At 63.8% G+C, this 56,773-nt stretch carries 46 protein-coding genes and 1 pseudogene; 15 read left to right on the top strand and 32 right to left on the bottom strand.

Features of this window, described 5'->3' with window-relative positions:
- The 5 genes from FFS21_RS19615 to FFS21_RS19635 all read right to left on the bottom strand — a co-directional run.
- A partial coding sequence (locus tag FFS21_RS19615) for a DUF3300 domain-containing protein (RefSeq protein ID WP_137926454.1) occupies positions 1–983 on the bottom strand: 983 nt, incomplete at its 3' end.
- Between the two features lie 129 nt (positions 984–1,112).
- Positions 1,113–2,282 (bottom strand): GGDEF domain-containing protein, encoded by a 1,170-nt coding sequence (locus tag FFS21_RS19620; protein WP_137926455.1) that lies wholly within the window; start codon positions 2,280–2,282, stop codon positions 1,113–1,115.
- Between the two features lie 195 nt (positions 2,283–2,477).
- A complete protein-coding gene (locus FFS21_RS19625) occupies positions 2,478–4,214 on the bottom strand; it encodes a bifunctional protein-serine/threonine kinase/phosphatase (protein WP_137926456.1) in 1,737 nt (578 codons plus the stop codon).
- A gap of 33 nt (positions 4,215–4,247) precedes the next feature.
- Positions 4,248–5,060: a formate/nitrite transporter family protein gene (locus FFS21_RS19630; RefSeq protein ID WP_137926457.1), complete on the bottom strand. Its 813-nt coding sequence runs from the start codon at positions 5,058–5,060 to the stop codon at positions 4,248–4,250.
- Positions 5,061–5,347: 287 nt separating this feature from the next.
- Positions 5,348–6,655 carry a nitrate- and nitrite sensing domain-containing protein gene (locus tag FFS21_RS19635; protein ID WP_137926458.1) on the bottom strand — a complete coding sequence of 436 codons (1,308 nt, stop codon included), beginning with the start codon at positions 6,653–6,655 and terminating at the stop codon, positions 5,348–5,350.
- Positions 6,656–6,796: 141 nt separating this feature from the next.
- On the opposite strand from FFS21_RS19635, the gene FFS21_RS19640 reads away from it, so the two are divergent.
- The 5 genes from FFS21_RS19640 (at position 6,797) to FFS21_RS19660 (ending at position 15,055) form a co-directional block, all read left to right on the top strand.
- Complete coding sequence (locus tag FFS21_RS19640) at positions 6,797–7,300, top strand: sigma-70 family RNA polymerase sigma factor (RefSeq protein WP_137926459.1); 504 nt, start codon at positions 6,797–6,799, stop codon at positions 7,298–7,300.
- Positions 7,301–7,343: 43 nt separating this feature from the next.
- Positions 7,344–8,318: a FecR domain-containing protein gene (locus tag FFS21_RS19645; RefSeq protein WP_137926460.1), complete on the top strand. Its 975-nt coding sequence runs from the start codon at positions 7,344–7,346 to the stop codon at positions 8,316–8,318.
- A 127-nt stretch (positions 8,319–8,445) separates the two neighbouring features.
- Positions 8,446–10,851: a TonB-dependent receptor gene (locus FFS21_RS19650; protein ID WP_137926461.1), complete on the top strand. Its 2,406-nt coding sequence runs from the start codon at positions 8,446–8,448 to the stop codon at positions 10,849–10,851.
- Positions 10,851–12,536: an enterochelin esterase gene (gene fes / locus FFS21_RS19655; RefSeq protein WP_137926462.1), complete on the top strand. Its 1,686-nt coding sequence runs from the start codon at positions 10,851–10,853 to the stop codon at positions 12,534–12,536. Before FFS21_RS19650 ends, fes begins: the two co-directional genes overlap by 1 nt.
- Before the next feature lie 245 nt (positions 12,537–12,781).
- Positions 12,782–15,055, top strand: coding sequence for a TonB-dependent receptor (locus FFS21_RS19660; RefSeq protein WP_249359504.1), 2,274 nt, complete (start codon positions 12,782–12,784; stop codon positions 15,053–15,055).
- A gap of 45 nt (positions 15,056–15,100) precedes the next feature.
- On the opposite strand, the gene FFS21_RS19665 is transcribed toward FFS21_RS19660, so the two are convergent.
- The 11 genes from FFS21_RS19665 to FFS21_RS19715 form a co-directional block, all read right to left on the bottom strand.
- Positions 15,101–15,973, bottom strand: coding sequence for a sensor histidine kinase (locus FFS21_RS19665; RefSeq protein WP_137926463.1), 873 nt, complete (start codon positions 15,971–15,973; stop codon positions 15,101–15,103).
- A gap of 105 nt (positions 15,974–16,078) precedes the next feature.
- Positions 16,079–16,984, bottom strand: a complete 906-nt coding sequence (locus FFS21_RS19670) for a helix-turn-helix transcriptional regulator (protein WP_212745253.1) — start codon at positions 16,982–16,984, stop codon at positions 16,079–16,081.
- A 124-nt stretch (positions 16,985–17,108) separates the two neighbouring features.
- Positions 17,109–18,794 carry a rhomboid family protein gene (locus FFS21_RS19675; RefSeq protein ID WP_137926464.1) on the bottom strand — a complete coding sequence of 562 codons (1,686 nt, stop codon included), beginning with the start codon at positions 18,792–18,794 and terminating at the stop codon, positions 17,109–17,111.
- A 137-nt stretch (positions 18,795–18,931) separates the two neighbouring features.
- Positions 18,932–19,177 (bottom strand): DUF2789 domain-containing protein, encoded by a 246-nt coding sequence (locus FFS21_RS19680; RefSeq protein ID WP_137926465.1) that lies wholly within the window; start codon positions 19,175–19,177, stop codon positions 18,932–18,934.
- A 113-nt stretch (positions 19,178–19,290) separates the two neighbouring features.
- Entirely contained in the window at positions 19,291–19,998 is a 708-nt protein-coding gene (locus tag FFS21_RS19685; RefSeq protein WP_137926466.1) for a hydrolase, read from the bottom strand.
- Between the two features lie 260 nt (positions 19,999–20,258).
- Positions 20,259–20,849, bottom strand: a complete 591-nt coding sequence (locus tag FFS21_RS19690) for a cysteine hydrolase family protein (protein ID WP_137926467.1) — start codon at positions 20,847–20,849, stop codon at positions 20,259–20,261.
- 23 nt (positions 20,850–20,872) lie between these two features.
- Complete coding sequence (locus FFS21_RS19695) at positions 20,873–21,757, bottom strand: isocitrate lyase/PEP mutase family protein (protein ID WP_137926468.1); 885 nt, start codon at positions 21,755–21,757, stop codon at positions 20,873–20,875.
- 85 nt (positions 21,758–21,842) lie between these two features.
- On the bottom strand, positions 21,843–23,261 hold the full coding sequence (locus FFS21_RS19700) for an efflux transporter outer membrane subunit (RefSeq protein ID WP_137926469.1): 1,419 nt from the start codon (positions 23,259–23,261) through the stop codon (positions 21,843–21,845).
- A 7-nt stretch (positions 23,262–23,268) separates the two neighbouring features.
- Entirely contained in the window at positions 23,269–24,312 is a 1,044-nt protein-coding gene (locus FFS21_RS19705) for an HlyD family secretion protein (RefSeq protein ID WP_137926470.1), read from the bottom strand.
- A complete protein-coding gene (locus FFS21_RS19710; RefSeq protein WP_212745254.1) occupies positions 24,309–25,859 on the bottom strand; it encodes an MFS transporter in 1,551 nt (516 codons plus the stop codon). The genes FFS21_RS19705 and FFS21_RS19710 overlap by 4 nt, the downstream gene beginning before the upstream one ends.
- A gap of 97 nt (positions 25,860–25,956) precedes the next feature.
- Positions 25,957–27,192 (bottom strand): NAD(P)/FAD-dependent oxidoreductase, encoded by a 1,236-nt coding sequence (locus tag FFS21_RS19715; RefSeq protein WP_137926471.1) that lies wholly within the window; start codon positions 27,190–27,192, stop codon positions 25,957–25,959.
- Positions 27,193–27,297: 105 nt separating this feature from the next.
- Between FFS21_RS19715 and FFS21_RS19720 the strand changes: the two genes are divergently transcribed.
- Entirely contained in the window at positions 27,298–27,924 is a 627-nt protein-coding gene (locus FFS21_RS19720; protein ID WP_137926472.1) for a TetR/AcrR family transcriptional regulator, read from the top strand.
- Positions 27,925–28,119: 195 nt separating this feature from the next.
- Here FFS21_RS19720 and FFS21_RS19725 read toward each other — a convergent pair whose 3' ends face one another.
- The 13 genes and pseudogenes from FFS21_RS19725 to flgB all read right to left on the bottom strand — a co-directional run bounded on the left by FFS21_RS19725 (position 28,120) and on the right by flgB (position 40,735).
- Positions 28,120–28,659, bottom strand: a complete 540-nt coding sequence (locus FFS21_RS19725; RefSeq protein ID WP_137926473.1) for a hypothetical protein — start codon at positions 28,657–28,659, stop codon at positions 28,120–28,122.
- A gap of 230 nt (positions 28,660–28,889) precedes the next feature.
- Positions 28,890–29,489: pseudogene (locus tag FFS21_RS19730) on the bottom strand (SDR family NAD(P)-dependent oxidoreductase); the annotation flags it as partial.
- A 325-nt stretch (positions 29,490–29,814) separates the two neighbouring features.
- Positions 29,815–31,053 carry a flagellar hook-associated protein FlgL gene (gene flgL, locus FFS21_RS19735; RefSeq protein ID WP_137926475.1) on the bottom strand — a complete coding sequence of 413 codons (1,239 nt, stop codon included), beginning with the start codon at positions 31,051–31,053 and terminating at the stop codon, positions 29,815–29,817.
- A gap of 62 nt (positions 31,054–31,115) precedes the next feature.
- Positions 31,116–33,041 carry a flagellar hook-associated protein FlgK gene (gene flgK / locus FFS21_RS19740; protein ID WP_137926476.1) on the bottom strand — a complete coding sequence of 642 codons (1,926 nt, stop codon included), beginning with the start codon at positions 33,039–33,041 and terminating at the stop codon, positions 31,116–31,118.
- A gap of 275 nt (positions 33,042–33,316) precedes the next feature.
- Positions 33,317–34,324: a flagellar assembly peptidoglycan hydrolase FlgJ gene (gene flgJ, locus FFS21_RS19745; RefSeq protein WP_137926477.1), complete on the bottom strand. Its 1,008-nt coding sequence runs from the start codon at positions 34,322–34,324 to the stop codon at positions 33,317–33,319.
- Positions 34,325–34,335: 11 nt separating this feature from the next.
- Positions 34,336–35,520, bottom strand: coding sequence for a flagellar basal body P-ring protein FlgI (locus FFS21_RS19750; protein WP_137926478.1), 1,185 nt, complete (start codon positions 35,518–35,520; stop codon positions 34,336–34,338).
- Between the two features lie 7 nt (positions 35,521–35,527).
- Entirely contained in the window at positions 35,528–36,232 is a 705-nt protein-coding gene (flgH, locus tag FFS21_RS19755) for a flagellar basal body L-ring protein FlgH (RefSeq protein ID WP_137926479.1), read from the bottom strand.
- 10 nt (positions 36,233–36,242) lie between these two features.
- On the bottom strand, positions 36,243–37,028 hold the full coding sequence (gene flgG, locus FFS21_RS19760) for a flagellar basal-body rod protein FlgG (RefSeq protein ID WP_137926480.1): 786 nt from the start codon (positions 37,026–37,028) through the stop codon (positions 36,243–36,245).
- Positions 37,029–37,045: 17 nt separating this feature from the next.
- Positions 37,046–37,789 carry a flagellar basal-body rod protein FlgF gene (gene flgF, locus FFS21_RS19765; protein WP_137926481.1) on the bottom strand — a complete coding sequence of 248 codons (744 nt, stop codon included), beginning with the start codon at positions 37,787–37,789 and terminating at the stop codon, positions 37,046–37,048.
- Between the two features lie 24 nt (positions 37,790–37,813).
- Complete coding sequence (flgE, locus tag FFS21_RS19770) at positions 37,814–39,058, bottom strand: flagellar hook protein FlgE (protein ID WP_137926482.1); 1,245 nt, start codon at positions 39,056–39,058, stop codon at positions 37,814–37,816.
- A 100-nt stretch (positions 39,059–39,158) separates the two neighbouring features.
- Positions 39,159–39,830 (bottom strand): flagellar hook assembly protein FlgD, encoded by a 672-nt coding sequence (locus tag FFS21_RS19775; protein WP_137926483.1) that lies wholly within the window; start codon positions 39,828–39,830, stop codon positions 39,159–39,161.
- 67 nt (positions 39,831–39,897) lie between these two features.
- On the bottom strand, positions 39,898–40,305 hold the full coding sequence (gene flgC, locus FFS21_RS19780; RefSeq protein WP_137926484.1) for a flagellar basal body rod protein FlgC: 408 nt from the start codon (positions 40,303–40,305) through the stop codon (positions 39,898–39,900).
- Positions 40,306–40,318: 13 nt separating this feature from the next.
- Positions 40,319–40,735 (bottom strand): flagellar basal body rod protein FlgB, encoded by a 417-nt coding sequence (flgB, locus tag FFS21_RS19785; RefSeq protein WP_137926498.1) that lies wholly within the window; start codon positions 40,733–40,735, stop codon positions 40,319–40,321.
- A gap of 419 nt (positions 40,736–41,154) precedes the next feature.
- On the opposite strand from flgB, the gene flgA reads away from it, so the two are divergent.
- The 7 genes from flgA to FFS21_RS19820 all read left to right on the top strand — a co-directional run bounded on the left by flgA (position 41,155) and on the right by FFS21_RS19820 (position 47,957).
- On the top strand, positions 41,155–41,910 hold the full coding sequence (gene flgA / locus FFS21_RS19795) for a flagellar basal body P-ring formation chaperone FlgA (RefSeq protein WP_137926485.1): 756 nt from the start codon (positions 41,155–41,157) through the stop codon (positions 41,908–41,910).
- Positions 41,911–42,140: 230 nt separating this feature from the next.
- Complete coding sequence (flgM, locus tag FFS21_RS19800; RefSeq protein WP_137926486.1) at positions 42,141–42,455, top strand: flagellar biosynthesis anti-sigma factor FlgM; 315 nt, start codon at positions 42,141–42,143, stop codon at positions 42,453–42,455.
- Between the two features lie 4 nt (positions 42,456–42,459).
- Positions 42,460–42,924: a flagellar protein FlgN gene (locus FFS21_RS19805; protein WP_137926487.1), complete on the top strand. Its 465-nt coding sequence runs from the start codon at positions 42,460–42,462 to the stop codon at positions 42,922–42,924.
- A 177-nt stretch (positions 42,925–43,101) separates the two neighbouring features.
- Entirely contained in the window at positions 43,102–43,272 is a 171-nt protein-coding gene (locus FFS21_RS32055) for a hypothetical protein (RefSeq protein ID WP_171020449.1), read from the top strand.
- Between the two features lie 132 nt (positions 43,273–43,404).
- Positions 43,405–44,448, top strand: coding sequence for an FUSC family protein (locus FFS21_RS19810; RefSeq protein WP_137926488.1), 1,044 nt, complete (start codon positions 43,405–43,407; stop codon positions 44,446–44,448).
- Between the two features lie 13 nt (positions 44,449–44,461).
- Positions 44,462–45,358, top strand: coding sequence for a YihY/virulence factor BrkB family protein (locus FFS21_RS19815; protein ID WP_137926500.1), 897 nt, complete (start codon positions 44,462–44,464; stop codon positions 45,356–45,358).
- Between the two features lie 355 nt (positions 45,359–45,713).
- A complete protein-coding gene (locus FFS21_RS19820; protein ID WP_137926489.1) occupies positions 45,714–47,957 on the top strand; it encodes an NADP-dependent isocitrate dehydrogenase in 2,244 nt (747 codons plus the stop codon).
- Positions 47,958–48,058: 101 nt separating this feature from the next.
- Here the strand turns inward: FFS21_RS19820 and FFS21_RS19825 are convergent, their stop codons facing one another.
- Entirely contained in the window at positions 48,059–50,080 is a 2,022-nt protein-coding gene (locus tag FFS21_RS19825) for an alkaline phosphatase D family protein (RefSeq protein ID WP_137926490.1), read from the bottom strand.
- 212 nt (positions 50,081–50,292) lie between these two features.
- Here FFS21_RS19825 and FFS21_RS19830 point away from each other — a divergent pair, with 212 nt between their 5' ends.
- The gene (locus FFS21_RS19830) at positions 50,293–51,888 is read left to right on the top strand and encodes a serine hydrolase (RefSeq protein ID WP_502705186.1); all 1,596 of its coding nucleotides are present in this window, start codon (positions 50,293–50,295) and stop codon (positions 51,886–51,888) included.
- A gap of 70 nt (positions 51,889–51,958) precedes the next feature.
- Here FFS21_RS19830 and FFS21_RS19835 read toward each other — a convergent pair whose 3' ends face one another.
- Positions 51,959–53,449 carry an alpha/beta hydrolase family protein gene (locus FFS21_RS19835; protein WP_137926492.1) on the bottom strand — a complete coding sequence of 497 codons (1,491 nt, stop codon included), beginning with the start codon at positions 53,447–53,449 and terminating at the stop codon, positions 51,959–51,961.
- A 357-nt stretch (positions 53,450–53,806) separates the two neighbouring features.
- Here FFS21_RS19835 and FFS21_RS19840 point away from each other — a divergent pair, with 357 nt between their 5' ends.
- Positions 53,807–55,975, top strand: a complete 2,169-nt coding sequence (locus FFS21_RS19840; protein ID WP_137926493.1) for an alpha/beta hydrolase domain-containing protein — start codon at positions 53,807–53,809, stop codon at positions 55,973–55,975.
- A 153-nt stretch (positions 55,976–56,128) separates the two neighbouring features.
- Here FFS21_RS19840 and FFS21_RS19845 read toward each other — a convergent pair whose 3' ends face one another.
- Positions 56,129–56,524, bottom strand: a complete 396-nt coding sequence (locus tag FFS21_RS19845) for a hypothetical protein (protein WP_137926494.1) — start codon at positions 56,522–56,524, stop codon at positions 56,129–56,131.
- Positions 56,525–56,773: the final 249 nt, after the last annotated feature.

Consider the following 56,773-nt stretch of genomic DNA (forward strand, 5'->3'; position numbering starts at 1 on the left):
TCATTGCGGCGATCCGCCCCTGCGGCGTTGTTGCCGAACTTCTCGCGTGTGGCGTTATCGCGGTATGCCACGCCCTTGCGATGCCCCGCGTCGTGCTTCCACTTGTTGCCGCCCTCCACCTTGGTCCGATCGAAATTGCGGTCGATATTGGTGGCACGGTTCACGTCGATGTTCACATCGCCGCCGCCCCAATTGCAATTCCCGAAGATTGCGCCGGCAGCGGCCAGCCCCACGCCCCACGCAAAGCCCGTCATCAACGCAGCGCCCGGGTAGTACGCCGGATACGGTGGCCAGTAGTACGGCGGATACGACGGATAGCCCCAACTGCCGTACACCACCGTAGGGTTGTAGGCCGGCACGTAGATCACTTCCGGGTTCGAAGGCTGGATCACGATGGTCTGCGTCGTGGCGCCCTGCGCGGCGGGTTGCACCGTCACGTTCTGCTGCTCGTTCGATTTCAGGTTGCCCGATGCCTGGGCCTTCGCGCGCAGTCGCTGCACCGCTGCGAGCACATCCTTTTCCTGCGCCAGGAAGGCATCGCCCAGTTTCTGCGTCCAGTCGAGCTTGTCGTTCAGCGGCTCCAGCACCTGCGGAAACGCCACCAGCGATTTCACGCTGACATCCCACGGCTGGTCTTGCACAGCCTTGACGGCCGCATCGCCCTTCAGTTTCGCGTTGGCCTTCTGCCAGCGCGCGGCCTGCACGATTTCCAGCGGATAGGTCGAAGCCATCAGCACCTGCGACAGCACGGAATCGGGATACAGCGCGATGGGCGCCACCAGTGCTTCCAGCTCCTCGGGCTTGAACGCCGGGGCGGATGGGGTCGTAGTGGAGGTCTGCGCAGACTGCGGCGGTGCCGTTTGCGCATGCGCATGGCCGACGCCGGCCAGCAGCCACGCCAGGCCGCACGCCAGCACTGCGGCAACAGCCGTAGGCCAGGCCTGCCGTGGATACCGCGCGCGCCGCGCGCCGCCAGCCGTCATGGCGTTCCTCCCCAGGAATCGCGCACCGCCATGCAGATCCTGCAACCGGTGCCGTGCAGAACATATAGATGGCAGTGCCGAGAGCGGCAATGGACCCTTGGTCCAATAGGGCGTTTCGATACCCGGCGTTCAGCCGGTCAGGGAGGGGAGAGGGTCCGCGGCAGTTTCCAGCCGGTTGCCGCCCAGCGACTTCGCCCGATACAACGCGCGGTCAGCGGCGGCCAGGCCTTCGGAGAGGGTCGGCACGTCTTGGTCGTACTGGGCCAGTCCGATACTGACGGTGGCGAGAATCCCGGCGCTGTCGCTGCGATGGGAAGCCGCCGCGGCGAACCGTGCGGCCACGGCCTCGCCCAGCTTCCGCGCACGGCGTGCGTTGTCGCCGCACAGCAGCGCGGCAAACTCTTCGCCGCCGATGCGGGCCAGCAACGTATCCGACCCCAGCACATCGCGCGCGGTTTCCGCGAAGGACTTCAAGACCTCGTCCCCACGCTGGTGGCCGTGCCGGTCGTTGATCGACTTGAAATGGTCGAGGTCGAAGGCGAGCACAGCGACGGGTCCACGTCCGCGCGCACCGTCGAGTTCGCGCGCGCCTTGCTCGAAGAACCAGCGGCGATTGCCGAGGCGCGTCAGGTAATCCGTCTGCGACTCGCGCAATAACTGCCCGTGCGTTTCATCGCGGATCAGCTTCAGCAGCGTCATCGGCAGGATGACCGAATACAGCACGCCTTCGTAGATGGTGATCTTGCTGGAGAGCGCGAGGATGCCGGGATAGTCGGCGACGAACCATGGCAGCACCAGCGCGCGGCCCGCGTACAGAACGGCGTGCAAGCTCGTCACCGCCACGACGATGTGCTGCGCGCGTGACTTCAGCGTGCGGCACCGATGCATTTCCCACGCCGTCATGGCGGCGATGGCGGCAATCGGCAAGGCGCTCACATGCGCCCAGATCACGTCGAGCCACTGTGATCCCCAGACCGCCCAGATACCGGCCATGCCGGCCAGCAAGGCAAGCGATCCCTTGCGATGCTGCCGCCCGCTCAGTGCGGCCACGCCGGCCAGCACCAGCAGGTAGCCGCTCAGAATGATCAGGTTGCTCAGGGCGGAGCCGAGCGCGCCGGGCAGTTCGCGGCGGAACAGGACTGCCGTGCAGCCCACGGCAAGCGTGGCAAAGCCGGACGCCAGGATGCGCAGTTCACGGCTGCGCGTGGGGTGGGTCCGGAACTCCCAGAACATCATGCCGGCGCTGGCCAGCAGTGTGCCAATGGCTAGGAAATAAAGAGTGGCGAGATCGACAGGCATCCAGATGACAAAACAGTGCGCCGATACATCACGGCGGCCAGCCGCATTCTACGTGGGAAACCGGGTGGTTTTCGCGTATCTCCGGCGGTTGCTGCCTTGCCGGGCGCACTCCGCAGGAAGAGATAGCATGGCTAACGGCCGTTCTGCCCCACTCATGAGGGGCAACTTGCGAGGGGAGACGTATCAGGTGCCTGTCTAGACGCCTGCCGCGCGCAAACCGAGCAGCAGCACGACCATCACGGCCAGGCCGAGCGAGAGCGCCTGCCAGAACCGCAGCGGATGGCGTTCGATCAGTGGGGGCGTCAGGCGTTGCAGCGCATCGCGCCCCGGCGCACGCAGGGCCTCGACGAACTCGGACAGCGCCTCGTGCCGTTGCGCGGCATTGGGATGCAGCGCGCGGCGTAGTACGTCGTCCACCCACTGCGGCAGGTCGGCACGCCGCTCGCGCAGCGGCACGTAACGCAGCCGCCGCAGATCGGCCCGACTGCGCACCTGCGTCACCTGCAATCCGTAAGGGAGTTGTCCGGTCAGCATCTGGTAGGCCAGCACGGCCAGCGAGTAGAGATCGGACGCCGGCGTGCCGCCCTCGCCCAAAAAGTACTCGGGCGCCGCGTACTGCAGCGTGCCCACCGGCATGATGGCCAGCGGATGGCGCGTGCCCTCGGCCAGCCCCGCTACATGAACGGTGGCGAAATCCATGATCCTGGCCGTGCCGGCGCGATCAATGATGACGTTCTCCGGACGCAGGTCCTGATGCAGCATCTCGCGCCGATGAAACGCGCGCAGCCCTGCCGCGATCTGATTGACGATGGCACGCACCTCGTCCAGCGCGGGCGCGCGATGGTCGATCATCCACTGCGCCAGCGTCTGCCCCTCCACGTATTCCATCGCCACGTAGAGGTAGCGGCGCGGCCGTTCCACGGTATGGGGGCGCAGTACGTGCTGGCTGTCGATGCGTCGCGCCACCCATTCTTCAAGCAGGAATCCGTCGAGATGCGCGGCATCGTCATGGCGATCCACAGCAGGGGTCTTCAACGCCACGTAGCGGCCATTGCCATCATCCACCGCGAGATACACATGGCTGCGCGCGCTGGTGTGGATCTCCCTGACGATGGTGTAACCCTCGAACTGCATGCGCGGGGTCAGCGGCGGCGGCAACGCCAGCCGCTCGCCATGCGCAAGCACGCCGGGCGCGTCGAGGTCCGGCAGGTCATCGATGCGCGCGATCTGCAGCGTGACGTTGTCCTGGCTGCCGCGTTCGATGGCCGTATCCACCAGCATGCGCGCTGCCGCGTCCAGATCCTCGCCGTGGGTGCCCAGCGCACGATGCACATCGGCGGCGTCTAGGTGTTCGTAGGCGCCATCGGTGGCCAGCAGGTAGATCTCGCCCGGCTCCACCTCCCAACTGCGGTAGTCGATTTCGATGGCAGGCCCGGCGCCCAGCGCGCGGCTCAGGTACGACTCGGCGGACGACACCCGCACGCGATGATCGTCCGTGAGTTGTTCGAGCCGCTGGGGGTGCAGGCGATAGATGCGCGCATCGCCCACGTGCAGCACATGGGCCTCGCGCGCCTTGAAGATCAGCGCGCTGAACGTGCAGACGTAGCCACGATCCGCATCGAAGCGCGCGTCGCTGCGGCGCGTCTGCGCGTAGAGCCATGCGTTGACCGCAGCCAGCACGCGTTGCGCCGCGCGCCGCACCGTCCACGCCTCGGACGTGCAGTAATAATCCTCGAGGAACGTCCGCACGGCCGCGGCGCTGGCCACCTGGCTCACCGCGCTGGAACTGATGCCATCGGCCAGCGCCAGCACGATGCCCTTGGTCATGCGCTGCTGCCCGGCCGGCTGCGTCACGCCATGGAAATCCTGGTTGACCGCCTTCCGGCCTGCATCGGAATGCTGGCCGACGGTGATCGAAAGCGTGCCGCGCATGCGAGGACGATCAGCGGGAGTTCAGCCGGAATCTCAGCCGATCACGCGCTTGGGGGCCGTCTTGTAGTGGGTGCTGTACAGCGTGGCACCCACGAAGGTCAGGCCGCCCACAAGGTTGCCGAGCACGGTAGGAATCTCGTTCCAGATCATGTAGTCCATGATCGTGAAGTTGCCGCCCAGCATCAGGCCCGACGGGAACAGGAACATGTTCACGATGGAATGCTCGAAGCCCATATAGAAGAACAGCGTGATCGGCATCCACATGCCAATGACCTTGCCCGACACCGACGTCGACATCATGGCGGCCACCACACCCGTGGACACCATCCAGTTGCACATCACGGCGCGGATGAACAGCGTCAGCATGCCGGCGGCGCCGTGTGCGGCGTAGCCCAGCGTACGGCCCTCGCCGATATGGCCGATCTTCTGGCCCACCGCGTTGGGGGCTTCAGAGAACCCGAAGGTAAAGATGATGGCCATGAACAGGGCCACGGTGATCGCACCGCCGAGATTGCCGAGGAAGACGAGCGACCAGTTGCGCAGCACGCCGCCCCAGGTTGCGCCCGCGCGGCGGTCGAGCACGGCCAGCGGCGCAAGCGTGAACACGCCCGTCAGCAGATCGAATCCCATCAGGTACAGCATGCAGAAGCCCACCGGAAACAGCAGCGCGCCGACCAGTGCATTGCCGGTATTGACGGTGATGGTCACCGCGAACGCGGCGGACAGGGCAAGAATGGCACCAGCCATGTACGCGCGGATCAGCGTATCGCGCGTGGACATCAGCAACTTCGACTCTCCGGCATCGACCATCTTGGTCACGAACTCGGCGGGGGCGAGATAGGCCATGGAATTTCCTCGTTTTCTCGTTGGCGGACAGGCATTCGGGCAAGGCAAAAAAAAACGACGCCCCTCTCCCCACGGTGGCTCACCGCGCGGGACAGGACGTCGTCATCCTTGACCACTTGATTTTGCTCTGTTGCGTCGCACGAACCGTGCCCATGGCTGAACCGGGCAAAGCCTGCAGGGCGGCAAACCCTCGCCCCCGTTGCGGTGCACAATTGGCCCGCTTTTGGTGCGCACGCGGGTCACACCGCACGCGCAGCGTCAATCGTGGTGCGCTCAAGCCGCGAACTTCAGTCAGGCCCCCCGGGCAACGCTGGTAGCGCGATGTCCGGCAGTGCCAGTGTGGCTTCCGCCACATCGGCCAGGCGCCGGTTGTTATCCATCGCCGCCTTCTGCAGCGTGCGAAAGGCTTCGTCCTCGCTCATCCCGGTACGCGCCATCAGCGCTGTCTTGGCACGCTCGATCACCTTGCGCTCCTTGAGCGCGCGTCGCGCGGCATCGAGTTCCACTTCGGTACGTGTGAGGCGTGCGGCCTGCTTCTGCAGCAGTCCCTTGAGTGATGCCACCGTCGCGGAGTCCGCACTGCCCGATGCGTCGCTGGGCATGCCGGGCAACACGGGTGCGGCGTCGGGATGTCCGGCCGCGTCGAAGAACAACTCCACCGCATGCGTGTGCGGCGGCGGATTGTCGAGCAAGCGCCGCAGCAAACCCGCCGAATCCTGCAGATCGGCCTGCGACGACTCGATCTCGGCCTCGCACGCGGCGCGCAGCTCCTGCACCAGTTGCATCTGCAGCCGCCACATGCCGGCAATCACCTGACTGCAGACCTCGAACCATCGCTCACTGCGCTCGGCGTCGAGCGCAGCACCCGGTGTCGCCGTCAGCAGCACGTGCCGCAACTGTTCCAGGTCGGCCACGGCTGGGCTGCGCGACTGGCCCTGCCACGCTACCAGCAATGGCGGATCGGCAAACTGCTCCATCACTCGGAAACTGCGGCGCTGCGCCTCGATCAGATGCAGCACGCGCTGCTGCTGGATTTCCGTGCAAGTGCCCGAGGCAAACATCTGCGCCCCCACGGCACGCTCCTGCCCGGCGGCTTCCTTGCCCTGTAGCAGATAGACAAACGCCACCAGCGGTCGAGAGATGCCGGGGTACATCGCCACATCGGCCAGATGAAAAATCAGTTCGAGCAATGCGGCGATCAGGCGGCTGAACACCGCCACGGCATCGAGCGCGCTGGCCTGGCACTGGCCGATGCTGGCGCGCAGGCCGGCAAGCGTAGCCAAATCCAGTTGCACCCAGGCCATCAACGTCACCATCGAGGCGCTGCCCTTGTGCGACGCATCGAGCTGACTGGCAAAGCGCTCGCCCAGCCGCTGTTCGATACGGATCGACTCCGCCATGGCTGCCTCGCGCTCCATCGCCATCCGCTGTCCGCCCGACGCGAGGAACACACTGCTTGCCCCACGCTCGCGCTGCAGCGTGTGAATCAACTGGCCGATCAGGTCCGCCAGCTCCACGCGACTCGCCATCAGGCGCACGGCCTCGATTTCAAGCTGCTTGGCGTGGAGAACGAGTTGAGACGCGGATAAGGCCATCGAAGCGGTGTGGCGAAGTTGCGGGGGTGATGTCTTTCTGCAAGCTCTGTGCCACGGCCACAACAGCATCAATCGATATTGCGACTCATTATCATTTAGATCTACAATGTCGCTCTTTCCGTTGCGCTGTCTGTCCGCTGCATGCCCACCGCCGAGCGCCCGCTCACCGACGAAATCCATACGCTATATGCCGACCATCATGGCTGGCTGAAGGGATGGTTGCGCCGGCGTGTCGGCAGTGCGGGTGACGCGGCGGACCTGGCACATGACACATTCCTTCGGCTGCTTTCGCGCGAAACGCCAGTAGCGGCGCGCGAGCCGCGTGCCTTCCTCGCCACCGTGGCGCGCGGCATCGTCAGCAACTTCTATCGCCGCCAGCAACTGGAAGCCGCCTACCTCGAAGCCCTGGCTGCCCTGCCCGAAGCCGAAGCGCCCGATCCCGAGACGCGCGCACTGATTCTGGAAGCGCTGATCGAGATCGATCGCCGCCTATCCTCGCTGCCTGCTGCCGTGCGCCGCGCCTTCTTGCTGTTCCAGATCGATGGCATGCCGCAAGCCGAGATCGCCGCCGAGTTGTCGATATCGATTGCCACCGTGCAGCGCCATATCGTCAAGGCGCTGCACCTGTGCTGCTTCGCTGCCTGAAGCGTCCACCGCCTCCCATCGCCACACTCGCACTCGCCCCCGCATGATCCAGACCGCGCTCCCCGCTTCGCCGCATCCGCCCATTGCCACCGCCATCACGATGCGTGCAACGGCGTGGTTGGTCGCGCTGATGGGACCCGAGGTGACCGCGCACACGCAAGCGGCCTGCGCGCGATGGCGCGCCGAACATCCCGATCATGAACGCGCATGGCAGCACCTGCATGCGTTCTCCGCCGCGCTTGGCAATGTGCCGGCTTCCGTGGCGCATTCGACGCTGGGCCGTCCGCCGTCGAATCCTGGCCGTCGCCGCGCCATGACGCTGGCACTGGCCACGCTCGCCTGCACCGGCGCGTGGCAGCTTCAACGTGCGATGCCGATGGAAACCTGGGGCGCCGATCATGTGACCGGCATCGGCGAACGTCGCCAGGTTCGGCTGGACGATGGCACCGTCGTCGATCTCGACACCGGTACGGCCATCGCCATCGATTTCAGTGCCACGCAGCGTCTTGTCACGCTACGTGCCGGCGCGATTGCGATCGACACCGCTGCAGATCCGAGCCATCGACCGTTCCGCGTGGCCACCGCGCAAGGCATGTTGCGCGCGCTCGGTACGCGCTTCACCGTGCGGCAGGAAGACGGCATGACCGCCGTGAGCGTGCAGCAAGGCGCGGTGGAAGTGCGGCCCGCCGATGCGCCCGATATCGTCACCGTGCTGCAGGCGGGGCAACGCACGCGCTTCACGCGCCTGCATATCGATGCGCTCGACGTGGCAGACACCACTGACATCTCGTGGACGCAGGGCATGCTGGCTGTCTACGACATGCGGCTCGACACCTTCCTGGCCGAGTTGTCGCGCTACCGGCGTGGCCGGCTCGCCTGCAACGAGGCAGCAGCGGGACTGCGCATCTCCGGCGTGTTCCCGCTCGACGACACCGACCGCGTTATCACCGCGCTGCCGCACCTGCTGCCTGTGGATATCCAGATGTGGACGCGCTACTGGGTGGTTGTGCGCGGCTGATCCAGCTATCGCCTTCTTTCCTCGATAGAGATTTTTGTGCCAGTACCGTGAGGGGTTTTCGCTTTTCGGGTGGCCTACGGGATGAACGACTCATTCCGAGCGATATACCTGAAAGGAACTGCTTCTCATGGGCACACGCTTCGCGCTCACCGCCATCGCCGCTTCCCTGCCACTGTGGTCGCACATCGCCATCGCTGCCGAGGTGGCACAGGTGGCACCGGCACCGTCCGCACAGACGGCCACCCGCAGCTACGCGATTCCCGCCGGGCCGCTGCAACCTGCGCTGACGCGTTTCGGCATGGAAGCCGGCGTCATGGTTTCGTACAACGCCAGCGATCTTGCCGGACGCCAGACAGATGGCCTGCAAGGTCGCCACGGCGCATCCGACGGATTGGCCATGCTGCTGCGCGGCACGGGGCTCCAGGCGGTGTCCGTGCCGAATGGCTTTGCGGTGCGCGCGCCATCCACCTCGGCAGGCGATGCAGCCGTCATGCTGCCCGAGGTCACGGTAGCCGCGGGCCGGCCGGATGCCGAGGCATTGCCTGCGCCGTATGCTGGCGGACAGGTCGCGCGCGGCGCACGCCTCGGCCTGCTCGGCAATACGGACATGATGGATTCGCCGTACAGCAGCGCGGCGTACACGTCCAAGACGATCGAGGACCAGCAGGCCAAGACCATAGGCGATGTGCTCGCCAATGATCCGACCGTGCGCTTCACCACCTCGTCGGGTCACCTGTACGAGAACTACACGGTGCGCGGCTTCGATATCTCGTCAAGCGACCTCGCATGGAATGGCATGTACGGTCTGGCGCCCTATGGTCACTCGCCCACCGAGTTCATCGAGCGCGTGGAACTGCTGCGCGGACCCACTGCCCTGCTGACCGGCATGTCGCCCAGCGGCGCAGTGGGCGGTGTGATCAACATCGTGCCGAAGCGCGCCACCGTCGACCCCATCAACCGCTTCACCGCGAACTACATCTCCGAAGGCAACGTGGGCGGTGCGGTGGACCTGGGTCGCCGCTTCGGCCCCGACAACGCATTCGGCGTGCGCTTCAATGGCGCTTATGACGATGGACGTACCGGCGTGGACGGACAATCGAAGCGGCGCGCGCTGGGCGCCATCGCACTCGACTATGCAGGAGAGCGCGTGCGCGCATCGCTCGACGCCTACGCGAACGAAGAAGAGGTGCGAAACGGCAGCGCGTGGATGGCATCGTTCACAGGAAAAATTCCTGACGCACCCAAGGCCGGCACCAACATCCTGCCGGGCGCATGGGGCAAGCTGCGCAACCGCGCGTTCGTGGCGCGCGGCGAAGTGGATATCACGCAGGACTGGACCGCCTATGCCGGTCTGGGTTCGCTGCACTACGAGTACAGCGGCTTCATCAACGGCACGCGCGCCAACAACGTGCAGCCCAATGGCAACTACACGGGCTACACGTATAACCAGAAGGGCTTCACCGATACGTTCTCGGCGGAGACCGGCGTGCGCGGCAATGTGCGCACCGGCCCGGTCACGCACAAGCTCGTGCTCGGCTATACCTATCTCGGGCTGCGTACCGGCACGATCAACGTGACGAGCCCCGCGTTCATCTCGAACATCTACAACCCGATCACGCCGCCCCTGGCCGCATCGCCCACCAATGCGCCGAAGACCAGCGACACCACGCTGACCAGCCTGGCCATTGCCGACACGCTCGGCTTTATCGACGATCGCGTACAACTGACGCTCGGCGTTCGGCATCAGCGCGTACAGGCCAAGACCTTCAGCACTGCCGGTGCGCAGACCGCCGACTACGATGAAAGCGCGCTGACGCCGAGCCTGGGACTCGTGGTCAAGCCGTTCGGCCCGCAGTGGTCGCTCTATGGCAACTACGTGGAAGGGTTGAGCCAGGGCGATACCGTGACCGATGTCACCGCGGTCAACTATCGCCAGACCTTCGCGCCGTACAAGACCAAGCAGATGGAAGCCGGCGTGAAATGGGATAGCGGTCGTCTGACGCAGACGTTGAGCGTCTTTCAGATCAAGCGCCCGAGTCTCATCAAGGACACCGCCACCAACACCTACAATCCCGACGGCGAACGCCGCCATCGTGGCGTGGAGTGGAACGTCTTCGGCGAAGTCATGCGCGGCACGCGCGTGCTCGGCGGCGTGGCGTACACGCGTGCCGTGCTCACGCAGACGGCCGGCGGCACTTACGATGGCAACACCGCCTATGGCTCGCCTACGTGGTCGGGGAACCTCGGCCTCGAATGGGATTTGCCATGGCACCCCGCGCTGACCCTGACGGGTCGCGTCACCTATACCGGATCGCAATACGTGAACTCTGCCAACACACAGAAAATCGATAGCTGGACGCGCTATGACGTGGGCGCGCGTTATGTCACCAACATCCAGGGCAAGCGCGTGGGCTTCTACGCCAGCGTGGAGAACCTGCTGAACAAGAGCTATTGGGCCGGATCGTTCAACGACGGCTACGTCACGCAGAACGCACCGCGCACGTTCAAGCTCTCGACCACGGTGGACTTCTGATGCGACGCGTCTCACTGCTTCTCGCGGCAACGCTCTGCGTGGCGCCGGCCTTCGCTTCATCTGCGCCACTCTCAACCGCGCTGACCATTGGTGCACCCGCTACGGCAACGTGGACGCCCGGTTCGCCGATCACATTCACGATGACGCTGGCGCAAGGCGATGTCGTGCAAGGCGCGCTCGATGGCCCTGCTGCATCGCTGACACTGGCCGATGCGCAAGGTCGCGCAGTGCGCCAACTGCTCGGCGCAAACACGCTGTACCGCGAATTTTTGTTTGTCGCGCCGGCGAGTGGCCAGTATCGCTTCGTGGTCGATGCGGACCACGCCGATACGCTGGGCGCGGTCGGTGGCAGGCCGATGCCCGGTGCCATCTACACACTGCGCGTGAAAAGCGTGGTGCCGGTTGCAGCCCAGCTCGCGCCATCCGATGCGCCCGAGAGTCCGGCCATTCGTGCACTCGCGCAGACGTTGGCGGCGGGTGGCAACACGGCATCGTTCTGGCGCGATATCAGCGCGCGCGGCACGCCGCTCGTCGAGCCGCTTCCGAACAAGGACGAGGTGTTGCTGACGTTCCTGTGGCGCGGTGCGCAACGCAACGTGCGGCTGCTCGGCAGTCCGTCCGGCGATCACGATGCGCTCACACGGCTCGGCAACAGCGATGTCTGGTATCACACGTATCGCGTACCGGCCAGCACGCGCATGAGCTATCAGCTTGCGCCCGACGTGCCCGACGTCGGAGACACCCCGCAGCAGCGTCGACGCGCCATCGTGGCAACGATGCAGCGCGATCCGCTCAATCCGCGCGTGTTCCCCGAGTCAGCGCCCGACGCCTTCGCGCAGAAGTCCATCGTCGAACTGCCCGACGCGCCGCCGCAACCGTGGATCACCCCGCGCCCTGGCGTGGCAACGGGCACGCTCACGCCGTTCACGATCGAGAGCCGCATCCTCGATCAGTCGCGCGATGTGTATCTGTATCGTCCCGCCGGTGTAAAGCCTACGGCGTTGGTGGTGGTGTTCGATGCGCATGCGTACATGTCGCTCGTGCCGACCCAGACGATCCTCGACAACCTGATCGCCGAAGGCCGCATCCCGCCCGCTGCCGCGCTGATCGTTGCCAACCCCACCGCCAACGCGCGCGGCACGCAGTTGCCACCCAATCCGAAGTTCAGCGACTTCCTCGCCAACGAACTGATGCCCTGGGCCGAACGCCAGGGCCTGCCCGTGCGCGCGGACCGCACCGTCGTGGCCGGATCGAGCTACGGCGGCCTCGCCGCTGCGTATGCGGGCATGACGCACCCGGAACGCTTCGGCCTCGTACTGAGTCAGTCCGGCTCGTTCTGGTGGGGCCCCGGTGGCGCACCGGATCAACCGCCGATGGAGGGCGGCTGGATGATGCGCGAATTCGCCAAACGCCCCCGCCTGCCGCTGCGCTTCTACATGGAAGCCGGCCGCTTCGAAGAAGGCCGCGGCCTCGTCAACATCACCACGACCACCCGCAGCCTGCGCGACGTGCTGCGCGCAAAAGGCTACCCGGTCACGCACGCCGAATTCGCCAGCGGCCACGACTATCTGCAATGGCGCGGGACACTGGCGTGTGGATTGATGGCGTTGCTGGGCGACACGAATCGGATGGATAGCGTGCGACAGAAGGCTTGTCCGGTGCTGACGTCGGATGATACGAAGTAGGTTTATGGTTTGGGTTTGGGTTTAGGTTTTGCTCCCCTCTCCCGCGTGCGGGAGAGGGGAGCAAAACCAGCGTGGCGCAATGCCATCCCTAGTAATTCAACGAAATATCCCTCCCTGCCCCACATCCAATTGACCCGCAAATACGAATGATTTACGTTTGCGTTCGTCGATGATTCCAATGCTTGACTACTCCGCCCTCCTTCGACAGTCCACCCCTGTTCCGAAGTCCAGCTGGAGTATTTTCCGTGCAGCAACACATCCTCGCGTCATCGATCCATGCCCTCGTGTCCGGTGCGGCACGAACGGGTACGGCCTTGACCATGTCCGCACTGCCCTTCGTGGCGCACGCGCAGGCCACGCCACCGGGCAATGCCCGCCCCGCGCCTGCCATCGCCGATCTGCCGCGTGTCACAGTCGTCGGCACGCATCCCGCGAATACCAACGAAGCCACCACCGGCATCGCCCGTCTGCCTGACACGGTCAAGGAAACGCCGAAGACGGTCTTTGTCATCCCGAAGGAATTACTGGAGCAGCAGCAGATCACGACGCTGGAACAGGCGCTCAGGAATGTGCCCGGCATCACCATCTCTGCTGGCGAGGGCAATGGCGGGCAGAGCGGCGACCAGTTCCGCATCCGGGGACTGTCGGCAAAGGGCGATATCTACGTTGACGGCCTGCGCGACTTTGGCGCCTACAAGCGCGACAGCTTCAACACCGATAGCGTGGAAGTCATCAAGGGGCCGGCTGGCGAGAGCTTTGGCGTGGGCAGCGTCGGCGGCCTCATCAACCAGACCACGAAAAAAGCCAACAAATCCGCCAGCACCGCCATCGACCAGAGCGTGGGTTCGGGCCAGACCTATCGCACGACCGTGGACAGCAACATCCCACTGTCGGATACCTCGGCCGTGCGCATCAACGGCATGTTCCAGAACGGCAGCGTGCCGGACCGCGACCATGTCGATGACGATCGGCGCGGCTTTGCCATCGACTTCGGTACAGGACTCGGCACCGCTACCGTGTGGCATTTCAACTACTCATATCTGTACCGCGACGGCCAGCCCGATTTCGGCCAACCGCTGGCGCAAGGTGCCGATCGCATCTATCGTCCGCTCTCGGAATACGGCGTGCCCGGCATCACGCCCTCCACCTCGTACGTGCGCAACACCGACCGCGACAAGAGCGATGCGCACATCGTGACTTCCGGGTTCCAGACCATACTCGGCCGTGTCACGCTCAACAACGACACGCGCTACAGCTTCTACCAGCGCGATTTCTCTGGCACCAACCCGGCGGGCGTGCCGTATGCCACGCTGCAACGGCTGCTGGCCGGAAACAACGCAGCGCTGCGCTATGGCGCGCGCGGCGGCATGACGTATCTGCAGCGCGGATGGGGACTGCAGAACGTGACCACGGCGCGCGGCGAGTTCCACACCGGCAGCCTGCGCCATCGCGCGATGGGCGGACTCGACGTGAGCTACCAGCGCGATCGGCGCGACCGGGGCGATTGGACCGGTCGCCTCAATAACCAGACCATCGTCAATCCGGCCTTCGATGCCAGCGTCAATCCCTCTGTGAGCTACACCGGTGGCAGGCGCGATACCAATGCCATCGATGTCGGCGTGTTCGCCAGCGACCGCGTCTGGTTCAACGAACAGATCTCGCTGCTGGGCGCCCTGCGCTGGGATTACTTCCGCAGCGAATACGGCACGACCGAGGCATCGGGCATCGGCGGCGTGGCCGATTCGCGCAAGCTGAGTCCGGCGATCAGCGCGATCTGGGAGCCGACCCAGGACGCCATGTTCTACGCGTCGTTCTCACGCACCTATCGCCCGGTGGGCACCGACATCGCCACGGCCGTGGGCGGCGTGCAGACCGAGGTGCCCAAGGACGGAGTCTCCAACGAGCCGGAGCGTTCGGACACGGTCGAGGTAGGCGCCAAGCTCGACTTCCTCGACAAACGCCTCGGTGTCACCGGCGCCCTGTTCCAGATCCGCAAGGCCAATGCCTACACGACCGATCCGGTGACCGGCATGGTGATCAATGGCTTTGGCGAAAGCGGCGAGGGCCGCCGCATCCGGGGCGTGGAACTGGGTGCCAATGGATCGCTGACCCCCAACTGGACGGTCAGCCTGGCCTACGCGTACCTCGATGGCGAAGTGACCAGCGCGCCAAACGCGGCGTTCGTCGGCAAGGTTGCGCCGGGCGTGCCGCATCACAACGTCACGTTCTGGACGGCGTACACGATTCCGCAGACCATCGTGCCGCTACCGGGACAACTGTCGGTGGGTGGCGGCGTGCAGTACGCGTCCGGCTATTGGGCCAACCAAGCCAACACGGCACGCATGCCGGACAACCTCACGCTGGACGCGATGATCGCCTACCGGCAGGGCCGCTTCCGCGCCTCGTTCAACGTGTACAACCTCACGAACCGCCTGAACTATCAATCGTCGTTCAGCGCTTCGCGCGCGGTGCCTGCATCGGGCCGCACCTATCTGCTCAATGTAGGCATCACCTTCTGACGCACCTTGCAGCAAACTCGCGCCGCTTGAATTCGGGCGTTCCGGTTACGTTGCCTGCAGAGGCAACGTGAACGTGACCGTGGTACGCCCTTCGCTGGACGCGGCGCGAATCGATCCACCATGCAGTTCGACGATTGACCTGCAGATGGCCAGCCCGATCCCCATGCCCTCGCCCTTGGTACTGACAAACGGCTGAAAGATTCGCGCCAGTTGATCGGGCGCGATACCGCCGCCGTTGTCGATGACCTCGACCCGCAGCATGGCCGGTTCCACCCGCCGCGCCCGGAGTTCTACCAGCGGCAGCTCGGCGCAGTCTTCCTTGCGAGCTTCGATGGCATTGAGCACCAGGTTCAGCAATACCTGCTGGATCTGCACGCTGTCGCCATGTAACGGAGGCAATGTCTCATCGACATCGATGCGCAGCGCAATGCCGCCATCGTTCAGCCGACCTGCAAGAAGGGGAAGCACATCGCGAACGGCCTGCGCCAGCGTGAACGCCTGCGGCTTGTTCGGTTCGCTGCGCATCATCGCGCGCAGGCTATGGATGACTTGTTCCGCACGCTCCGACTGCTCCTGGATGCGGCGCACGCCCTCCGCCACTTCCTGGACGACTTGTTGGGTCACGGGGTCTGCCACGCCGGGGCACCGCTTCATCCAGTGCTGGATGGCATAGGCCTCAAGCCGGATCGCGGTCAATGGCTGGCGAATTTCATGCGCAATTGACGCGGCCAATGTTCCCAGCGTGGCCACGCGCGCCAGATGCACCATCTGCTCCTGCATGCCCTGCACAACCGCGCTCGCCGTGCGCAGCGCATCGCTGTCCGCGCACCGGCAGTCGCCCGCCGCGCGCCGCAGCGTTGGCGCGACGGCCTCGTTGCAAGGGGGTTCGATCGGCGCAATGGCCTCGGGGTGATTCATCCACAGTCCAGTCGGTATTCCCGATGGAATCTACGCGACCATGGCACGCACGCCTTGTCGATTTGTGACGCGGATTGTCGATTCCTGCTGGATTCGACGGGAAACTCAAGTCGTGCGGCGCCGCCACTGCCCCGGCGTCATGCCCATGGCGCGAGAGAAGGCGCGCGTGAAATGGCTCTGGTCGGCAAAGCCGCAGCCGATGGCCACCTCGGCCAAGGACATCGCCGGGTCACGCAACAACGCGCAGGCACGTTCAATGCGCTGCGCCAACAGCCATTGGTAAGGCGTGTGTCCCGTGGTATCACGGAACGCTCTGGTGAAATGGCTGCGCGACATGTGGCACGCATCGGCCACCTCGGCAACGGACACATCGCCATCGAGCCGCGCCACGAGCATTTCTTTCGCACGCGATACGCTGCGTGGCGACAGCAACCGATTGGTCTTGGGCGATGCCACGGCATCACCGCCATACTGGCAGACGAGATGTGCGCCAATCGCCATGGACAACTGATCCACGAACAGGCGGCAGGATTGCTGCGGATGCTGCAGCGCCGGCGCCATCGCGTGCGCCAGATGTCCCAGTACCGCGTCCTGTTGACCGGCAGTGGTGCGCAGGCTGCGCAACCGCGTACGCCCCAGTTCGGTGCTGGTGCGCTCGATCAGGCCACGCGGCAACTCCATCAGGATGAAATCGAAACTGGACTGGAAATCCGCCTTGTAGTCCTCGGCCAGATCGCGGATGTAGATGGCACCCGCATCGAAATCGTACGTACCAACCCGGTGACCCTGCATGATGCGACGCCGATGGCCGGCATGCATCGACACGCCTACGACAAAGCCACGCTCGGCCGCCGGCATCGCGAACTGCCCCGATGGCTCGACGGATGTCTTGCGAAAGAACTGGATGTCACTACCCGCCAGCGCATGGTCGGCCTGCAGCAATCCAGCGGCGCAACCGAATGCGTCGAACTGGGCAGGCTTCGAAATGGAGAGGCTGGGGGCGGCCGACATGGTTTCGTCCGTAAAACTTCACGAGCATGTCGCCTGCCAGGTGGAACGGGGGCGTGGCGGGGGCGGCATGTCGGCGCAGGATAGCACGGTGTGGGCATTCCGACAGGCGGTTGTCGGGCTGCTTTTATCGTTGGCTCGTGAGTTGCTTCGTATTCCTTGTGAACCGTTCCAACAATACCTCCACCTCTTCCTGCAATCCCTGGAAGCGCTCGGGATTGCGTGGCACGTATCCGCCCGCTTCGATATCCCATCGGTACTCTTGCGCCATCATTCTGCTCATGACATCGGCGATCTGCATCATGTCCTTGACTGCCACCGCCCGCTTGTCGTCAGGCGGCAGCACCAGATTGCCAAGCACCCCGTACAGCTCTGTAAAGGCCAAGGCTCGCATCGTCTGGCTGCGCGTTTGCCACTCCTCCTCGGACAGCTTGCCCTCGGTCATCGCGGCTGCATCCGAGACCACGTCCTTGAGTGCCGCCTGAAACTGCGTGACCGCCTGCTCGAACTGTCGCGTCACGGCCAAGCTGTCGCGCTGGTCCTGCGTACCGGGCGGCGACAGCATGGCCGCCACTACCACCACGATTGCCGTACACACCGTCAGCGGGACAAACCGTGACCAGACATCGCTGCGCGTTTTCGTTTGCGCCCTCGTCCACGCCGGCTGTGGTGCGATGCTGTCGGGCAGGCATGCCGCCAGCAACAGGCCGCCGATCAGGCCGCCCACGTGTGCGGCGTTGTCGATGTTTTCTGCGCTGAAGCCACGGATAAGCGAATAGCAAATCATGAAACCCGAATCGCCAATCAATGACTGACGGATCTCCCGCGGCAGATGCGCATGGTTTCGCAAGGCAATGACAAGCAATGCCCCACCCACCCCGAATACCGCGCCGGATGCACCCACCGCCACCGCTGCCTGTGCGCTGAAATGCAGACTGGCGGCGCTGCCCAGCAGGCCCGCACCGAAATAAACCAGCAGGAAATTGCGCGGGCCGAGAAACCACTCGACCTTTCGGCCGAGCATGTAGAGCACCACCATGTTCATCGCAACGTGCACGATGCCGCCATGCAGGAACGTGGCCGTCAACATCCGCCACCATTGGCCATCGTGCGCGAGCACTGCAACGTTGCCGCCCCAATCGACCAGCATCGAGACAGGAGTAATGTCGAATAATGGGGCGCCAAACAGGACCATAAGCAGCCAGACGCCGATATTCGCCGCGATCAGCGAGTAGACCGCCCAGGGACGCGGCATCGTGTTCATACGGGCAAGGAATGCCTTTTCGGCTTGAACTTCCTTCGCGACCCCGCTATTTGCCAGGACGCGCAGATGGGTAACCAGCGTTTCGACCTGCTGCCTGTATGCCTTGCTCAATCCGCCAAGAAGCACCCCGAGGCGGCGGCGAAGCCAACTCGTCGGTTCGACCGGCTCGACCACCAGCATCGCTATGCCGTACCGCTTGCGTATCGCAATGCTGCCAATCGATTGCCATGGAAGATGACATTGCGAGCGCGGAAATGCCGTCGAACCGATGCCAGTGGCATCGATGGTCAACAGCGGCTTGCGCAATGGCCGATAGCGGCCCCAGGTCAGCTCAATCAGGACGATCACTCCGATCATCACCGACGCGACCCAGAGCAAAGAAGCGTCGGCGCCGCGCAGAACTCGCACCCATATCAGTGCTGCCAGCCCCCCGAAACCGAGCCACAACAGCAGCCGCACAATCAGCGGCGACCCATACCATTTGACGTAGAAGGCGCCTCTACGGCGCGCAGGCGTCGGGCTCTTGCTCCCGACTTTCGATAGCGTCATCGTTCTTCCCGAAATCGTTAGACGTTCGCGTCGTCTCTCTGGCCTGCCAGCGACAGGCAGGCCACGGCGCGCGTGGCGCAAACGATAGTGGGGGGAGAACGATCGATGCAAGCCGCCTCGTCAATGAGGCGGCAGGATCAGAGCCGTGCCGGCGCGCGTAGCGCCAGATTTAGTTGATCTACCATTTCGGCCCAGTCCGCATCCTCGACGAACTCGTCGCGCAGCAGCGACGCCTGGGCGGGGGTCCAGAACGGGGCTTCCCACAATTCCTTGTCTTGCGAGAGCGGCGAGTGCTGGGCAATAAAGGCGCGAATGTCGGCCTCCTCGGAAGGCAGGCCAAGCTGTGCGAACAGGTCGGAGAACTGGTGAAAGGGGGTGTCCATCGGCAACTCCGGTGAGAACGTTGATATCAGAGTAGTGCAAGGCCGCCCGGTCTGCCGGGCGGGCACCCTTGATGAGGCGCCGGAAGTTCCTGCTGGTTCCCGGCGCCTCGCTTTCAGCGTTCGATCACCGGCGCATGCACCGGAGCAATCGACTCATGCGTCGTCTGCGTGCGTTGCGCGGCCTTGTGGACCATCGTATAGGCGTAGTCGATGCCCATGCCGTAGGCGCCCGAGTGTTCCTTGGCCAGACCCGTCACGGCGTCGTACGTTTCCTTGTTCTTCCAGTCGCGCTGCCATTCGAGCAGCACTTGTTGCCACGTCACCGGCACCACGCCAGCCTGGATCATGCGTTGCATCGCGTAGTCGTGCGCTTCCTTGGTGGTGCCGCCCGAAGCGTCCGCCACCATGTAGATCTCGTAATCACCTTCGAGCATGGCGCACAGGGCAAACGTGGTGTTGCAGACTTCGGTCCACAAGCCGGCGACGACGATTTTCTTGCGGCCGTTCGCGGCCAGTGCGTCGCGCACCTTCTGGTCATCCCAGGAATTCATCGAAGTGCGTTCGAGCGTTTCCTTGCCGGGGAACACGTCGAGCAGTTCGGGGTAGGTATAGCCGGAGAACGATTCGCTCTCGACGGTGGTGATCGTGGTCGGCACGTCGAAGATCTTGGCTGCCTTGGCCAGGCCCACCACGTTGTTCTTCATGGTCTGGCGGTCCATCGACTGCACACCGAAGGCCATTTGCGGCTGGTGGTCGATGAAGATCAGTTGGCTGTTGCGCGGGGTCAGGACTTCCAGCTTGGCGTTGTTGGCGTTCGACATGGTGATTCTCCGGAATGAAAGGTATTCAATAAGTTTGAGGTTTTATCGGGCAGTGCTGGCTTCGCTTTGTTTTGCTTCGTTGCGTTGCTGCGCTGTCCATGTGCTGAACTATAGCGGTCGCCCCACCGGAGAAAAACGGGGGTTCGCTGTCATAGTTGTTCAAATTTATTGAAATAAGAAATCGGAGGATTTCCGTAGGGGAATGAAGCGGATGGGATTCCTGCGCCCGAAGTCGCACGCCGCTACGCGGAAGCGATTCGCTAAGCGCGTGCAGCGTCGTTGATGATTTGATCCACCGACGTCACGGCAGCAATGGCCGCGAGGTTCTTTATCGATCCGTGGTGATCCTCCTCGCTACGCGCGGCACACGCATCCTCGACGATCACCACCTGATAGTCCCGGTCATGCGCGTCGCGCGCGGTGGACTCTACGGCCCATGTGGTGCTGACACCCGTCAACACCAGTCGCTCGATATGGTTCGCACGCAAGATCGCTTCGAGCGGCGTGCCATAGAACGCGCTGATGCGATGCTTGACCACCACGTGGTCGCCCGCCTGCACATCCAGCCCATCGACAAAGTCCGTGCCCCAACGCCCAAGCGCAAGCGCGCCCGCCGTATGCGCCTTGCCGAAGAACGGCGACGCCTTGGGCTGCTCGGCATATTGCGGGGTGAAACCCACCTTCACGAAGATCACCGGCCATTGCCGAGAACGCGCTTGCGCAATCACCGCATTCACGTTGCGCAACAGGTTGCGATCCTGCGCGTGGGCCGCCGTACCGCCACCGGCGAGCTTTCCCTGCGGATCGACGATGTCGTTGATGACATCGAGCACGATCAATGCAGTCTTCATCGGCGCTCCCTCAGTCGTCGCTCTCAGTCGTCGCTCTTGTATCGCGCATCGAGTTCGTCGTACAGGGGCTTCCGGACCAGCCGCTGACGCTCGTTGAATGGCACGACAATCGCCGGGTTCTCGTCCATCTGTCCGTTCGACTTCAGCATGCCCAGCGCCTGCTGCATGCCGCGCACCGCGCCCTGCAGCGCCGCGTTCGCATAGAGCACCAGGCCATAGCCGAGCCCTTGCAGGGCATCGCGCCCCTGCACGGGTGTCTTCCCGCCAATGACGATGTTGATCAGCAACGGGGTTTTGAACAACTGCGGCAATCGCTGGATATCGGGCAACCCTTCGATGGCCTCCAGGAACAGGATGTCCGCACCCGCCTCTGCAAAGCGGTGCCCGCGTTCGATGGCATCCTCGATGCCATGCACCGCCGCCGCATCGGTACGCGCGATGATCTGGAAATCGGCATCGTCGCGTGCATCGGCAGCCGCGCGGATCTTGGCGGCCATCTCGTTCATACCGACGACATGCTTGCCGGCAAAATGCCCGCACTTCTTCGGCATGACCTGGTCTTCGAGCTGGATGGCATCGGCGCCTGCCCGCTCCAGCGTGCGCACGGCATGCTGGACGTTGAGCGCATTCCCGAAGCCAGTATCCGCATCCACGATCAGCGGCAGCGCCACGGCGTCGCGTACACGCGCCGTGTGTTCGGCGATATCGCTGAGCCCGATAAAGCCGAGGTCCGGCAAGCCAAACGACATATTGGTCACGCCGGCGCCAGTCAGATAGACCGCCTGGAATCCCAGATCCTCGATCACGCGCGCACTCATGGCATTGAAGGCGCCCGGCACCAGCACCGCTTGCTTTGACGCCACAAGTTGCCTGAACGCCTGTCTGCGCGCAGAAGTGCTGGATGTCATCGCTCGTCTCCTGTGACCCCGCTTGTGGAGGATCTTCACCGAAGATAGGCGCCCGCATGGGAAGGTCAAGCCGTTTCTATGCGGATCAACCGATGGGCCCACCCGGCCATCCACCACCGAGCGCCTTGTACAGGCGAACCCGGCCGATTGCGGTCTTCGTGCCGCTTTCGACCCTGGCGGACTGGGCCAGCAATAGCGTGCGCTGGACATTGAGCACGTTGAGGTAGTCGATAGCGCCCTCCTTGTAGCGTTGTTCCGCTACGGCCAACGCCTCGCGATTCTGCTCGACAGCCTCGGTGAGATGGCGATGCTCGCGCTCCTGCGCGGCGTAATCGGACAGCACGTTGCTCACCTCATGCCAGGCCAGCAATACGGTCTTGCGATACGCAATCGCAGCCGCTTGCTGCTGCGCCTTTCGCAAGGCCAGCGTGCCGACCAGCCGCCCGCCCTGGAAAAGCGGCAGGTAGAGGCTTGGGCCATAGCTCCATTGCTGGGTGGCCCATGAACCGAAGCTCGAACCGTTCAGCGTCTGATAGCCGTAGTTGGCACCAAGTATCACGCGCGGATAGAAGTCGGCTTTGGCGGCGCCGATCTCCGCAGTGGCACGATGCAGATCGGCTTCTTTCATGCGGATGTCTGGACGCCGGCGCGCGATCTCCGACGGAATACCCACCGGAATCTCGTGCGTGTCGTCGTTGGTACGCGACGGAGATTTCAGCAGCTCGTCATCCAGCGTGCCGGGCGCCTGTCCGACGAGCATCGCCAGCGCGTTCAGCAAACGGACCTGCTCGGCCCCAAGCGCCTCCATCCGTGCGCGAACCGTACTGATCAACGCTGTGGCATTGTGTACGTCAAGACGCGTAGTGACGCCGTTCTCGTAGCGCGAGTTCACCAGGGCGAGGCTGCGTTCCGCGATCAGCAGGCTTTCGCGCGTGACCGATAACTGCTCACGCACGCCCTGCAGCTTCAGGTAATCGGAAGCGGTCTCCGCAGCAACCGAGAGCAGCACGCCATCCATTTCTGCCGAGGTCATCGTGACTTCGGCCTGCGCGGCTTCGATCCTGCGTCTGACGTGCCCCCACAGATCGACTTCCCAGCTCAGGTCAAACGCCGCACCCCACAGCTCATAAGGCGATTTCCCATCGCGCCCGGAAGGATCGATCCATCCCTTCTCGCTCTCTTCCGCGCGACGATAGGAGGCACCGACCCCGACATTGGGAAACTGCGATGCACCATTCACTTTCAGATGAATGCGGCTTTGTTCCAGACGGTTGCTCATCGCCAGGACGTCGAGGTTGCCCGATACGGCGCGCTCGACAAGGCTTGCCATTTCCGGGTCGTCGAACGTCCGCCACCAGTCATGCGCCACGTCTCCCGCGCCGCAAGTCGGCGCACCGCATTGCCAGGACGCCGGCAGTTCCGCGGGCGGGGCCACGAAGTCAGGCCCTACCGCGCATCCACCCAGTGCAATCGACAGCAGGCACCCGCCCAATCCTTTGCGCATCCCCATCTCAAACCCCGTCCTTCGTCTTGACACTGACCACGACGGACATGCCGACGCGAAGCAGGTCTGCGTCGACGCCAGGTTCGTCGAAACGAATTTTCACCGGCACGCGTTGCACGACCTTGGTGAAGTTGCCAGTGGCGTTGTCGGGCGCCACCGGCGAGAAACTCAGGCCCGTGGCAGGCGCCACACTGTCAAGATGCCCCCGGAAGGATTTTTCCGGATTGCCATCCACCTGGATGGTCACCGACTGGTGCGGTTTCATCCGCGCCAATTGCGTTTCCCTGAAGTTCGCCACCACGTAGATATCGTCGAGCGGCACGATGGCCATCAAGGGCGTGCCGGCTGACACGTAGGCACCTACCCGGGCAGATCGCTGCCCCACCATGCCATCGAACGGCGCCACGATGTGCGTGTACGAGACATTGAGCACGGCTTTCTGAAGCGTCGCTTCATGGCGTTGCAACTGCGCCTGCGCGGCTTCGAGCTGCGCGGTCAGCACCATCAATGTTCTGGATGCCGCCTCGCCCGACGCTACGTCGCGGTCCCGGTTCGCACGTGCCGCACTGAGGTCGGCGTCAGCCCGCTGCCACTCCTGCTGGGTACCGGCGCCGGAACTGGAAAGATTGCGATACCGCTGCGCATTCAATTCCGTAAAGCGCAGGCTTGCTTCGCTCGCGCGCACGCTGGCGCGTGCCTGTTCGACGAGCGCGCGCTGCCGGGCAATGCCCGCTTCCAGGTTCTTGATATCGGCGCGCGCCACGGCCACATTCGCCGTGGCCTCGGCCTTTGCCGCCAGATAATCGGCGGCATCGATGCGGGCCACCAGTTGGCCGGCCTTCACGCGCTGGTTGTCCTGCACCAGTACCTCGGTGATCTGACCCGTGACGCGTGGGGACACATACACCGAATCCGCACGGATGTAGGCGTCGTCGGTGCGCTGTTGCCGCCCGGCGTCGAAGATGCGAAAGCCGGCGTACAGGGCACAGGTCACGGCGGCGGCGCCGATCAGTGCATAGAAGATTCGGGGAGAGTGGCGAGGGACAGTCATGATCTGACAGGTGATTGAGGCGGAAAGGCACGAACAGGAACAAACCAGAGCACGAGGGCCATCAGTGCAATGACAAAGATCAGCGCGAGGAAGGTGTCGGCGTAGGCGAGCACGAACGCCTGTTGCCTTACCTTCTCCGCAAGCACGCGAGCCGGTATCTGCAACGGACTCGCATAGGCGGTGGTCAAGGCGTGGTCCAGCAACACGTTGGCATGGAAATGCTCGCGCCAGGTCACGAAATTGCTGAAGGCCGCGGCGGCTACCGTCGATGCCAGCGCACGCAGGCTGTTCACCATGGCGGACGCGAACGGTCCTTCGGCAGGCGCCACCACGCCAGTGGCCATCATCAGCAGCGGCACCACCACCATGGGCTGCGCCACGGCATGCATGAGCTGGAGGACGAAGAACTGTTCGCGAATCCAGTCCGGGGTGAGATATGCGCCCGCAAGGCAGGCCAACGTCATCAATGCGAGGCCGGTAGCGATCACGTAACGGCAGTCCACCGTGCGCCGATTGACGATGAAGGCGACCAGCGGCGACAGCACAATCTGCGGTACGGCAATCAGCAGGGCCAGATCCATCGTCTGCACGGGACGATAGCCGTGGATACGCGCGAGGTATGCGGTGGGCAGCGCGCTGCCGGCGAACGTTGCGCACACGAACAGCATCAGCGTGGCAATGCCATAGGCGAAGTTTCGCCGGCGCAGCAGCCTGAACTCGAACAACGGTGCGGGGTGGTGGAACTCGTGCACGAGGAAGGCCAGGAGACTCGCGGCGCCGCACGCCGACAGGACGCCAATCAGCGGCGAGGCAAACCAGTCCAGCCGTTCTCCGTGCGCCAGCGCGAGCGTCGTGCACGACAAGCCCGTCACGCCGAGCAGTGCGCCCTTCCAGTTGAATTTGCGAATGCGGTCAAGATGCACCGGGTCCTGTGGAATGCCATGCCAGATCAACGCGGCGGACAGCAGACAGAGTGGCATGAATTGCCAGAACAGCAGCCGCCAGTCCGCGCTTTCGGTCCAGAATGCGACGAGCGGCATCGTGATATTAGGGCCGAACGTCGAGGTCAGCGCATACGCCGACAACCCGAAGAGCCGGTAGTGCGCGGGCAGGAAGCGCAGCGCTGCCGTCATCAGCATCGGCGGCAGGCATCCGCCAACCAGCCCCTGCAGCACGCGCAGAAACAACAGACTTTCAAAGTTCGGGGCGAACGGGCAAAGCACGCATATCAGCCCGAACAGGAGCGTGGCCCCGGTGGCGAAACGGCGCATCGAGAAGGTGTTCGCCAGCCAGGGTGCCAGCAACATCGCCGACACTTCGGCGGCTGCATAGCTCGACGACAGCCAGATCCCTTCGTCGCGGCCCAGACCGTAGCCGCCCAGGATATCGGCGAGGCCAATATCACCGGTGCGGTTGTTGATGCCGGACACCAGCGCGGCAATCAGCACACCTTTGAGCCCGATGCCGAGCCGCAATGAAAACGGGGCATGAACGGGCGCGGCGCCGCCAGTCGGGGCGTGCGGGGACAACGTGGAGGAAACACTCACGGCTCAAAGCGCTGAAGTTGGAGATGGAAGCAGTCCGGCTGACGAACCGGTCGCACGACGATGGGATGCAGCAATCGCGCGACCGGACGGCCGATGGTCAGGCGCGCGAAAGCGGCTCCAATACTGGCGGCCGTTGCAGCTCGGTCGACGCCGCATCGAAGATATCGGCCCGGCTGCCGTTACGCGGCGGATAGATGCGTTCGCGATTGATGACCTGCTTGGTCTGCTTGGCTTGCTCGCCAATGGCGACGACTTCGCGGTCCCACCCTTGGGCGTACACGGCGCCGGCCGGACCCAGATCGATGATGTTCGTGTACCAGTCGATATGCAGCGGCAGCAGATCCTCGCCAAACAGTTCGCATACGACGTTGTGGCCCGCGTACCGCCCCATCGGCCGGGCGTGCTGGCAGGACATCACCGACGGATGCTCGCCATCGATCAAGGCGTGCGCCACATCGCCTGCCGCATACACGTCGTCCATGCCTTGCACGCGCATGTAGGCATCCACCATGAGTCGGCCATGCACGTCGCGCTTGCCGCTAAAACATGTGGTCAGCTCGCTCGCACGCATGCCCGCGCACCAGACCACGGTGGAGGTGTCGATATGCTGCCCGTTGTTCAACGTCAGGCCGTAGCCGCTCAGGGACTTCACCGTCGCGTGCGGGAACAACTCGATCCCAAGCTCCCGACAGCTTTGCTCGATCACTGCCTGCGCGCCACCGAGGTGGCCAGCGATCTTCTCGTTGCTATCGACCAGGATCACGCGCACCTGCTGCGCGGCGTCGGGGATGCCGCTGGCCACCGCGGCAGCGCGCAACCGCGCCGGCAGTTCACAGGCCAGTTCCACGCCCGTCGCACCCGAGCCCACCACCACCGCCGTGTACTGACCGGGATAGGGCGCGCGGGCATGCAGCGATGCGATGTGTTCCTGCAACCGATGGGCTTGCGCGTAGGTATCGACATCGAACGAGAAGACATCCACATCCACGATGGGCGGCCGCTCCAGCTTGCTGCCGCTGGCAAGCACCAGCTTGTCATACCGCGTGGTGATGAACTTGCCGTCGGACTCGATCCGGACGGACTTGCCATGCGTGTCGATATCCACCACGTTGCCAATCTGCAGCGTCACGCCGATGGGATCGAGTACCTCTCGCAACGGTACCAGTGTGGCGGCGAGGTCGTCCTCATAGTTGCGTACGCGAATGCTGTGCTGCGCGTCACGATTGACGAGCGTGATGTGCACAGCCTTGCCCAACGTTTCCGCCATGCGCGCCGCCCCAGCCGCTGCCCATAACCCGGCGAAACCGCCGCCGACTACCACTATTTCCTTCACGTCAGAATCCTCGCTATTCGGGGGGCCGAAACCCCTGATTGACTGTGCCGATCGACCCAGCAATAATGCGAGCAATCGCTCGTCTTTTCAACTCGCGTTCCGACCATGGCCCGACAACCCGAGACAACACCCCGCAAAGCCCCGCGCCAGCGCCGTTCCATGGCAATGGTAGACACCATTCTGGAAGCCAGTGCTCGCGTTTTGATGGAGCGGGGATATGCCGAAATGAGCACGAATGCAGTCGCCCAGCAGGCCGGCATCAGCGTCGGGTCGCTCTACCAGTACTTTCCCAACAAAGCGTCGTTACTCACCGCGTTGCATCAGCGACACGGCATCCACATGGCCGAATCGATCGAGAAAGTCCTGGGGGAAGCGCACGACGAGGGACTGCGCGGCGCCGTCACCAGCCTGATTCGCGCGGCAATGGCTGCCCACGAAGTGGAGCCGGAACTGCATCGCTTGCTGGAGAAGGAGCGCCCGCTGCTGGAAGCCAACATGGGCGCAGCCGGAGATCGCATCCATCGCCATGTGATGGAGTTACTGCTGCGGCACCGCGACGAACTGCGCCACGACGACCTCGACATGGCCGCGTGGATGACGATGAAGATGACGGAAGCGCTGGTGCACGGCGCCGTGCTGGAAGCGGTGGACGGTCAGAACGCGCGGAACGTCGAGGCAGGGATCGTCGACGGGATTCTTGGATTTTTATCGGCGACGCCGAAGCAGGCATGAGGACGCTGGGTCTATAGCGGTTGACAGCGACAGCGCCCCCAGGTAGCCATCAATGCTTCCAATGCAACAAGGCTCCATGAACGCCAATAGCGGACGGACAGATCCCCCACATGCCACGGTATCTCAACGGGCCAACGCAAAAAAGCGACCGAGCAAGCCCGCATCGGCAACCCCCTCCTCACCAACACAGCACCCTTATTTCTGCTTGTCAGCAAGTCTCGTCATCGCCAGCGGATGTCTCTCGAAAGAATGTCCCTTCGGAACAATCTCATACAGAATAAAACTGCACGCGCCGGAGAACCCGAGAGAGGTGCCTCGCAATGGGACTACCAACTCATAGTCGTGTCCCGATGCCGGCGTGAAGGCAGCTGCATCGCCACAGATGTAGCTCCCGTCGACTCGCGCATCGAGTTGTAGCCTCAATGGACGGTTCCCCGTGACATACCGCTCCAAGACGGGGAAAGTTGCATCCTCGCCTGTCGTATCTGGCATGCCGATCAGCTCTGCCTCCTTCGGCGTGGCTCCCATTCCCATCCAGCCTTTGAAGAAGACTGCGAGGAACTGTTCCTTAGGCTCGACATCGTCAATTGCCTTTATGGTAACAATCGCGGGGAAGGCATATCGGTCATTTGCCTTGACCCGGATACGAGCCTGCGTCCCTCTGTCACCCAAAGGCGAATACATCGGCGGTACGGCGCAAGCGCCTAGCGCGAGGCAGGCGGTGGCAAGCAACATCGTCGTTCGGCTGCGAAGCATCGGTTTCTATTTCCAGGCTGGCAAATGACTAACTACGGCACTCGAAACCAGACACTTCACCCCCCAAGATTGGGGTACTCAAAGCGCGAAGCACTGGACTTCCAAAGACTGCGCCAGGCTATTTTGAGAAACTGCGCTGGCAATTCTGGTCTGTTAATTCGACGAAGTGCAATTCCCTAAAGAGACGGGGGCTAACATGATTCGCTCCCCTACTGCGGCGGTTGTCCGTTCGAGGCGCTCAGGCCGCCGTCCACCGGCAGGTTCACACCGGTGACGAAACGCGCGTCATCGCTCGCCATAAAGACGATCTCGCCGGCGATATCGTCGGGCTCGGCAGTGCGGCCCAGCGCGATGCGCTCGCGAAACTTGTCTAACAGTGTCTCGTCCTCGAACATGTCTGCGGTCAGGCCCGTCCGTGTCAAAGACGGACACACCGAGTTGATGCGCACGCCGACTCGACCGTAGTCGAGCGCCAGGGCGCGCGTAAGATTTACCACCCCGCTTTTCGCGGCGTTGTAGAAGCTCAGGTTCCAGTCGGCGCCGAGCCCTGACACTGAAGCCGTATTAACGATGCATCCCTTTGATCGCATCAGATGCGGCAATGCGGCACGCGCGCCATAGCTCAGGTTCCAGTCGGCGCCGAGCCCTGACACTGAAGCCGTATTAACGATGCATCCCTTTGATCGCATCAGATGCGGCAATGCGGCACGCGCGCCATAGAACACGCCGGCGAGATCGATTGACATCACCTTGCGCCACTCGTCGACCGACGCCTCGGTGGCCCGGCCCTCGGATGCCACGCCGGCATTCTGGTGACGGGAGGCCTCGTCTTACTTTGGTTTGGATACGTTTCAATGCCTGGCAGATTGCCCAACGGGCACTCGAGTTGAGCAGTCGAGACTAGGGATCGTGAAGCTCGGCAGTTGTCTGTGCCCATACAAGGGCTGGAAGATGCCGACCTAGTAGACGGCACGAAAAAAAGACCCGCCCCATGTAAACTGGGGCGGGTCTTTCTATAGCGGCCACAGAGCCAATCGTTCCAGACTGTTTAGCGAGTTTGACAAACGCACAAGCAGCGATTTGCCAACTCGCATTCCCTCAGAACAACCTTGTTTTTACCTCACCACCATCCGCTTACCGCAAATATTGGAACAAATTCATGCCCTGGATCTGCATGAACGATTGCTGCGCGCCTTGCAGTGCCGTCTGGCGCTGGTAGTACTCGCCGATTGCCGCAGCGTAGTCCAGGTCCTGCAGGTTCGACAGCGTCTGCGCGTTGCTCAGGTCGCGGTTCTCGCCGATGGTGTCGAGTGCGTCCAGTTCGTTCATGCGCGAACCCACCGATGCACGTACCGTCAGCACGTTGTCGAGCGAGTTGTTGTTCTGGCGCAGGCCCGTGGCAATCACGTTCTGCAGGTTGGCGTTGGCCGTTTCCGGCGACGTGCCGGAGTTGATCGGCTGCTTCAGTGCGTCGATGACGCTCTTGAGGTTGGCGAACACATCAGCGCCAGCCTGTTGCGCGGGCTCTGCGGACATCGTGTCGCCGTCGGCCGGGGTGCCCTTCACCGAGAACGAAACGCCTGCCACGTTGATGGAACCACCGTCAACGTAGTCCACCGGGCCGCCGATTGCCGCACCCGTCGTCGCGTTGGTCACCGTGTATTGCATCTTGCCGGTGCCGGCGTTGGTCTGGAACGTGACCGCCAGCTTGGTGCCGTAGAGGGGGTTGCTCGGGTCGGTCACGGACGGCGCGCTGTACGTGGCCGTGCCCGTGTTGGCACTGTTGCCTTTGAGCACGTAGCCGGCGCTGTTGCTCACCGACTGGAATACTTCCGCGCCCGTGTTGCCCGCGGGCATCTGGCGCGACACATCCACTTGCAGCAGCTTGTGGCCGGTATCGCCCTGGTACGTCACGTTGCCGGCGGCGTCGGCCGCGAACGGCACGGTGCCGGTTTTCAGGCCCGCGAACAGGTAGTTGCCCGTGCCGTCGTCGGCATTGGCCAGGCCCAGCAACTGGTCGTACTGGCCTTGCAGCGCGGTGGCCAGCGAGGCGCGGTCGGTATCGCTCAGCGTACCGTTACCGGCGTTCACCAGCAGCGTCTTCACGCTCTGCAGCACCGTGGTCACGGTAGTCAGCGAGTTTTCTTCCAGTGCCAGCGCCGAGTTGGCTTCCTTGCGCGAAGCGGTGTACTGGCCGTTCACGGCACCTGCCTGCGTCACGCCCAGCGCGCGCGTGGCGGCAACCGGATCGTCCGAAGGCGTGAGGATACGGCGGCCCGTGCCCAGCTGTTGCTGAACATGCATCAGCAGGGACTGCTGGTTGTTCATCGACTGCAGGCCCTGGTGGTAGAGGGTAGAGGTTGCGACGCGCATTGCGAGGATTCCTTCCGGTTGTTCTCTAAGACGGCTACGGGCCGGCTACTGGATAGTGACGATTAGCGGCCGATGCCGATCAGGGTGTCGAAGACGGTACTGGCTGCCTGGATGACCTTGGCGTTGGCCTGGTACAGCTGCTGGAACTTCAGCAGGTTCACGGTTTCCTCATCCATGTTCACACCCGACACGGACTGCTGCGCGGCGTAGACCTGGTTCGTGATGCTGTCCTGCGAGGTGGAAGCGATCAGCGCCGACTTCGTCTTGCTGCCCACGTCGTTGACGAGCGTGGCGTAGGCGTCGTTGAAGCTCGACGTGCCGTTGATCGTCTTGGCCGTCTGCAGCTTGGCCAGCAACAGCGCGTTGCCGTTGTCGGACACGGAGCCGGCGTTGTTCGACAGCGTGAACGTGTCGCCATCCTTGGGCGTGCCGCCGAAGCTGAACGTCATGCCGTTGATCGTGTAATCGACGCCCGTGGCCGTGGCGGTGGGCGCCGGCTGCGGTGCCAGCGGCGTACCCGCGGCATCGGAGAAGATGTAGGACGTCGTGGCGGCGTCGTACTTCACCGTCAGCGGTCCGGCCAGCAGCGAGAAGCCAGGCGCCACATTGGTCAGCTTGGCCGTGGCCGAGCCGGCATTGTTCGTGGCGGCGTCGGCGCGCGACGGCGAGGCGGCAGCAATCTTGGCGGGGTCCGTGATCAACGTATCGAAGCCAGCGGCGGCATTGCGCGTGGGCTGGATCTCGAACGAGTCGCTCACCGTCATGGCGCTATCCAGATTGATCTGGAAGCCGTCGGCTTCGAGCGTCATCGGATACGTGGCCGTGGCCAGCGGCTGCGTGGCGACTACGGTGTTGTCCGACTTGCGCGTCAGCGTGTAATTTCCGTTGGTCAGACGCAGCGTGTAGTCACTGACCGTCAGGTTGCTCGTGTTCGTGATCGTTGCCTGGACGATGGCGCCCGAGGTGTTCTTCGCGTTGGCAAACACTTGCGCCTTGCCCAGCGCAAACAGATCGGTGCCGATGGCGCCGTTCAGGTCGATACCGAGCTTGTGCTGGTCGTTGAACTTCTGGCCGATGGCCAGCGAGAGGCGGCCGATGGCGTTCTGCGCGGCGTCGAGCGAGTCGGTGCGGAATCGCAGGAAGCCACCGAGCGAGCCGCCCGTGATCGAACCTTCTTCCGCCTCGTACGTGCCATTGCTGCCCGGCACCGTGTAGCCGATCACGGTACGGCTGGGGTCCGATGCCGAGGGAATCGCCTTGATGTCGTACGAATCGGTGCCCAACACCAGCGGTTGACCGTTGCCGACGACCACGTTGTACGTATTGCCGTCCTGGATCACCACCTTGGCGCCGACGAGTTCGGTCAGCTTGGCCACAGCCTGATCACGCTGGTCGAGCAGGTCGTTCGGCGCCTGGCCGCCCGATGCGGCGGTCATGCGCGAGATCTCGCCATTGAGTTTCGCGATTTCCTTCGTGTAGTCGTTGACCTGCGTGACCGTCGACTTGATCTGCGTATTCAGGCCGTCCTGCAGTTGCTTGAAGTAGTCGCTCGACGACTTCATCTGACCAGCCAGCGCTTGCGCGGAGGACAGCAGGCCCTGACGCGCCGCGGCATCGGCCGGCGTGTTCGACACGGTCTGCACCGCAGCGAAGAACTTCTGCATCAGCGGAGCCAGGCCGCCCTTCTGGTCAGCCAGCAGGTTGTCGATCTGAGAGATCTGGTCGGCGTACGTGGCCAGATCCGAGCTGGCCGAGGTGGCGCCACGCAACTGGCCCGTCAGGAAGCTGTCGTACACGCGCTGCACGGTGAGCGTGTTGGAACCCTGGCCGTAGAAGCCCGAGCCCGTGTACTGGCCGCCAGCCGAGGCGATGATCGTGTTCTGGCGCGTGTAGCCTGGGGTGGCCGCATTGCTGAAGTTGTGGCCCACGGTCGTGAGAGCGTTCTGCGCAACGTTCAGGCCCGACAGACCAATATTAAACAGAGACATGTTCGTCTGACTCCGGATCGAATGGCTAGCCGGCGGCGTCAGGCCGGCGGCGATGGATACGTTGGATAACGGCGCGAAAGTGGCGCGACTTTAGCGCCGCAATTGTGTGAATTTCGTGGTTGTTGTTAGCGCTTACTCTTGACACATCCGAGCGTGCAAGCGGGTACAGCGCGACCGGGTGGTAGCGTTGTCCTTGGAAATTCTGTGGTCTTGCTCCCCTCTCCCGCTGTGCGGGAGAGGGGAGCAAACAATCGGGAATCAAATGTCTCGACTTCTTACGTCGAAACCTTCTTCATGATCCGCACCAGCTTCTCGCCGTACGCCGGATCGGTTGCATACCCCGCGCGCTGCAGACCATGCGCGGCTTCATCGGCGTTCGATGCCGATACCACGTTGGCATAGCGCGGGTTATTCGTCAGCAGGCGCGCATAGTCGTTGCACGCTTCTTCATAGGAACCATAGGAGCGGAACTTCGCGCGGGTCTTGACCGGCTGGCCATCCACGTATTCCGTAGTGAGAATCTCGGTGGTCGGGCCCTTCCAGTTGGCGCCGGCCTTGATGCCGAACACGTTGAACGAGGTCGAGCCATCGGGATTGCGAATTTCGCGGCGGCCCCAGCCGGATTCCAGCGCGGCCTGGCCGACGATGAGCTTGGCCGGCACGCCCGAGGCGCGCGCGGCGGCCATCGCGGGCTCCGCCATGCGGTTCACGAAATTGCTGATGTGTTCGGGCGAATCGTCGGGCAACTGGCCGAGCTGCGACTGCCCGTTGCCCTGCCACTCGGACTGATTCTGATACTGGCGCACACCGGCCGTGGGATTCCATGCGCCACCGGGCAGCGTCGTGCCAACCGGCGGGCCATCGGCATCGGTCGCGCCTCGGCTGTTGAGCATCTGCGCCATCTCGGCATCGCGTACGCTGGCACCTGTAATGCCACCTGCGGCGGCCATTCCCGGCGGCAACTCGGTGCCGGTGGCACGTGCAAGCTGCCGCAGCATGGCGTCTGCCAGGCCGATGCCGCGCGACGAAATCTGCTGCGACATCTGCTGGTCCATCATCGACATGTAGAGCTTGGTCTGCTCGTTGTCGAACAGGCCATCCGACGGCGTGGCATCGCGCATGCTCTTGAGCACCATGTGCGTGAACACAGCCTCGAACTGCTTGGCCGCAGCCTGCAGCGTAGCGGTGGTGTTCCCGGCGCGCGACTGGTTCTTCAGCGCTTCAAACCCTTGCGTGTCGAGGGCGAAGCGCTGGGTCAGATCGCCCGCGCTGCTCGTCGTCATCCCTGCCGCCATCAGATGATCTCCAGTTCGGCGCGCAGTGCGCCGGCCGAACGCATCGCTTCCAGGATCGTCTGCAGGTCCTGCGGCGTGGCGCCCAGCGCATTCAAACCCTTGACCACGGCGGCCAGCGACGCACCTGCCTTGACGATCTGCAACGATCCGCCATCGCGCTTGAGGTCGATCTGGGAGACCGGCGCCACCACGGTCTGGCCCTGGCTGAACGGTGCAGGCTGGCTGATCACCGGCTGCGTATTGATGACCACCGACAGGTTGCCGTGCGCAATTGCGCAGTCTTCCACGGTGACCGTCTGGTTCATCACGATCGATCCGGTGCGTGCATTGAGGATGACCTTCGCGGCGGCCTTGGCCGGCGTGACATCGAGGTTTTCCACGCGTGCCATGAAGCCCACGCGCGCGGCCGGCGTCTGCGGCGTGCGCACCTGCACCACGCGTCCGTCCATGGCGGCGGCAGTGCCCGGGCCAAGGTTACGGTTGATGGCTTCGACCACGCGCTCGGCAGTGCCGAAGTCTGTGTCCTTGAGTTCGAGATTGACGTAGCCGCCCTGCGGCTCGAACGGCGCCACGGCGCGTTCGACGATGGCGCCGTTCGCAATGCGGCCCACCGCGAGCTGGTTGATCTGCACCTTGCTGCCATTGGCCGACGCACCGGCGCCACCCACCAGCATATTGCCCTGTGCCACGGCATAGACCTGGCCATCGGCGCCCTTGAGCGGCGTCATCAGCAGCGTGCCGCCGCGCAGGCTCTTGGCGTTACCCATCGACGAGACCACCACGTCCATCTGGCTGCCCGGCTGCGCATACGGCGCGAGTGTGGCGGTGACCATCACCGCGGCCACGTTCTTGAGCTGCATGTTCTTGCCAGCCGGCAGCGTGATACCCAGCTGCGACAGCATGTTCTGCAAGCTCTGCGTGGTGAACGGCGTCTGCATGGTCTGGTCGCCGGTGTTGTCCAGCCCCACGACCAGTCCATACCCGATGAGCGGGTTGTCGCGCACGCCCTGGAACGTTGCCAGGTTCTTCAGGCGTTCCGCATGTGCGGCGCCCGTGCCGAACCCGAACAGCAGGGCCAGCACAAGGCAGGCAAAAGATACCGCACGGCCATAGCGGGAACGAAGACCGGGCGGGTTGCCGAAAAGCGAGCCTGGCATGTTGAGAGGCATCGGAGGCAGAAACATGGCGGGATCAGAACGGTAGGACATTGAGGAAGAAGCGCTGCAGCCAGCCCATGTTTTGTGCTTCATCGATGTACCCCTTCGCGGTGTACTCGATGCGTGCATCCGCCACCTGCGTGGACAGCACGCCGTTGTCGCCGGTGATCGTGCGCGGATTGACCACACCGGAGAAGCGGATGAACTCCGCACCCTGGTTGATGGCCATCTGCTTCTCGCCGGACACCACGAAGTTGCCGTTCGGCAGCACCTCCAGCACCGTCACCGTGATGGTGCCGTTGAACGTGTTGGCCGCGGACGCACCGCCGCTGGCCTTCAACGCGTTGGCACCGCTCACGTCTGCGTTCTGGCTCGTGCTGAACAGCCCCGCCAGGGCGCGCGGCACCGCATTGAACGCGAGGTTCGTGCTGCCCGTGCGGCTGGCGTTGGTGCCCGAGTTCTTGCTGGCGTTGACGTTCTCCGTGATCACGATGGTCAGGATGTCGCCAACGTTACGTGGCCGCCGGTCCTCGAACAGCGGATTGCTGGCGTACGAGGATGCAAAGATCGAACCCGAAGAGGGGCCCAGCGGACGCGGTTCTGCGCGTGCCGTGGTGGGCAACTGCACGAGCGGCTCCTTGGGCACCAGCGCGCAGCCGCCGCTCGCCAGCGTAGCCAGGGCGACGATGGCGTAGACGACGATTGCACCGATGCGATACTGCTTGGCGGCCATGGTCATTCCCGTTTCTTCAACCCATCTGGGTCAGGCGTTGCAGCATCTGGTCAGACGTCTGCACAGCCTTGCTGTTGATCTCGTAAGCGCGCTGGGTCTGGATCATGCTGACCAGTTCTTCCACCACGTTCACGTTCGACGATTCGACATAGTTGTTCTGCAGCGTGCCCGCACCGTTCAGGCCCGGCACCGTGGTGTTCGGTGCGCCCGAGGCGTCGGTCTGCGCGTACAGGTTCTCGCCCAGGCTTTCCAGACCGGTCGGGTTCGCGAACGTGGCAACCTGGATCTGGCCCACCGTCACGGCGTTGGTCTGGCCCGGCTGCGTCACGGTCACCGTACCGTCGCGTGCGATGTTCAGGCCCGTGTAGTTGGCCGGCAGCGTGATGGCCGGGTTCAGCACGAAGCCGCTCGACGTGACGAGCTGGCCGTTCGGGTCTACCTGGAACGAACCGTCACGCGTGTAGGTGGTGGTACCGTCCGGCATCGTCACCTGGAAGAAGCCCTGGCCGATGATGGCCACGTCGCGCGCATTGCCCGTTTGCTGGGGGTTGCCTTGCGTATGAATGCGTTCCGTTGCCACGGGGCGCACGCCGGTACCGATCTGCATGCCCGACGGCAGCACGGTCTGGTCCGACGACAGCGCGCCAGGCTGGCGTACGGTCTGGTACATCAGTTCCTCGAACACCGCGCGGCTTTTCTTGAAGCCCGAGGTCGACACGTTGGCCAGGTTGTTCGAGATCACGTCCATCTGCGTCTGCTGCGCGTCGAGGCCGGTCTTGGCAATCCAGAGAGAGCGGATCATGGTGTTCCTAGAATTCGTTAATTGTTCGACAGCAGCGCATTGGCACGCTGGTCGTTGGTGTCGGCGCCCGTGATCATCTTCATCTGCATCTCGAAGCGACGCGCATTGGCGATCATTTCCACCATGGACTCCACCGGGTTCACGTTGCTGCCTTCGAGCGCGCCGGAAATCACGCGCACGGTGGCGTCCTGCTGCAGTGGATCCACGCCGGGACGCAGGCGGAAGTAACCATCGTCACCGCGCGCCAGCCCTTCGGGCGGCGCCGAGACGACGCGCAGCTTGCCAACCTGCGCCAGGCCGTTGGCCGCTTCGCCCGGACCACGTGCCACCACGCTGCCATCGGTACCGATGGACACCGTGGCGCCCGGCGGCACGGCGATGGGGCCACCATCGCCCATCACCGGCCGGCCAGCCGAGTTCTGCAACTGGCCGTCGGCCGACACCTGCAGCGCTCCCGCGCGGGTGTAGGCTTCCGAGCCGTCCGGCATCTGCACCGCCAGCCAGCCGTTGCCACCGAGGGCAACGTCGAGGTCGCGACCGGTATAGGTCAGCGGCCCGGCCTTCATGTCGGCGCCCGGTGTCGAGGCCAGCGTGAAGGCGCGCGTCTGCGTTTCCTGGCCCTGCACCGGTACTGCGCGGTACAGGTTCACCTGCGCCTTGAATGCCGGCGTGGAGGCGTTGGCCAGGTTGTTCGATACTGCGGCCTGCTGGTCGAGTATCTGCTTGGCGCCCGACAGGGCGGTGTAGATCAGGCGGTCCATGGCGATCCGTCAGCGGGGGCCGGCTTAGATGTTCACCAGGGTCTGCAGGACGGTGTCCTGCGCCTTGATGGTCTGGGCGTTGGCCTGATAGTTACGCTGCGCAACGATCAGGTTCACCAGTTGGCCGGACAGGTCCACGTTCGACTCTTCCACGGCGTAGGAACGCAGCTTGCCCAGCGAGCCGCCTGCGGCACCCAGCAGTTCCTGGCCCGACGAACCTGTGGCGCTCCACACGTTGTCGCCTTCGGGCTTCAGGCCTTCGACGTTGCCGAACGATGCCAGGGCGATCTGGCCCAGCGACAGCGTCTGTTCGTTGGAATACGAGCCCAGGATCGTGCCGTCTTCCTGCACGGCGTAGCTGACCAGCGCGCCCGAGGTGTAGCCGTTCTGCACGATGCTCTTCGGGTCGTTGTCCGCACCGAACTGCGTGCTGCCCGTCAGGTCCAGGCGTGCCGTCATGGCGGCAGCGCCGTTGGCGGCCGGCAGCGTGACGCTGGGCATGGTGGCAGCCGTCGGCGCGCGCAGCGTACCGTTGGCGTCGTAGGACAGCGTGACCGTCTGCAGCACGTTGCCGTTGGCGTCGGTGACGTTCATCGACCAGTCCGTACCGCCAAAGGCGTTGGTCGGTGCCGGGGCAACGGGCGGGCCGGCCACGACCGACTTGCCGAAGTAGGCGGTGAGCTGCTGCTTGTTGCCCAGCGAGTCATAGGCCGTCATCGGCGTGCTGTAGCTGAACATCGACGAATCCGCACGGACGGCAGGCGTGCTGGCGAACACGTTGGTCGGCGCGGCGCTGCGCGAATCCAGCTGGAATTGCGCGGCAATGTTCGTGGTGGCCTTCGGCGGCATCTGCGCGTTGCTGATCGTCAGCGGCTGCGGCGCCACACCACCAGCGGTGGTGCCGGCCGGGTAACCCGTGACCTGCAGGCCCGTGCCGTTCACCAGCGTGCCGTCGTCCAGACGCGAGAGCTGGCCGTTACGCGAGTAGAAGACCTGGCCGTCCTGGTTGACCAGGCGGAAGAAGCCGCTGCCGTTGCTGATGGCCACGTCCATGCTGCGGCCCGATGCCGAGACCGTGCCGTTGCTGAACGATTGCACCACGGCGTTCACGCGCGTGCCCAGGCCGATCTTCGAGCCTGCGTACACGTCGGCGAACTGTGCCGTCGATTGCTTGAAGCCAACCGTGTTCGCGTTGGCGATGTTATTGCCGATCACGTCCAGGTTGGACGCTGCGGCATTGATGCCGCTTACCCCTTGACCAAAACCCATGATTTTCCCCTATGTAGGCTGTCGTTCGTGAATTGCCCGCGCGTATGCCGGACCGGGTTGATACGTGAATGTCTTGATAAAAACCGTGTTGCCGTGCCGATCAGGAAATGCGGCGCACGTCGTCGACGTTGGCCGTCTTGCCATCGCCCAGATCCACCAGCACGCCGGTGCTGTCGCCGCTGATGGCCTGCACCTTGCCGTAGATCAGCGGAATCGGGCTTACGTCCTTGCCGCCGGCCGTTGCCGTGACCTTGAACGCATAGTCGCCGTCTGCAACGAGGTTGCCCGCATCGTTCTTGCCGTCCCACTCCACGTCATGCACGCCGGCCTTCTGGCCCTTCATGTCGATGGTGCGCACCACGTTGCCCTTCTCGTCGAGCACCTGCACGGTCACGGCGTCTGCCGTCGTCGGGATGTCCACGCCGAACTTGCCCGACACGCCATCGGTCACGGTCAGGGCGTTGCCCGGCACCATCACGGTCTTGCCGATCAGTGCGGCGGAGTCCATCGCACGGCCAGCCGCGGTTTGCGTCAGCAACTGCGTCATGGTCTCGTTCATCGTCTGCAGACCGCTCACCGTGCTGATCTGCGCCAGTTGCGAGGTCAGCTGCGAGTTGTCCATCGGATTCAGCGGGTCCTGGTTGGTCATCTGCGTGACCAGCATTTTCAGGAAATTGCTCTGCAGGTCGGCTGCGCTTGCGCTACCGCTTTGCAGGGCCTGGTTCACCCCCGAGTTGGCGGTGCTGTTACCTACGGAAGAAGTCGATGCCATGTTGTGTTCCGGCTAGTGTTCTTGAATTCTGGAAATCGGAGATACGGAAAACGCGTTTCGGCTGGCGTCACTGACCAATGGTCAGCGTCTTGAGCATCATGGTCTTGGCGGTGTTCAGCACCTCCACGTTGGCCTGGTACGAACGCGATGCCGAGATCATGTTGACCATCTCTTCCACCGGGTTCACGTTGGGCATCGTCACGTAGCCATTGGCATCGGCCAGCGGATGCGTGGGGTTGTGGATCATGCGGGCCGGCGCGGAATCCTCCATCACGCCCGCCACCTGCACGCCACCCACATCGGTCTGGCCCGGTGTCGGGGCCATCTCGAAAATCACCTGCTTGGCCTTGTACGGCTGGCCGTTCGGCGCCACGGCGCTGTCGGCATTGGCCAGGTTCGACGCCGTCACGTTCATGCGCTGCGACTGCGCGGCCATGGCCGAACCGGCCACGTCGAAAATGTTCATGGAACCCATTGCAGCGCCCCCCTTAGTTCTGGATCGCGGACAGCATCGTCTTGATCTTCGAGCTCATGACGGTCAGGCCCGCTTCGTAGTGCACCGTGTTGTCGGCAAACGCCACGCGCTCGGTGTCCATTTCCACGGTGTTGCCATCGATACTCGATTGCAGCGGAATGCGGTACTGCAGGTCGCGCTCGTTGTTGCTCATCGCAGGCGCCTGCGCCGGCATGTGCCGCACGGACGTAGTGGACAGCGACACGCCGTCGCGCTGCTGGTTGCCGCGCTCCACGGACTGCGCCAGCGTGCTGGCGAAATCGAAATCGCGCGACTTGTAGCCCGGCGTATCCGCGTGGGCGATGTTCGAGGCAATCACCGATTGCCGCTGGGTCCGCAGGCTCAGTGCTTCCTGCTGGAAGCGGAACGCCGCATCGAGTCTGTCCATGATGTCTGCCTTTCCTGCTTTGGCTGTGGCTTCATTTCGGGGAGAGAACTGCCGTAGACCTGGGTATACCTTCCGCACACGCCAGACCGGGCTTCTTCAGGGTTGCCATCTTAGGGGCCGGGTTGTCACGCCAATCGTGCGAATAGGCAGGAGAAACCCGCGCATTTCCGGTTCGGTCTCTCGCGCGAGCCTGCCTACAATGACTCCCACTGACCGATGCCAAAACCTGGCTCGCCCGCCCCGCGCGGCGCGCCGCACAAGGCTTCGCCGTCAGTGCCAGGCGCGGCGCCGTCACGGTGCGCCAACCGCCTGTGCAAACGTTTACCGATGTTCAACTGTTGTGCGACGGCATCGACCGCGGGTTTACGCCTCCGTATTGGATTCGCAGCCCCTGCCGTCTCATCCTTGCTGGGATGACCCCTATGACTTTCTCTCGCCAGGCCGCCGCGCTGATGGCATTCGCCGGCATTGCGCTGGCGCCGTCCGCCATGGCCGCTCCCGCCCAGGTCACGCCCGTTGCGCCGCCCGGTGCGGCACCGCAAACCCAGGCCGCCCAGAATCCGTTTGCCGATGACCCCGCGCGCGTGGCCGTCGAACAGTTCCTGCAGCGCCAGTCCATGGGACTGCCGGGCAAGATCAGCGTGCAGGTGGTGCCGCCCTCGGGTGGCCGCGCGCCGGACTGCTTCAACCCCGAACCGTTCCTGCCCGCCGGCGCGGCCCCATATGGACGCGTCAACGTGGGCGTGCGATGCGGCGGCGACCGGCCGTGGACGCGCTATATGCAGGCCCGCGTCTCGGTGATGACCGATTACTACGTGGCCGCGCGTTCGATGGGTCCCGGCGAGACGATCTCCGCCGCCGACCTTGAACTTCGCCAGGGTGACCTGGCCGCCCTGCCGCGCGCCGTGGTGACCGATCCGGCACAAGTGGAAGGGTCGGTATCGGCCAACCGCATCGCCGCCGGCTCGCCGCTGCGCACGGATCTGCTCAAACGGCCGATTGCCGTGAGGCTCGGACAGACGGTCAACGTCACTGTGGAAGGCGAGTCGTTCCAGCTATCGAGCGAAGGCAAGGTGCTGAACGACGCTCCCACCGGCGCCCATGTGCAGATCCGTCTGCGCAACGGCCAGGTGGTCAGCGGCGTGGTGCGCAGTGGCGACACTGTCGTGCTGCAGTAACACAATCGGGTTAGCGTCACAAAGTTGTACCGGGAAGTTAGTCGTCACACGGGCTGGGACCCTCGACCAGGCAGGAAAATGATGTGGCAGCAACCGGCGCAGGCAGACCGTGCGACAATGCGGCGAGCCCGTTCCGGGATCGGCGGAAAAGCGTCGGAAAACACAGGATCGAACCTAAAGTTTCCGGCGGCCAGTCCGATAAGTCAGAGGAACCCAGCAAGGATTTCACCGTGAAGATCAATAACTCCACTCCGTCCCGGCCCGCCGACACCGCGGCTACCGAAGGCAACGCCCGTGCGGCGGCCACCGGTGCCACGTCGGATCCTACCGCCCTGAGCGGCGTCAGCGTCAGCCCCCTGGCTGCGCAGGTTCGCGAGATTGGTACGCGCCTGCTGCAGGACAGCGACAGCGACATCGACGCCGCCAAGGTTGCGGAAGTCCGTCAGGCGATTGCGGAAGGCCGGATCAAGATCGATCCCAGCAAGATCGCCGATGGCTTGCTCGCCTCTTTGCACGAGCTGAGCCAGGCGCCCAGCCAATCCTGACACCATGAACCAGGCAGCCCTGATCCAGTCCCTATCGCTTGAAGCCAACGCCATTGCGGCCTTCGGCCGTGCCCTTGCAGATGAGCGCGAAGCCATCAAGCGACAGGATTTCCAGGCGTTGAGCACGTTGCTCAACCAGAAGATGGAACTGGCCCAGGGGCTGAACCTTGCCACCGCCGCGCGCGAGGCCCAGATGATCGCGCAGGGCCTGCGCGTTGGTCCCGGCGGCCTGCTGGTAGGCCGCGAGGTGGACCCGCAGGTTGCCGAACTCTGGCGCAAGGTGGTGTTCTTCGCCCACAAGGCCAAGGATGCCAACGAACTGAATGGCGCCATCGTCCATGCCCATCTCGAATTCACGCAGGAAGCCATCCAGGTCCTGCGCCAGGGCGGCACGCCGCCCAACGAGATGTATGGCCGCGATGGCAAGGCGAACACCGGCGCCGCCGGCGTGAGCCTGGCCGCAGGCTGATCGCCCCACGCCTTCCCCGACCCGGCACGCGTCAGCGCCTGCCTACGTCATGCTCGGCCAACGTCCTATGTTGGCCGGCGCGCTTCCTCCCTACATTGACGGTAGGCCACTCGCCGTTCGGGTCATCCCGAGGCGGCGATGGCATCCGGTAAGCACAACAATGTCCGGAGGACCGCCATGTCATTTGCACTTTATGTAATCGGGCTCCTGCTGCTGGTGGGCGGCATTGCGTGGGCCATGTCCACTGCGGGCCTGGCGCCCGTCTATATCGGTATTGCCTGCGTGATCGTGCTGGGTATCGGCATCATGTCGGCGGTATCGCGCACGCGCACCAAAGATCCCTCCTAGTGCCGCGGCGTGGAACTCTCTCCACCGCCGGGCTCGCCGCAGCCCCATGTTTCGCAGAATGTAAACATTGCGGAACATGGGGCTCGCTCTATACACTCGAAGCGTTCAGATCTCCGCACGGTGATCGTCGCCATGTTCGAGGCACTGCGAAAAACAACCAGCGCGCTGTTTGACCCCGACCGTCGATTCCGCCAGGCTCGCATCTTCCACGCCGTCCGCGTGGCACTTGCCCTGCTGGCCTCGATCGCGCTGACTACCGGCATCAATATTCCGCATGGCGAATGGGCCACCATCACGGTGCTCGTCGTCATCGGCGGGCTCCAGCACCACGGCAACATCCGCAAGCGCGCCGCAGAACGCGGGGCCGGCACCGTGCTGGGCGCCCTGCTCGGTCTCTTCATCATCGTCCAGGGTACGTACTTCGGCATTCCGATGCTGACCTGGGGACTGCTCGCCCTGATCAGTGGGTACTGCGCCTATCACGCGGTGGGCAAGGGTGGATACGTGGCGCTGCTGACCGCCATCACCGTGATCATTACCGCCGGGCACGGCAACCAGGATGTCTATGACGCGGTATGGCGCACCGTGGATGTATTGATCGGCACGCTGATCGCGCTGGTGTTCTCGTTTGCACTGCCCGCCTATGCCTCGTACTCGTGGCGCTTCAAGCTCGCCGGCCTGCTGCGCGCCTGCGCGGCGGTGCATGCCAAGATCGAGCGCGGCATGCGCGACGAGAAGGAGCGGCAGCAGGACATGATGAAGCTGTCCGCTGCGCTCGTGCAGTTGCGCAGCCTGATTCCATCGGTAGCCAAGGAAACCAACGTCACGTCCGCCGATCTCGAAGAGGTGCAACACAGCGCGCGCGTGTGCATCAGCGCATTGGAAATGCTGGCGGCTGTGGAACCCGACGTGGCCGATACCAACGCCGATGGCAAGGAGCAGACCATCCGCGATCTGCTGCTGGAGATGGCCTCGGCGCTGGAGGCTGGCGACGAGACCATGGTGCGTGAGAACACGTCGCTGCCCGCACCACATCCCGACGATCCATCGATCGGCCACAGCTCGCACGCCTTCCTGACGCTGCAACTCTCATCCGAACTCGCTCACCTGCGCGACCACCTCTCGCAGATGGCCGTCCAGACCCGCTTCCCGTACACGATGCGGGTAACGGGTTGATGGCCGCATGGCCATGCAGTGGCTAGACACCCGCACGCGGCAGGTTCTCCAGCATCCCGCGCGCTTCCTGCTCCAGGCACTGAAGAACTTCCGCGCCAACCAGGGCCTGCTGTTGGCGGGCGCAGTGGCCTACTACGCGCTGCTGTCGATCGTGCCGTTGCTGATCCTGATGATGATTGGCCTGTCGCATGTGATCGAACCCGACCGGCTGCTGGCCACGCTGGCGCGTTACCTGGAATGGCTGCTGCCCGGTCAATCGCGCGCACTGGTGGGTGAACTCTCGCGGTTCCTGACCAATCGATCCGTCATCGGCTGGGTACTCGCCATCACGATGGTCTTCTTCAGTTCGTTAGCGTTCACGGTGCTGGAGAACGCCATGTCGGTGATCTTCGTTCATCGCGTGGCCATCCGGCGCCGGCATTTCCTGGTCTCCGCCATCCTGCCCTATTGCTACATCCTGGTACTCAGCGTGGGCCTGCTGATCGTGACGGTCATGGCCGGCGGCCTGCAAACCCTGGGGGAGCGGCACCTGGAGGTTCTGGGCTACGACTGGTCACTGGATCACCTCTCGGGCGGCCTGCTCTACCTGCTGGGATTCGTGGGCGAAGTGCTGCTGCTGACTTCCATCTATCTGGTGATGCCGGTCGGCCGCCTGTCCGTGCGGCACGCGCTGATGGGTGCCCTGTTCGCCGCCGTGTTCTGGGAAATCTCGCGCCACGTACTGGTCTGGTATTTCTCGACCCTGTCCCAGGTCGGGCGCGTCTACGGCTCGCTGACCACGGCCATCGTCGTGCTGCTGAGCCTGGAGATCGCGGCCACCCTGCTGCTCTTCGGCGCCCAGATCATCGCCGACTTCGAACGCGGCGAAGGTCCGCCACGCGGCGCCCGCGATGGCGCATTCCATACCTGACCACGCGCGGACTATATTGGTACGTCGTAGCCCCGTGCATCCTTGATGAGTAGCGCATCCGCCACATTTTCGTGGAGATACCCGAGTAGGCTACTTGGACTCTTCTATAAGACATAAGAATTGCGCATTTCGTCCAGCGGATAACTGCGTCAAATTGACGGAGGTTACGCGAAGATGACAGCACGAAGTCGGATAGAAGTTAAAAACCGAGCGGAATGCGTCTGCATGCACCGAACAAATTTCACATGAAGGATCACACCCCCGCCATGCAAAATCAGGCAAAATTCCATCCTTGCCTCGATCCGCAACCCGGAGCCGGGGCATTCCCCAACCCGAATTTGATGCGAGATACGCGATGAGCAACCAGCAGCCCACCATCATCTACACCCTAACCGACGAAGCTCCGCTGCTGGCCACCAGTGCCTTCCTGCCCATCATCCGCACGTTCACCAAGCCTGCGGGCGTGAACGTGGAAACCAGCGACATCTCCGTGGCTGGCCGTATCCTGGGCGAATTCCCCGAGTTCCTGACCGAAGAGCAGCGCGTGCCGGACAACCTGGCCGAACTGGGCAAGCTCACGCAGAACCCGGACACCAACATCATCAAGCTGCCGAACATCAGCGCCTCGGTGTTCCAGCTGATCAGCGCGATCAAGGAACTGCAGTCGAAGGGCTACCGTATCCCCGACTATCCCGAAGATCCGAAGACCGACGAAGAAAAGGCCATCCAGAAGCGTTACTCGAAGTGCCTGGGCAGCGCCGTGAACCCGGTACTGCGCGAAGGCAACTCGGACCGCCGCGCGCCTGCCGCCGTCAAGAACTACGCACGCAAGCATCCGCACAGCATGGGTGACTGGAGCATGGCCTCTCGTACCCACGTGGCGCACATGAAGCACGGCGACTTCTACCATGGCGAGAAGTCCACCACGCTGAACGGCGCCCGCGAAGTGCGCATGGAACTGGTCACCAAGAGCGGCAAGACCATCGTGCTGAAGCCGAAGGTCGCGCTGCAGGACGGCGAGATCATCGACAGCATGTTCATGAGCAAGAAGGCCCTGCTGGCCTTCTACGAAGAACAGATGGAAGACGCGCGCAAGACCGGCGTCATGCTGAGCCTGCACGTCAAGGCCACCATGATGAAGGTGTCGCACCCCATCGTGTTCGGCCACGCCGTCAAGGTCTTCTACAAGGACGCGTTCGCCAAGCACCAGAAGCTGTTCGACGAACTGGGCGTGAACGTCAACAACGGCCTGGTTGACCTCTACACCAAGATCGAGCAACTGCCCGAATCGAAGAAGGAAGAAGTCATCCGCGACATGCACGCCTGCCACGAGCATCGTCCGGAACTGGCCATGGTGGATTCGGCCAAGGGCATCTCGAACCTGCACGCACCGAACGACGTGATCGTGGATGCATCGATGCCGGCCATGATCCGTATCGGCGGCAAGATGTGGGGCGCCGATGGCCGCACCAAGGACACGAAGTGCCTGATTCCGGAATCGACCTTCGCCCGCATCTATCAGGAGATCATCAACTTCTGCAAGACCAACGGCGCATTCGATCCGGTCACGATGGGCACGGTGCCCAACGTGGGCCTGATGGCACAGAAGGCCGAGGAATACGGTTCGCACGACAAGACGTTCGAGATCAGCGAAGACGGCGAAGCCCGCATCGTCGACAACGCCACGGGTGAAGTCCTGTCGGCGCTGACGCAGCAAGTGGAGCAGGGCGACATCTGGCGCATGTGCCAGGTCAAGGACGCACCGATCCGTGACTGGGTGAAGCTGGCCGTGACGCGCGCCCGCAACTCGGGCATGCCGGCCGTGTTCTGGCTCGACCCGTACCGTCCGCACGAAGCCGAACTGATCAAGAAGGTGGAAACCTACCTGAAGGATTACGACACCAACGGCCTCGATATCCAGATCATGTCGCAGGTGCGCGCCATGCGCTTCACGCTGGAACGCGTGATCCGCGGCCTGGACACCATCTCGGTGACCGGCAACATCCTGCGCGACTACCTGACCGACCTGTTCCCGATCATGGAACTGGGCACCAGCGCCAAGATGCTGTCGATCGTGCCGCTGATGGCCGGTGGCGGCATGTACGAAACGGGCGCCGGCGGTTCGGCTCCGAAGCACGTGCAGCAACTGGTGGAAGAGAACCACCTGCGCTGGGATTCGCTCGGCGAGTTCCTGGCCCTGGCCGTGTCGCTGGAAGAACTCGGCATCAAGTCGGGTAACGCCCGCGCCAAGACCCTGGCCAAGACGCTGGACGCCGCAACCGGCAAGCTGCTCGACAACGCCAAGAGCCCGTCGCCGAAGACCGGCCAGCTCGACAACCGCGGCAGCCAGTTCTACCTGGCCATGTACTGGGCCCAGGAACTGGCCGCGCAAACCGCCGACGCCGAACTGGCCAAGACGTTTGCACCGCTGGCCAAGACGCTGACGGAAAACGAGAAGACCATCATCGGCGAACTCTCGGACGTGCAAGGCAAGGCCGTGGACATCGGCGGCTACTACAAGCCGGACGAAGCCAAGCTGGCCGCCATCATGCGCCCGAGCAAGACGCTGAACACGGCGCTGGAATCGATCAAGGGCTGAGTCGTTTCCCGACCGTTGGACTGACATGGCCGCGCAGATTGGCGGCCATGAAGAAAAACCCCCGGAGCATCGCAGCCCGGGGGTTTTTCTTTTCTGTCCGGCTACAGCACGCTCACATCGGCCGTATTCGATATGACCTGCAGCGCTTGCGTCTCGCCCGTGGCCACTGACGGCGCGGTGCCGCCCGATACCCGCTGCATCGTATGGAACGTGCAGTTGAGCTTGTCCGGCGTCAGCGTCACCAGCGCGTACCCTTCCGCATTGGTATCCACGTGGCGCAGCCATGGATTGAACGTCCGCAGGGTGCTGTCGAAGGTGTTGATCAGCGTGCCGCCCACGTTGCTGTAGATCAGGTCGCGCAACGCGGCGAATACCTGGTCATTGTCCACCACCGCGCGAAATGAACTGAGCAGCGTGTTGCTCGACAGGCCCGCCGTCACCAGGTCCACCATCACTGGTGCCGGGCTGGGCGCGTCGAAGTCGTCCATCACCTGCCCCGCGAAGAACGCGTGGATGTCACCGCTGAGCGCCACCACGTTGCGGATGCTGTTGCTTTTCAGGAACGCCATCAGGTTCTTGCGCTCGGCATTGAAGCCATCCCACTGGTCGGCGTTGAGAATGAACTTGCCGAGCAGCGTGACCGACGGCAGCCGCGCCTCGATGAACGGCTTGATGGTGGCGTCGAAACCCGCCGCGTCGATGCCCACGGATACCAGCACGTTGCGCAAGGCCGCGTAACCCAGCCCCACGTAAGTGCCTGCCGCCTTGGCAACGGCCAGGTCGCTGGCCAGCGCAGTTGCCATTGCACTCTCCACCGGGGCCAGCGTGCCATTGACGAGCACCAGCGCACGGGCGATCAGCTTCGACAGCGCCTCGGTGATATCCACCTCCATTCGCAGCATCGAGAGCTGGTTGCCCCAGAGCTTCCACGTCGTGTTGCCACCGCCCATGCGGTCCTGCCACCACGCACGCTGCACATCGCCCAGCATCGACACAGGCGTCAGTACCCCGCCAGCATTTGCGATCTTGGCGGCTTCCGCTGCCGCGAGCGTATCGGCCTCCACCAGGAACACACTCCCCACGGCGCGTCCGGTGGATTGCTCGGGGATGATGTGGTCCGCCCGGTACAGCCGCTCGTCGGTCATCACCAGCGTGGCGAGATTGCCGAACGTGAACGCGCGGTATATCTGGATGTTCTGAAACGAAGGGTTGTCCGCGTCGAAACTCACATCGGCAGGCATGAACTCGAACCATGCCTGGTTGGCTGCGCGTCGGCGCGCCGTGCGTGGCGTGAGGTCATCGTCCGAATCGTAGGTCTGGCGGTCCTGCCAGCAGTTATCTGAAAACTCGTGATCGTCCCAGATGGCGATCATCGGCGCCGAAGCATGCAACGCCTGCAAGCGGGCATCCGCCCGGTAGCTGCGATACAGGTAGCGGTAGTCGTCGAGCGTGGTGGCGTAGACACTGCCGTCGGGCAGCGCCGTACCGCTGGGCAAGGTAAGCGGCGCATGCCGATCTTCGACGAGTCCCGTGCGCGAGCCGCCTGGCACGGCTTCGTAGATGTAGTCGCCCACATGGACGATGAAATCGAGATCCTGCTGCGCCAGTTCCTCCATGCCGGCCCAGTGGTTGGCGTTCCAGTCCTGGCAACTCACGAATGCGAAGCGCAGTTGCGACAATGCCGTGCCCGCCGTGGCGGCCGTACGCGTACGGCCCGTCGCGCTTGCCCGGTTGCCAAGCAGGAATCGGTAGTAGTAACGCGTACCGGCGCTCAGACCGGTCACCTTGTTGCGCAGTGTGTAGTCCCATTCTGGACGCGCCATGAGCGGCTGGTTGACCAGCAGGGTCGGTGGCGCGAAGTCGTCCTGCGTGGCTACCTGCAGGCGCACGACAACGGGCCGCTTGCCGTTGGTTCCCTCCACGCGTGTCCAGACAATCACGCTGTCGGGCCGCGGGTCTCCGGAGGCCACACCATGCACGAAGTTGAAGTTTTCAGGATTGCCGGAATCGCCGGCGGGGTCGGGCGGTGGATCATTCCCGCCACCACCGCAAGCGGCCAGGCCAGTTGCGGCAACAGAAACGGTAAGAAATCCTCCCAACCTGAGAAATTGGCGTCGGTCCATGGCTGTTCTTCCTTGTATGTGGGGATAGGCAGCCAGGGACGGGTTGCCACGCAAGGCACCGGGCTTGCTTGCGGGGCAGGTCGCAACTCGATACTAGGCGGGCACTACTGCTTGTGCCGTCGGTGTTCGTCCGACAGTTTCATCGCAGCATCGAACGCAGCACGCGCAACGCGACATTCACAACGCGGCAGGCATCGCCTACAGTACATAGCATGCTTCGGCGCCAGCGGCGCCTTCCCAAACAGGGGAACGCCTTGAGCCCACCGCAAGACCGCCGCCGCTTCCTGGGCGCTGCCCTCGGCAGCCTGCTGGCTCCCGCCCTGCCCGCCTGCGGCGGAGACGACGATCCCGCGCCGCAGCCTTCGCCCGGCACCATTCCCGACGCACAGATCACGCAGGCCATCGCCCAGGTCGATGCGCTCGCAACCACCCTGATGACCAGCTCCGGCGTGCCGGGCATGGCCGTTGCCGTGGTGCGCGGCGGACAGACTGTCTATGCACGCGGCTTTGGCCGGCGACTCGTGACAAATCCTGCACCGGTCGATGCGGACACGGTGTTCCAGCTTGCCTCGGTCTCCAAGTCGGTGGGCGCCACGGTGGTGGCGCGGCAGGTGGGGCGCGGCAGCATCCGGTGGGACACGCCGGTCGTGCAGCCATTGCCGTGGTTCGCGCTGTCCGACCCGGAGGCCACGCAGGCCGTGACGGTCGGCGATCTCTACGCGCATCGCTCCGGACTCCCCGACCATGCAGGGGACCGTCTCGAAGACATGGGCTACGACCGGCGCGAGGTCCTCACGCGGCTGCGCTATCTGCCCGTGCATCCGCTCGGTGCTGTCTACGAGTACACGAACTTCGGCATGACCGCCGCCGCCGAAGCGGTGGCCACCGTCGCGGGCATCGACTGGGCCACGTTGTCGGAGCAGGCAATCTACCAGCCGCTCGGCATGACCCGCACCAGTTCGCGTCATGCCGACTTTGCCGCCCGCGACAACCGCGCGCTCGGCCACGTCAGGGTCAACGGCAACTGGGTGCAGGGCATGGGCACGATGCCCGATGCGCAATCGCCGGCAGGGGGCGTCAGTTCCTCGGTCAACGACATGGCGAAATGGCTCGTCATGCTGCTGGCAAAAGGGCAGTACGCCGGCCAGCAGGTCGTCGATGCCGCCGCGCTGGCACCCGCGCTCGACGCGCAGATCCAGAGCAATCCGCCCGTCAGCGGACGCCCGGCCAGCTACTACGGCTACGGCTTCAACGTCGGCACGACCGAACTGGGCCTGGCATCGGTGAACCATTCCGGCGCGTTCGCAGTGGGCGCGGCCACGAGCTTCACCGCCGTGCCGTCGCTGAACCTGGCCATCGTCACGCTGACAAACGGGTATCCGATTGGCGTCCCCGAGACGCTGAACGCGCAATTCTTCGACCTGGTGCAGTACGGTGCCATCCGTCGAGACTGGGGCGCGATCTTCACCGATGCCTTTGCGCCGCTGCTGGCTCCCGAAGGCCGGCTCGTCGGCCAGCCGCCGCCAGCCAGCCCGCTGCCCGCCCGCGCGCTTTCCACCTACACGGGCACCTACCGCAACGATTACTACGGTCCGCTACAAGTGACAGAGCAAGGCGGCGCACTGGTCATGACGCTCGGCGCACGGCCCCTCACGCTGCCGCTTTCGCACTGGGACGGCGACGTCTTCACGTTCACGCTGCAAAACGAGAACGCATTGCCGGGCACGATCTCGCGCGCGGAATTTTCGAGCGATCGCGTGTGGCTGGAGTATTACGACCACGAGGGACTGGGAGTGTTCGTCCGCTAGGCGCGGCACGCTCAGACCGGGCATGCGACGATTGCCGTGCGTGCCGGTCTGCCCGCTCACTTCCCATGCATCACGGCGTGCAGCTCGCCCCAGGCGTGAGCGCTATCACCTGTCGCAAACCCTTCGTCGTGGCATCGTCGTCCGCACCCACGGTGTTGTCGGTGAACGTGCAACCATAGTTGGCATTCGCCACCACCGATGCCGTCAGCACGTCATCGCCCGCCGGCCGTGGGCCGCCCTGCTCCCACGCCACCATGTCGTCGAACGCCTTGTTCTGCTCGGCAACAGTGAAGTCGCAGTGCGCGATGCCGCGAATGGCGCGCTGCACCAGCCATGACGACGTACCGTTGGCATCGGCGCGGCGCTTGTAGATCTGCTCCATGCTGAAGGGCACGTACATATCGCCGAGCGTATGCAGTGTCACCACCGGCACGCTGATCTTCGCAGCGGTCTGCGGAATCCAGCGCAGGCCATCGCGACGCACGCGATTGGCGTCCGCCACCGGCTTCACACGGAAGATTGCTGCATTGAATGCCTGCTCTTCGACGGACAGCGCAGGATCGTCGTCGAACTGGTAGCGCAGCGCGGTAGTGTCCACCACGTTCTGCGTCAGCATGCCGTCGACCGTGCCATCCGAGCCGAACGTGCTCCATACCGCGTCCTGGTACGCCTTGGACGCCGGGCTCTTGCCGAATCCCAATTCGAACAGCGGACGTTCGCCACCCGTGAGGTTCTTGACCACGGCCTTGAGCTTGTCGCCCGCAGCAGTGGTGGCCGAGGGATACGTGGTGAACAACGCAGCTACCAGCGGCGTCACGATCTGCGCCCAGTTCGACACCGGCCACGATGTGGCGGGCATCCCGCCCAGTTGTTGCGCGGCGGTCTGGTAGCCCCCGAAGTAGTTGAACAGCTCCGTATCGCCGAGCACGCCGCACATCGGCACCGCCCCGTGGTACGAGACCTTGTGCACCGCATTCTGGATGTTCTCGGCATCCACTGCGGCGGCGGCGATGTGCCCGCCCATCGAATGGCCGACGATGTACGTGCGTGTGGGCGCCGCGAGTGTGCGGCCATTCTGCTTGGCGATATCGGCAAACGCCAGCGCCAGCGCATTGGTGTCCTCGATACCGGCGCGCACGTCGTAGTAGTTCGTGGAATAGGTGGAAGCCGCCCATGCATAGCCCGCTTCCAGCAGATGCCTGCGAATGCCCGGAATGCTGACCGACAGCGCGGACCCCATGCCCGCATAGCCATGCGCATACATCACGAGCTTGCCGTTCCACGCAGTGGGCACTTCCACCACGTAGCCGGCCTTGCCGAGTACACCGCTCCAACGATCGGACGCCGGCGCACCTGCCAGGGGCGCGATCTTCGCGGCCAGCGCTGCGGGATCGACCGTGAAAACACGGCTGTCCTGCGGACGGACATCTTCCGGCTGAACCGTGGGCGGTGGCGGGGGAGGCGGCGTGGTCGTCGATCCGTTGTCGTCGTCGCCACCGCAACCGTAAAGCAGCAGGCCGGCAGCCAACGCCAGGGCAGTGCTCTGGAATGCGCGATGCATGTTGTCTCCTCTGTCTTCTTTATCGTGAGTGTGGAGTGCGCCGGCACGCGTCCTCGATCCGCAGCATTCGCAAAGGCAATACCCTTCCCCCGCGTGGCAACGCCCGGTCAATGTACCCGCTGGGATACCTACCGCCAAGTATCCAAACGGGCGACTGAATGCCCTGCGCTGCGCTGCATCATGGGGTTATCACGGCATCCCAATGGCGAAGTCACAAGGGACATCCTTCTGCTGTATCGATAAATCGATCCAAACAATCAATTTATCAGCGCAATCCTCGACACCTATAGTTGAGCCGCCTTCCGCCCCATGCGCGGCAGGTTTCAACACAAAGAGATAAGACCGAGGAGACATCAGATGGAAGGACGTGCACATGGCCGGCACGCGGCGGCGCTCGCGCTGACGGCGGCACTCGCGGTAGCAGGCTGCGGCGGCAGCGACGATAACGGCAGCAGCGGCGGTGGAAATAATGGCGGCGGCTCGGGTGGCACCCCAACGGCGCGCACGCCGGCACAGACACTGACGATCACTGGGCGGCAGGATTTCGCCGGCACCTATGGCGACGTTGGCCAGTACGAACAGGTAAGCGGCACCCTCCGTGGCGAGGTCGATCCCAAGGACCCCAAGAACGCCATCATCCAGGACCTTGCGCTGGCCCCCGTGAACGCCAACGGCATGGTCGAGTACACCGCCGACTTCACGATGCTGAAGCCCAAGGACATGAGCAAGGCCAGCGGCGTGTTGCGCTACGACGCGCCGAATCGCGGCAACATCCTGACCATGCCGAACCCGGCCACGTCACCCAGCGATGCCGTGTATTTCGAACGCGGCTACGTGATGCTCTACTCGGCCTGGCAGGGCGATGTGCCAAAGTCCAGCGCGGCGCGCCTGACCGTTACCGTACCGGTGGCGAAGAATGCCGATGGCACCTCGATCACAGGCACCTACCGCACGGAACTGGTACCTTCCACGGCCACGCCAGCCATGTCCCTGCCCGGTGGCGTGTTCAACGGCACGATGATCCCGTATGCGCCGGCCAGTCTCGACAACACACAGCCCGGTTACTCGCTGACGCGCCGCCAGAACGAGACCGATGCACGTGTGGCGATTCCCGCCGCCGACTGGAAGTTCGCGAAGTGCGACGGCAGCGTACCGTTCCCCGGCACGGCCGATCCGGCCAGCATCTGCCTGCGCGGCGGCTTCGATCCGCAGTACCTCTACGAACTCGTCTATGTGGCAAAGGACCCCAAGGTCATGGGCGTGGGCCTGGCCGCGTTGCGCGATACCGTGACGTTCTTCCGCAGCGCGGCTGCCGATAGCGCAGGCACGCAGAATCCGTTGGCTGGGCGCATCCGCTACACCATCGGCCAGGGCACGTCGCAGTCGGGCAACGCGATGAAGACATTCCTGCACCTCGGCTTCAACCAGGCACTCGATGGATCGAAGGTCTTCGACGGCATGTATGCCCACGTGGCCGCACGCCAGACCAACATCAACACGCGGTTCGCGGTGCCGGGTGGGGGTGGCGGCCTTCGCACCGACCACACGGCATTCGGCCAGACAGCGCCGCGCGGACTCGATAAAGACTACGTCGACGACATCGCAGGCAAGTCCGGCGGCGTGATGGCGCGCTGCGCGGCCACCAGTACCTGCCCGAAGTTCTTCCTCGGCTTGTCGGGCACGGAGTTCTGGCAACTGCAAGGGTCACCGGTGCTGACCGATGCGAATGGCTTCGCCGACCTCAAGCAGCCTGACAACGCGCGCATCTACTACTACACGGGCACGCAGCACGGCGGTGCTGGCGGCACGGCCAGTATCAGCTATGCGCCCACGCGCAACATCTATCCGGCCGGCACCGTGATCCATTTCAACGACACGTTCCGCGCGCTGTTCCTCGATCTGGAGGACTGGGTGGTCAAGAACACCGCGCCGCCGCCGAGTCAGGTGCCGACGCTCGCCGATGGCACGCTCGTGCGGCCCGCCAGTCTGACGTTCCCGGTCATGAAGGGACTCTCCTGGCCTGTCGGTGGCGTCTCCACACCGATCCCGGCCTTCCAGTACCTGGCGCGCTACAACGGCTACTCGCTCCTCGATTTTGGCCCGCAATACCGCCGGGAGGATGAGTCGGGCATCGCGACGGTCCTGCCACCCGCGAACCTGAACCGCGACTACGCGATCCTGGTGCCGCAGGTGGACGCCACCACGGGCATCCCACGCGCAGGCATCCGCTCGGCGGAAGCGCGCGCACCGGTCGGCACCAGCATCGAGTTCAACTACGTTGCCACGCCGGGCATCACCGACCTGTCAAACCTGACCGGCGCGTTCATCCCCTTCCACAAGACAGAAGCCGACCGCATCGCGGCAGGGGATGGCCGGCCATCCCTCGAATCGCTCTATACGAACCAGGCCGGCTATGTCGCCGCTGTCACGGCCGCGACAAACGACCTCGTCGCACAGCGCTTCCTTCTGCAACGGGATGCCGATGCCATCGTGGCACGCGCCGTGGCGAATCCGGTGTTGCCGTGATAGTGTCTCCCCTCTCCCGCGTGCGGGAGAGGGGTTGGGGGAGAGGGCGGGCGCATCAATCCGCGACCTGTCTCAATTTGAATCCCCTGCCCTCTCCCCCGCCCCTCTCCCACTTCGCGGGAGAGGGGAGCAAACCAGCCTCTCGGCCCCGGGTCAGACCTTCACCATGCCAAACAGCACCACTACGGCAATCGGCGTGGAAACGAGCGATATCACTGCGCTTTGCTTGAGCGTCGCCTTCAGCATGACCACGAAGCCCAGCGAAAACGCCACGAACGTGACGACCGACCCGGCAACCGTGGAAAGCGTCGAGACCGAGCCGCCAGTCAGCTTGGCAAACATCGCGGCCGCAATCGCATTGAAGAGAATCGCCACGAGTACCGCCTTGAGCGATTCGATCACGGTGGGATCGTTGCCCGTCGCCATGCGCGCCACGATCTTGACCACGAACCCGATCATCACGCTGGCAACCACCATGGCAATGGTGACCTTGGCCGGCAGCAACATGGCGAGGAAGATAAATCCGGCAATCAGGAGAAGGAGGACCATTCTGTATTTACCTGTCAGGAAAATGCAGGCAGCACGCTAGCATGGCCGCCTTGAACGTTGATGGTCGGCGTAGTGGTGTGTGTGGGGGAGAAACACCACCCTCTGACGGAGGGTTGTCGGGGTGGGGAGGTTTTCTCTGTAGTGGTCAAGTAATCTTGGACACTTTTTCAGGCAGACCTACTCTTTAAAGCCTCGTACTCGGCCGGCGGCATGTCTTGCGTCGCCGAGTGAAGCCTGCGATGGTTATAG

This window comes from Cupriavidus sp. 2SB (assembly GCF_005503625.1).
GTDB lineage: Bacteria > Pseudomonadota > Gammaproteobacteria > Burkholderiales > Burkholderiaceae > Cupriavidus.

What these genes read in the sequence shown, in the direction of transcription:
- flgK (WP_137926476.1), bottom strand. Translation starts at nt 33,041, where the DNA reads ATGTCTCTGTTTAATATTGGTCTGTCGGGCCTGAACGTTGCGCAGAAC.
- FFS21_RS19685 (WP_137926466.1), bottom strand. Translation starts at nt 19,998, where the DNA reads ATGTCGAACGCCAACAACGCCAAGCTGGAAGTCCTGACCCCGCGCAAC.
- FFS21_RS19645 (WP_137926460.1), top strand. Translation starts at nt 7,344, where the DNA reads ATGATCCAGACCGCGCTCCCCGCTTCGCCGCATCCGCCCATTGCCACC.
- FFS21_RS19705 (WP_137926470.1), bottom strand. Translation starts at nt 24,312, where the DNA reads ATGACTGTCCCTCGCCACTCTCCCCGAATCTTCTATGCACTGATCGGC.
- FFS21_RS19690 (WP_137926467.1), bottom strand. Translation starts at nt 20,849, where the DNA reads ATGAAGACTGCATTGATCGTGCTCGATGTCATCAACGACATCGTCGAT.
- FFS21_RS19665 (WP_137926463.1), bottom strand. Translation starts at nt 15,973, where the DNA reads ATGAATCACCCCGAGGCCATTGCGCCGATCGAACCCCCTTGCAACGAG.
- FFS21_RS19620 (WP_137926455.1), bottom strand. Translation starts at nt 2,282, where the DNA reads ATGCCTGTCGATCTCGCCACTCTTTATTTCCTAGCCATTGGCACACTG.
- FFS21_RS19675 (WP_137926464.1), bottom strand. Translation starts at nt 18,794, where the DNA reads ATGACGCTATCGAAAGTCGGGAGCAAGAGCCCGACGCCTGCGCGCCGT.
- FFS21_RS19750 (WP_137926478.1), bottom strand. Translation starts at nt 35,520, where the DNA reads ATGTTTCTGCCTCCGATGCCTCTCAACATGCCAGGCTCGCTTTTCGGC.
- FFS21_RS19725 (WP_137926473.1), bottom strand. Translation starts at nt 28,659, where the DNA reads ATGTTGCTTGCCACCGCCTGCCTCGCGCTAGGCGCTTGCGCCGTACCG.
- flgA (WP_137926485.1), top strand. Translation starts at nt 41,155, where the DNA reads ATGACTTTCTCTCGCCAGGCCGCCGCGCTGATGGCATTCGCCGGCATT.
- FFS21_RS19775 (WP_137926483.1), bottom strand. Translation starts at nt 39,830, where the DNA reads ATGGCATCGACTTCTTCCGTAGGTAACAGCACCGCCAACTCGGGGGTG.
- flgE (WP_137926482.1), bottom strand. Translation starts at nt 39,058, where the DNA reads ATGGGTTTTGGTCAAGGGGTAAGCGGCATCAATGCCGCAGCGTCCAAC.
- FFS21_RS19840 (WP_137926493.1), top strand. Translation starts at nt 53,807, where the DNA reads ATGGAAGGACGTGCACATGGCCGGCACGCGGCGGCGCTCGCGCTGACG.
- FFS21_RS19680 (WP_137926465.1), bottom strand. Translation starts at nt 19,177, where the DNA reads ATGGACACCCCCTTTCACCAGTTCTCCGACCTGTTCGCACAGCTTGGC.
- FFS21_RS19635 (WP_137926458.1), bottom strand. Translation starts at nt 6,655, where the DNA reads ATGGCCTTATCCGCGTCTCAACTCGTTCTCCACGCCAAGCAGCTTGAA.
- FFS21_RS19640 (WP_137926459.1), top strand. Translation starts at nt 6,797, where the DNA reads ATGCCCACCGCCGAGCGCCCGCTCACCGACGAAATCCATACGCTATAT.
- FFS21_RS19695 (WP_137926468.1), bottom strand. Translation starts at nt 21,757, where the DNA reads ATGACATCCAGCACTTCTGCGCGCAGACAGGCGTTCAGGCAACTTGTG.
- FFS21_RS19810 (WP_137926488.1), top strand. Translation starts at nt 43,405, where the DNA reads ATGTTCGAGGCACTGCGAAAAACAACCAGCGCGCTGTTTGACCCCGAC.
- flgF (WP_137926481.1), bottom strand. Translation starts at nt 37,789, where the DNA reads ATGGACCGCCTGATCTACACCGCCCTGTCGGGCGCCAAGCAGATACTC.
- flgL (WP_137926475.1), bottom strand. Translation starts at nt 31,053, where the DNA reads ATGCGCGTCGCAACCTCTACCCTCTACCACCAGGGCCTGCAGTCGATG.
- FFS21_RS19820 (WP_137926489.1), top strand. Translation starts at nt 45,714, where the DNA reads ATGAGCAACCAGCAGCCCACCATCATCTACACCCTAACCGACGAAGCT.
- FFS21_RS19630 (WP_137926457.1), bottom strand. Translation starts at nt 5,060, where the DNA reads ATGGCCTATCTCGCCCCCGCCGAGTTCGTGACCAAGATGGTCGATGCC.
- flgG (WP_137926480.1), bottom strand. Translation starts at nt 37,028, where the DNA reads ATGATCCGCTCTCTCTGGATTGCCAAGACCGGCCTCGACGCGCAGCAG.
- FFS21_RS19815 (WP_137926500.1), top strand. Translation starts at nt 44,462, where the DNA reads ATGCAGTGGCTAGACACCCGCACGCGGCAGGTTCTCCAGCATCCCGCG.
- fes (WP_137926462.1), top strand. Translation starts at nt 10,851, where the DNA reads ATGCGACGCGTCTCACTGCTTCTCGCGGCAACGCTCTGCGTGGCGCCG.
- FFS21_RS19700 (WP_137926469.1), bottom strand. Translation starts at nt 23,261, where the DNA reads ATGCGCAAAGGATTGGGCGGGTGCCTGCTGTCGATTGCACTGGGTGGA.
- FFS21_RS19650 (WP_137926461.1), top strand. Translation starts at nt 8,446, where the DNA reads ATGGGCACACGCTTCGCGCTCACCGCCATCGCCGCTTCCCTGCCACTG.
- FFS21_RS19830 (WP_502705186.1), top strand. Translation starts at nt 50,293, where the DNA reads ATGCTTCGGCGCCAGCGGCGCCTTCCCAAACAGGGGAACGCCTTGAGC.
- FFS21_RS19670 (WP_212745253.1), bottom strand. Translation starts at nt 16,984, where the DNA reads ATGTCGGCCGCCCCCAGCCTCTCCATTTCGAAGCCTGCCCAGTTCGAC.
- flgJ (WP_137926477.1), bottom strand. Translation starts at nt 34,324, where the DNA reads ATGACGACGAGCAGCGCGGGCGATCTGACCCAGCGCTTCGCCCTCGAC.
- FFS21_RS19625 (WP_137926456.1), bottom strand. Translation starts at nt 4,214, where the DNA reads ATGCGCGGCACGCTTTCGATCACCGTCGGCCAGCATTCCGATGCAGGC.
- flgC (WP_137926484.1), bottom strand. Translation starts at nt 40,305, where the DNA reads ATGGGTTCCATGAACATTTTCGACGTGGCCGGTTCGGCCATGGCCGCG.
- FFS21_RS19835 (WP_137926492.1), bottom strand. Translation starts at nt 53,449, where the DNA reads ATGCATCGCGCATTCCAGAGCACTGCCCTGGCGTTGGCTGCCGGCCTG.
- flgH (WP_137926479.1), bottom strand. Translation starts at nt 36,232, where the DNA reads ATGACCATGGCCGCCAAGCAGTATCGCATCGGTGCAATCGTCGTCTAC.
- FFS21_RS19720 (WP_137926472.1), top strand. Translation starts at nt 27,298, where the DNA reads ATGGCCCGACAACCCGAGACAACACCCCGCAAAGCCCCGCGCCAGCGC.
- FFS21_RS19805 (WP_137926487.1), top strand. Translation starts at nt 42,460, where the DNA reads ATGAACCAGGCAGCCCTGATCCAGTCCCTATCGCTTGAAGCCAACGCC.
- FFS21_RS32055 (WP_171020449.1), top strand. Translation starts at nt 43,102, where the DNA reads ATGTCATTTGCACTTTATGTAATCGGGCTCCTGCTGCTGGTGGGCGGC.
- FFS21_RS19825 (WP_137926490.1), bottom strand. Translation starts at nt 50,080, where the DNA reads ATGGACCGACGCCAATTTCTCAGGTTGGGAGGATTTCTTACCGTTTCT.
- FFS21_RS19845 (WP_137926494.1), bottom strand. Translation starts at nt 56,524, where the DNA reads ATGGTCCTCCTTCTCCTGATTGCCGGATTTATCTTCCTCGCCATGTTG.